Origin of the sequence: Bacillus sp. REN16 (assembly GCF_020731355.1) — a bacterium.
Classification (GTDB): Bacteria; Bacillota; Bacilli; order Bacillales; family Bacillaceae_L; genus Ferdinandcohnia.
Genome location: NZ_JAJFZK010000003.1, coordinates 1 through 57,671, shown reverse-complemented (window position 1 = coordinate 57,671; position 57,671 = coordinate 1). Strand labels below are relative to the sequence as shown.

Here is a 57,671-nt window from a genome sequence, read left to right as displayed (position 1 = left end):
ACCTTCAGGCTTTAAACGAAGGAAAGTGGAATAAGCATAAATGCATTCCCATTGCTCACTCATAGTCAGCACATTTGCGGTGCGCTGGTAGAAACTTACGGGCCATATCCCCGTGATTATATGAGTGAATGCCGATATTCAAATGGTATGTTGGTATTATATGACGTGATGCGGAATTTGTAAATGGTGGGAGTTGGAAAAAGGGGGAGCTCCTCGTCCCCGTTTACGATTTCTCATTTTTGAAAAACCATCTACAAAATAATCGTGACAGATAAAAAGATATAAATAACGTAATCCAGGTAATATACCAGTCCCAATGTATGTACGTAATGAGCTCGGTGTATTTTTCGAGGTAGTGTTCAAATAAAGTTATCACTGAACAATAAGTTGCATAATACGTAAATTTAATAAAGGTACTCCGATTAGTGGGATACCGTACATTAAACAAGGCGCATAAAACCGGAAAGGCATAATATTCAAATGTGAAACTCGCCCGATTGATGGATGCAAATAATCGGATCGGGTATTCAAGCAAACCCCACTCAACGACCGCCAAACCGATAAGAAAGGTAATAAACTGTTTGAATAAAAAGGCAACTACGGCCAGGTGAACTTTATTTTTGGGGATGAAGAAAAGAATTCCTGTGGCTACAATATAAACCAATATCAAAATCCACCATTCTAATCTCATTGGTCATCCACCGCTGGCTGAGTCATGGATTGGTGATGATAAAACCAATTACAAAAGGCATGGCTCACGAAAAAAAGAAATGCGATGTATAGCAGCATCCAATACCATGTCATTCTTCCGTAAGTTAATAGTTCCGTGTATCTTTCAATAAGAATATCGAACAAAGTGATGACCAGGACCCATGCGGTAAAGGTTGTCCACATAAACCATGTGTTGCCATTTTTTCGCTGATGGACATAATAGATGGCAAATAGTGTCGGATAAAAAATATAATTGATGGTAACTGTGAGATCTGTCGTTTTTGGAAATACCCGGACAGGAGCACTTAATAACTCATATTTAAAAGTGGGCATATCACAAAGCCAGATAATGGATTGAAACATTAATAGTGCCAATATTCCCTCTCGGCGATTTTTGCGGGGGATGAAAAGAAATAAGCCCGCAAATCCAAACAGCCACATCGCGATTAAAATGAAATGCTCCAGCAGCATAGTGACCCCCTCAAATCCATAGTTAGGATTAATATTATCCATTGTGTTGAATCCTATGTGGGGTAGACGGAAAAAACTGGTGGGAGACGCAAAAACTTTGGAGTAGACTCAAAAAAACTGTGAGTAACGCAAAACTTGGTGGAGGACGCAAAAACCTGTGAGTAGACACAAATATCCCGTAAAAGACGCAAATCCTGAAAAATAGACGCAAAAATCGGTGGAACGAAGCAAATATCTCAGATATGAAACAATATGCCGAAGACGACGCATATATCTGTGAAACGAAGCAAATATCTCGGAAACGACGCAAATATCGTGGTGAAGACGCAAATATCTCGGAAACGACGCATATACCGGTGAAACGAAGCAAATATCTGGTAAACGAAGCAAATATCTCGGAAACGACGCATATATCTGTGAAACGAAGCAAATATCTCGGAAACGACGCATATATCTGTGAAACGAAGCAAATATCTCGGAAACGACGCATATATCTGTGAAAAGAAGCAAATATCTCGGAAAAGAAGCAAATATCTCGTAAACGAAGCAAATATCTCAGAAACGACGCAAATAACGTGGTGAAGACGCAAATATCCCAGATTTGACGCAAATCCTAAATTTAAAACGCAATTCTGCTTTGGCCACACCCACATGTCTATACGAAAAAAGGCGCCCTCATGAGAGAACGCCATTTTTCGAACCGTATTATCCGTCATACCTCTCCACAAAGTCCTTTAGCACATGCACAGATTGCACGCAGTCGCTTAAAGAGGACCATTCGGCCGGGTTATGGCTGATGCCATCCTTACTTTGAACGAAAATCATCGCTACCGGCAACACATGACCGACTATCATTGAGTCGTGACCAGCACCGCTTGGCAAATACGCGGGTTCAATCCCTTGTGCCACGACGGATTTTTCGAGTTTTTGCTGCATTTCCTCGCTAATTGGAACGGGTGGTTCTCGTAAAGTTTCTTCATATTGAAGCCCGGTTCCATGTGAAGCTGAAACCGACTTTGCTTTTTCAATTACCAAATCGACGAGTTGATCACGGGTTTCTTTTTTAATATCACGAATGTCAACTGTGAGGCGGACCTCGCCCGGGATTACATTTATACCGTTTGGCAGGACATCAACCTTTCCAACGGTTGCGACCGCAGATGAGCTTACCTGGGCGGGAAGGGACTGCACCTCGTAGATGAATTGGCTCGCTGCAACAAGTGCATCGCGACGGTCGTCCATTGGCGTGTTGCCCGCATGTCCAGCGTGACCCGAAAACGTCATTTTCAACCAACAAGGTCCCGCAATTCCAGTTACAATTCCGACTGGAACCCCGGCACGCTCCAATCTTTTTCCTTGCTCAATATGTATTTCCACAAACGCCTCAAGCTTGCTGAGATCCCTTTTTGAATTGAAAAATTCGTCAACCGATAGCCCAATGTCCTCTAAAACCTTTGAAAAAGGGTCGCCATGGATATCCACTTTCGGCAGGAGTTCTTCTCGTGTCGCCTCGCCAATCATCGATGAACTTCCACTGAAACCACCGTTAAAGCGCGCGCCTTCTTCATCGGAAAAAATAACGACTTCAAATGGACGTTCCGGCACAAAGCCAGTTTGTTTCCATGCCTCAGCAACTTCAAGTGCCGCGAGCACACCGAGCGGACCGTCAAAATGCCCGCCATTCGGCACACTATCAACATGTGAGCCGGATAAGAGTGCGGGTAGGGTTTGATTTTTGCCATCTAGACGACCGAATACATTACCGGCACCATCCTCCGTCACAACGAGGCCAGCTTCCGCCATCCACTTTTTCACCAGATCCTTCGCGGCCTTTTCTTCGCGGGAAAATCCAATCCGGTGTGAGCCATTATCAGTGGTTAGCCCGATTTCTGAGAGTGCCGCAAGTCGAGACGCCAAACGCTCTCCACTCACACCATTTTTATCTAAGGAATAATCATAATCCGAAATTAATTTTTCGAAAAAATTCATAGGGGAGTGCTCCTTTACTAGTTTTTTCTATATTCTACCACAACCAGTGTTCTAGTTTGTGTAAAATAATAGGAACAAATGTTCCCGTTTCACTAGTAATCTATTATCTGAAATGTTAAAATAGGGGTACAGTTACATAAAGCGGGTGGGCGGTTAGCCACTTCCTGTAAGAAGGGAGGTGGTCAGATGACGACATACGAGGCAATGTCTGTGGCACTGCAATCTAATTTAGTTTGCTAGGGCTCATAACAATTGTGGTCATGTTGGTCGTTGCAAACAAAAAGAGGTAACCGCCTATCCTCGTCCGGGATCCAGGTAGTTACTTCTTTTTGGTATCACTACTAAGTTCATGGGCAAGCCGCTCACTTTGCGGCGTGTAATTGTATTGATCAGGTGTTAGCCGCACCTGATCTTTTTTATTATATCTTTATTATAAGCATTATAACCGTTTATTTCAACTTTTGCGAAGCCAATTTTGATGAAAAACTAGTGAAATATCTGCATTTGGCAAAGGTTTGATTGCAAACAAAAGAAGTAACCGCCCCGCCCAACCAAGGCAATAGGGGTGATTACTTTAATTTGTAATCCTTTAAAGATTGGTTAGCCGCTCACTTTGCGGCATGTAATTGGGTAGATCAGGTGTTCGCGCACCTGATCTATTTTATTATAGCCCATTCCCGAACGAAATTAACAGCTGGTTAGTCACCAACTTCCACGATTTTTGAGTAAAGCGCAATTATCTATTCTTATCGCGCAATTCCCCGGAGCTATCGCGCAATTCCATGGGCTTATCGCGCAATTCCCCGGAGCTATCGCGCAATTCCATGGGCTTATCGCGCAATTCCTTGGCCATAACGCACAATTCTTCGGCGTTATAGCGCAATCTCTAGGCCATAACGCACAATCCCAAATGCTATCGCGCAATTCCTTGGCCATAAAGTGCAATTCTCCGGTGTTATAGCGCAATCCCCAGGCCATATCGCACAATCCTACTAAATTCCACGTCCTCACTCATAACTCCCCTGCACATCCATCGCCTTTTTCAGCATTTTCTTCTTCTTTTCCTCGTACTGTTCCCGGAAGACAACGGCTTCTTCCTTTGAATGGCCGCCTGCCTCTAGTTCGGTTTCAAGCTGCAAGTAGATTTGCTCGAAGGCTTCGTCGGTTTCTTTTTCAAGCGTCTTGAACTCGTTATAGTAGGTGCTCATGACCTGCAAAGCGGCGATGCCATCGGCCGATTCCTCAACAAAATCCGCCTTGGCCCGTGCCAGCAGATCCTTTGCTTTCTTCTTTGTTTCCTTTTCTAAAACTTCAAATTCAACCCTATATTTATCTTTTATGACCGTCAAAGGGTCAGTCGATGCCGCTGTTTCAACCGCAGGCTCTAGCTTATCAGCAGGGGCCTTTTTCTTGTACAAAAAGAGCTCGCGCTGTGGCAATTTCACCACCTGAACGGAGACGGGCTCTTTTTCCTGATGCACATACCAAAACACACCAAGCTCCACAATGATTGCGAGAAGTAGCAACCTCTTAATCATGTCATCACCTCCCCATACATTGTTGCCCATTGCCGCAATCCTAATCATTCATTATCCTCGAAAAATGAACCCAAGCCTCAAACAAACGCTTGTTTAAAGCCTGAGGCAGACGGTTCCAAATCCCTAAATTTCAAACAAACGTTTGGTTGAAAAAAATTATCCTTCTACTATAATAATTTGGCGCAATTTCTTAACAGCTTGTCGCCCCCACGACTTCACCGATTCCACGGTAACACCATGCTCGCCCGCGATTTCCTTATAGCTTTTATCCTCAATAATTCGTCCTTGAACCCACTTCACCTGATTTTCCGTCAAATTTTTCCCGTACTCCTCGATTAAATCAACCGATAAATCATCGGAGCAATCCGCAAGCTTCATAAAAACCTGCTCTCCCGTGGGTTGGCAGTGGTCCTGGTAGCGAGCTTCCTTTTTTAAATGATCGAGAAGCTTTCCGCGAATCGTTGTAAAAGCAAATGTTGAAAACTCAACTCCTTTCCCGGCATCAAATCGGTTCGATGCCTCCCACAGTCCAATCAAGCCAATCTGGTAAAATGTTTCCCTGTCTCCATACAATCGTAATCTTTTAATCACCTGAAAAATTAATGGTTTATACTGTTCTGCTAGTTCCTCAAATTCCACGCAAATGGTCCTTTTAAAGAACGCGTTCCTTTTGTATTCCGCCGGTAACACAAATTTAACCGGTTAGGGGAAGGGCAGTCCAAAGCGTAAACTTTACGTACGTGGGATCTTGGAGGGTCCGTACGTAACGTTTGCTATGGGGAAACTTCAAGTATGATTGTCGATAAATAAAAAAAACTTTAAAAAAATTGTAAAAAAATGAAAAAGTGTGACGAAATTAACAGAACTTTGCTGTACATACAGGTATTCTAAAGATAGAAAAACACACTACGAATCACACCGGTCTTATTTGTTTGAAACGCAGCTAAGACCATACATATAGATCGAATAAAAATGTAAACGTTCTACATACTTTAAACCCCCATCAGCCTCGTTTTTTGCCACTATACGCAGCCAAGTTCAACATAAACAACTGAATGAGTCTATCTAGGTGTACAGAAATGTACACCTCTTTCCATTAATATATTAGTCAGAATATTCATTACACAACGTGACCAACATGGTAAACTAGTTAAAAAAGGAGGTATTGTCAATGGAACCAATTTTTATTGTCGATGGGGCTCGTACAGCATTTACTAGTTTTGGAGGATCGTTTTCAGGAACGGGTGCAACCGAGTTAGGGCGCGCTACCGCCGTTGAAGCAATGAAGCGCTCCAAGGTCGACCCGGCTCAAATTGATCACGTTATTTATGGGAACGTCATTCATACAGAAAAAAATGCGTCCTACCTGGCGCGACATATCGCACTACATAGCGGCGTTCCTCAGGAAGTACCTGCATTTATGGTCAACCGCTTATGCGGGTCTGGTCTGCAATCTGTCGTTTCCGCGGCTCAGCATATTTTAGTAGGGGATGCGGAACTGGTGCTTGCCGGTGGAACCGAGAACATGTCCCAATCCCCATATGCGAATTTTAGCCAGCGATTTGGCGGTTCAAAAATGGGCAATCTTCAATTTGAAGATATGTTGTTGACAACCCTTACCGACCAATATACGGGAAAAGGGATGGGTATGACCGCTGAAAAACTAGCAAAAAACTATTCGATCACACGGGAGGATCAGGACAAATTCGCAATTGAATCGAACCAGAGGGCGGCTAGGGCTTCGGAAAATGGAACCTTTGCGGAAGAGATCGTCGCCGTCGAGGTGAAAACGAGAAAAGGTAGTATTTTAGTAGAAAAAGATGAGCATATCAAACCGAACGCGAACTTGGAGTCGATAAGTAAATTGCGTCCGTCATTCATTGCTGACGGAACCGTCACGGCCGCAAACGCATCCGGAATCAATGACGGAGCAGCTTCAGTCATTGTTGCAGGTGGAAAAGCCGTCCGTGAAAATGGACTGAAGCCACTTGCGAAGGTAGTATCGTGGGGAGTAGCGGGAGTTGACCCAACGATCATGGGAATCGGTCCTGTGCCAGCGATTAAAAAGGCGCTCGAACGAGCCGGACTTAGCTTAGCCGACATGGACGTAGTGGAGGTAAACGAAGCATTCGCCGCGCAATACCTTGCAGTTGAAAAAGAACTCGGACTTGACCGCGAGAAAACGAATGTCAACGGTGGAGCGGTTGCACTTGGCCACCCAGTCGGAGCGAGCGGTGCGAGAATCCTATTGTCAGCAGCGTATGAACTAAGACGCCGCGATAAAAAATACGCAGCGGTCAGCCTCTGCATCGGTGGCGGCCAAGGAATCGCCATGATCATCGAAAATACAAGCTTATAAGATAGTCAGGGCCTTCAGAAAAGATCTGAAGGCCTTTTAATATGGGCGAGTAGGCGTAAAATTTGTGGGGTGACACTAATAATGGTGTGGTGACGCATAAATGTGCTTAATGATGCAAAAAAGAAGAATTAGAAGCAAATCCTTGTGTGACGATGCAAAAAAGAAGAATTAGAAGCAAATAGGTGTGGGACGAAGCAAATCCGGGCGAGACGACGCAAATAATTGGAATACGAAGCAAATCCGGGCGAGACGACGCAAATAACTGAATGACGATGCAAATCCGGGCGAGAAGATGCAAATAATTGAAATAAGATGCAAATCTGTGCGAGACGACGCAAATAACTGAATGACGATGCAAATCCGGGCGAGAAGATGCAAATAATTGAAATAAGATGCAAATCTGTGCGAGACGACGCAAATAACTGAATGACGATGCAAATCCGGGCGAGAAGATGCAAATAATTGAAATAAGATGCAAATCTGTGCGAGACGACGCAAATAACTGAATGACGATGCAAATCCGGGCGAGAAGATGCAAATAATTGAAATAAGATGCAAATCCGGGCGAGACGACGCAAATAATTGGAATATGACGCAAATCTGTGCGAGATGACGCAAATAAGTGAATTTCGATGCAAATCCGAACCGAGACAACGCAAATAATCAAATCGAGACTCAAAAACCCAAAACCAAAGTTACTCTATTTCCAATCAACCCCCGCAGCCCGAGCAAATAGGCATTTCGTAGGAAGGAAATCCCCCGCAAAAGAAGAAGTAATTAAGTAGTTTATTTTAAAAAAAGGGGTTTGACATGATGTCATTATTAGATGCGGAAAAAAACATACTTGAAAAATTCCCACGTATATTTGAAGGAAACCCTGAAAAAATCAAACAGGCTCATATCGCAATAGCCGCTATAAAAAATCTGATCGAACTTTGCGGGGATGACCCGAATCGCGATGGGCTCATCGAAACCCCACAGCGCGTCGTCAAAGCATTCCTTGAATACACCGAAGGCTACCGAGAAGATCCAAAGGACCATTTGAAAAAGGTGTTCGATGTCGAACATCGTGAGCTCGTGCTGGTAAAAAATATCGAGTTCCACTCGATGTGTGAACATCATTTCGCACCTTTCTTTGGTGTCGCCCATGTCGGCTATATCCCCGACAAAAAGGTAACGGGACTTTCAAAGATTGGAAGAATGGTAGAGGGCTATGCGAAACGGTTCCAGGTCCAAGAAACGCTGACAAACCAAATCGCAAACGCCGTCGAAGAAATCCTTGCACCGCAAGGCATCATGGTCGTCATCGAGGCGAAACATATGTGTATGTGCGGGCGCGGAATTAAAAAGACAAACTCCGAAACCACAACCACAGCCGTACGAGGCATATTCGAGCAACGCGCAGACACACGTCTCGAATTCTTAACTCTTTTAAATCGATAAGGGAAACAAAGGAACCGTCCCCGCGTTTCCCCCAAACTGAAAGGCAGGTGAAAGAGGTGCGACATGCAGTTATTACAGCTGGAACGAAGGGTTTGGGTAGAAAGGTAACCGAGGAATTTTTAAAAATGGGCTGCTCTGTGACGGTGAATTATCGGAGCGATGAGGCCCGAGTTGAAGAGCTGAAAACAGAATGGAAGCCTTATTTGGAATGGGTTCAATTCGTTCAAGGTGACATCACGAAAAAAGAGGATATATCAACGGTTTTCAACCAGGCGATGGATCGCTTTGGTCGAATTGACTATCTTATTAATAACGCCGGTCCTTATATTTTTGAACGGAAAAAGCTAGTAGATTACGAGGATCATGAGTGGAATGAGATGATTAACGGTAACCTCAGTTCGGTGTTTCATTTTTTAAAACTGACTATACCTGTCATGCGGAGGCAAAAATTCGGCAGGATTATCACCTATGGTTTTCAGGATGCGGAGAGCGCACCTGGCTGGATGTACAGAGCTGCCTTTAGTGCGGCCAAAGTGGGGCTAGTCTCACTCACCAAATCCATTGCCCTTGAGGAGGCCGAACACGGAATTACCGCAAACATGGTGTGCCCTGGGGACATCAATGGTGATATGAAAGAAGCCACCATCACCACAGCCCGCACACGAAAGGACCCAGATACCCCAATCGGCCGCCCCGGCACAGGCGAAGATATTGCCAGAATCATAGCTTTTCTCTGTGAAGAAAACTCGGATTTTATTACAGGAAGTGTCGTTTCAGCATCAGGCGGAGTGAATGTCGTGAACAAAATGGGGTCCAATGGGCAGGTTAGGTGACTCACACTGGGTGGGGGACCTGCTTCCCTGCTCTAGCGACCCACAATATCTGAACTATATAATCAAATGATGAAATTTATTATTTTAAAATATTAAAATATATTTTTAGAAGACTCTGTACCAATCATAAAATCTAAATTCAAACAAACGTTTGTATGGCGGTTGATTTAAGTGTAGACGTGAATTCTGAATTTCAAACAAACGTTTGATTGGAAGGGTTTCGGGTCTCTGAAAATGGTCTGTTACAGTCGCATTATTCACAAGAAAATTTTTCTATTCTTAATAAAACATCTCATCCTCATCTAAAACCTTGATCATCACAGGAGCACGATTTTCGAATCCGCCAAGTTTTGTAAATCCAAGTTCTTGGTACTGCTTTAACAGTGGAAATTCAATCACTTCATTATCCTCATCTTTTCTTGGATTAGCGGCAATCACTAATATGTAATCAAAATTCATATAGTTGCAGAAGTCGATAAACTTTTCTAGAATTTGCTCCTCTAATCCGGCTTGATCATATTGCTCGAAGATAGTGATTTGGTCCAGTGTTATAACTTTTCCACCAATAAAATCACTTTCGATAAATGCAGAAATCATGTATTCCTCATCGCCAGAAATCTCATCCGCACTAAAAAGCAGTTCTTGGTCATCGTCCATTGCATAAGTATTATAAAAATTGAACGAAAGATGTCCAATTTCGATTTCCTCATCTAAATCATCATCTATAAACGCTGTAATTTTGGCGTACCCACCCATCATATTCAAATCTTCATCGAACGAAAAGGAATAATCTATATGAAAAAAATCAATTGTCAACAGGGATCAACTCGCTTTTTGTGATATTTTGTTCAAATAAATACTATCATATTTTATTGCGCAAAAGGAACAGCCATCTAGTCCCATTGATGCAAATATGCGAAGAACGACGCAAATATCAGGAAAGTGACGCAAAAACGTGAAGAACGACGCAAATATTTGGGAAGTGATGCAAATATGCGGAGAACGACGCAAATATCTAGAAAGAGATGCAAATATGCGAAGAACGACGCAAATATGTGGAAAATGAAGCAAAAATGTGAGGAACGATGCAAATATCGGGAAAGTGATGCAAATATGTGAAGAACGACGCAAATATCAGGAAAGTGACGCAAATCCGTGAAAAATAACGTAATTCTCAACGCGAAGACGCAAATCCATAAGAACCGCAAACCCCGACCACTGGTTCTCAGACCTTGAATTTGGAAAAAACTAGGGAAACGCGAGAACCGTCCCCCCGTTTCCCCCTCATTCACGAAATTTACCAAAAATTAATACTTCATACAAACTCTTAATCTAGCATTCATCAGGTATCCATATTTCGATATTAACATGTAGGAGAATGCGACAAAATTCGAAAGGAGCTTACAATGAGTAGGAAAATGAGAGTGATTTGGCAGCAGGCTATGATTCTAGCAATTGTGTTCACGTTCCTTGTCCAGTTTGTGCCGGTTCGGGCTTTGGCAGCTGAATCAGATGAACAGGAACAGAGGGAGAAGGAAAGACCCGAGTATTTGGGGATGAAGCTATATCGAGGAGAGTTTCATTCGCATACCTCAATCAGTGACGGAAAGCTTTTACCGGAGGATGCGTTCAAGCATGTTCAAGCGCAGACCAATCTTGACTTTTTTGGAACCGCGGAGCATGAGGTAACATTTGATATTTCTTCGGGTAATGACTATCTAGAAGATTATCGCGACTCGTATTCAGAGGAGTATAAATTTGTGAAGGATGAACACGACCGTTTTAATAAAAAAACGTTCGCAACGATTCCGGGTGTGGAGCTAACATGGTATGACATGAGTGGCCATGTGAACATTTACAATGCGGAGTGGTTTCCGCGTACCTATGGAGTTGGCGCAACGGGTCAATTTGGTATTGGAGATTTGAAATACGATCTTCCAACATTTTATGGACGAATTGCCAACGACCCAACGGCGATTGCCCAATTAAACCACCCAAGCAAAAGTGGATGGGGGGATTTTAACGAATTTCGCCATTTTAACAAAGACGTCGATGACAATGTATCGTTGTTCGAATACAAAGTGTCTAGTTATTTTAACGATTTTGTAAAAGCATTGGACAAGGGCTGGCATCTATCACCGACTTATAGCGGGGATGATCACCAGACAAACTGGGCTTCAGGAAATCCTGCACATACGGGCCTTTGGACGAATGAGCTAACTAGAGAATCCGTACACGATGCGATGGCAAACCGCCGTACATATGCGAGCTTTGATGAAAATTTTATCCTTGCATACTCAGCTAATGGGCAAATGCTTGGGTCGATTCTTCCTAGTGATACAAAAGAATTAAACATCCATTTTAAACTAGAGGATCCAGATGCAGGAGATAACATTGATAACGTAACCCTTTATACAAACAAAGGTGAAATTGTAAAAGAGTACAAGAACATTAACAGTACAACGTTTGAACAGAATGAAGTGATTCCAGCAGCAGATGGGGAGTACTACTTCTTGAAAGTCGTTCAAGCTGATGGACAAGAAGTCATTTCTGCACCAATCTGGGTTGGCTCAGAAACAAAAGGGACAGACCATGCTCCAGAAATTACGGTGAATGGAGAGCTTCCTGAAAAAGTAAAACTTGGTGACAAGGTGACCGTTCCAGATGCTTCCACAACGGATGATAGTGGAATTGCACCAACCTTAAAAATCGAAGCCTTCAACCAAAGAGGACTTGTCGAGATTGTCGATAATCAATTTAAGATTGAAGAGTATGGAGAGTACTTTGTCCGCTATTATTCGACTGATTCAAAAGGGAATACTAGAGCTGAGTTGATTCGTATTTTAGTAGACGACAGCAAGCTTGACGGTGAAAAGATTTTAAATGAATTTATACCAATCGTTAATGTTGGGGCAACTGAGGAAGAAGTCGGGATTACCCTTGTAACAGATAAAGTTCTCGATCAAGCCTACATTCAATACAAAACAAAGGATGCTGGCTGGAACAAGGGGACGGTTCAAGACACAAAGGTTTCTTATTTTGAATCAGCATATGGGGATAGTATTGCACAAGGTACATACCGCATCCATGCTGCACATGAAGCAGATCTTGCTAATCTGAAAAAAGGAACAGAGTACGACTATCGTTATGGTCTAACAGCTGAAGGACCATGGAGCAAGACGTATTCATTTGAAACAGCACCCGAATCAGAGGATACAACGATTTACATGATGGGTGACCTTCAAGTTCCAGATCGAAACAAGGATAGCTTTACTTTATTCACCGATATGCTTGATGTGTTAAAGCAAAAAAACAACAACGGGAAGTTAATGATTCAAGTTGGTGACCTGGTTGATAAAACTGGTTTTACGTATATGTGGACAGACGTGTTTGATTCGATCTATAAAGATCTAAATCTTCTATCTGCCAATATGATTGGAAACCATGAGTATGTCCAGGATGAGGATGCAAGAAGATATCGAAATTTCTTTAACCTTCCTGAAAATGGGGAAGGCACGTATTCGGAAGGAAATTATTCCTTCGACTACGGGGATGTTCATATTGCAGTATTGAATTCAATGGACTTTACCCAAGCCCAGCTTAAATGGCTGGAAAAAGATATGCGTGCGACTGATAAAAAGTGGAAAATTGTCATGGAGCATTTTCCGTATTATGGCGGCTCACACAGTGATGACCCTGGAATGAATACACAAAGAGCACAAATGGCGAAAGTGGTTCAGCAGCTTGGCGTGAATCTTCATATCGGTGGACATGACCATGTGTACAAACGAACAACGATTCATAATGATGAGGTAAATCAAAGTGAAGAGGCAATGAAGTATGGTACGACTTTTATCACGATGGGATCATCAGGACCTAAATTTTATGATAACCAAGCATTTGACTGGGATCATATTGTTTATGATGAGAACCGTCAAACAGGTGCTGTGTTAGAGGCAAATGATGAGTCACTTACATTCACGGTTTACAATGATGAAGGAACAGTGATCGACACTTTTGAATTAACTCAGCCTGAAAATCATATGAAGCTTACAAGTCTTGAAGTAGAAGACGGTTTATTTAAGGGTGTTGGTCTTTTAAACTATCCAGGTACTACTGAAAAAATCACAATGATTGGCGCAAAATATGATGCAACTGGAACAAAGCTTATCGATGCTCAAATCAAAGAAGTAGCATTAGAAGGTCTTGGCCGTGAGCAGGTCATTCATTTTGAGGAATCATTAACCTTTGATGACCAAAATACAATTAAGCTTTTCATCTGGGATAATCTTGCGAATCAGAATCCATTGTTGCCATCAACTGTTGTGCGTGAGGCTATGGATGGCGAAGGAACTGCGGAAAATCCATATAAGCTTGATAGCATTTCTGATTTTGAAAAAATTCACTATTATCCGGACAAGCATTATGAACTAACTGCGGATATTGTTGGGAAAAATGATGTGTTAACGGCAATCGGCTCAGATGGAACACCATTTACAGGTGTTTTTGATGGGAAAGGTCATACCATCACAGGAGTGAAAATGGCATCTCCTAGTGGCGCGGGCTTATTTAGCGTTAATGGAGGTACGATAAAAAATCTCGCCGTACTCAATGCAGATATCAATTCGGGTACAAATGATGCGGGAATTCTAGTTGATTTAAACAATGGTACCATTGAAAATTCCTACACAACTGGATCAATTACAGGTCTATCTAATGTCGGTGGACTTGTTGGATACTCAAACGGAGTAATCCGAAACAGTTATTCCACTGCCACTGTTAAGGCAAATGCGAAACAAGCGGGTGGCTTAGTCGGAATTACGAACCGTGGCAGTCTAACTGAAAACGTCTATGCAACTGGTTCTGTTACAGCTGGAAGCAGTAATGCGGGTGGGATCAGTGGCTATGGTTACGAAAACACGATCATCCAAAACAGTGCCGCGATGAATACATCTGTCATCACAACAAGCAGTGCAAGCCGTATTGTAGGACGAGTGTTAAGTGGCGAAAAAGCAACCTTAGAAAACAATATTGCTTCTAACAAAATGATGGTAAGTAAGGAAGCAGTCACGGCTGAAGCACCTGACAATGAAAAAGGTCTTGGTGTGAGTCCTGAACAATTGAAAAAGCAAGCAGCTTTTGAAGAATTAGGTTGGGATTTTACAAATGTCTGGACGTGGGATGAGTCTGCCGAACGACCAGTTTTACAGACAAATCAAGAAAAAATTGATCCAGAAGGCGGAAGCAAGCCAACCCTTGAAAAGAACGAAAATGGATTTTACAAAATTGAAACGGCTGAAGATTTAAAACAGGTAAGTAAATTTCCGAATGCGAACTTCATTTTACAAAATGATATCGATCTTACTGGAAAAACATTCGAAACCTTATCTGTTGATATTCCGTTCATGGGAACGTTCGACGGAAACGGGAAGAAAATCATTGGCTTCAAATCAGCAACAGGTGCGCTGTTCCATCTGAATGGCGGAACCATTAAAAATGTGGCGATGATCGATGCTGATGTAACAGGCGAAGCAGGTGCACCGCAAACAGGTCTGTTGGTCAATGTGAACAATGGAACGGTTGAAAACAGTTATTCAACAGGGAAAGTGACGGGTAAGAACACAGTTGGTGGACTTGTTGGATACTCAAATGGGGTTGTTCGTAACAGCTATTCCAATGCCGATGTAACGGCCGAAGTAAGCCAGGCGGGTGGAGTTGTTGGGATTACAAACTCCGGAAGCTTGACTGAAAATGTCTATGCGACTGGTAAAGTGCAAGCCTTAAAGAGCAATGCAGGTGGAATCACGGGTTATGGCTATAACGATACAGTTGTCCAAAACGTAATTGCACTAAATCAATCGGTGACAACACCATCAAGTGCGAACCGAGTAGTCGGGCGTGTACTTGCTGGAAATAAAGCTACTCTACTCAACAACTATGCATTTGCTGAGATGGTTGTGGATGTGGAGAGAATTACGGAAGATTCCCCTATCACTGAAAAAGGTGCGGGACTTCCGAGATTGGAAGTTCAAGACAAGAACACTTATAGTCAGCTACTAGGCTGGGATTTCGAAACAACTTGGATTTGGGATGCTAAGAATAAAAAGCCTGTATTACGTGTTCATAGTGACATCGTGGAAGAGGAAGAACCAGATGCGCCAGCTCTAGAAAAGAATGCAAATGGATTTTATCAAATTGAAAAAATCGAGGACCTAGCAGAAATCAATGCTTATCCAAGAGAACAATACATTCTTATGGCTGACCTTGATTTGACGACGGCTAAGGAACCGATTACGATTCTTAATTTTCATGGTGTCTTAGATGGAAATGGGAAGCGTCTAGTAAACTATCAATCCAATACAGGTGCTTTGATTGAAGTAAACAACGGAACGATTCAAAACATCGGAATGGTCGATGCGAATGTGGATTCTACTAACAATAATGTTGGAATCCTTGTCAACACAAACAACGGGAAGGTAGAAAACTCATTTTCTACTGGGAAAATCACTGGTAAAAGCACGGTCGGTGGATTAGTTGGATATTCATACGGCGAAATCCGCAACAGCTATTCCACAGCTGATGTAACGGCAAAAGAGAAGCAATCAGGTGGTCTTGTTGGAATTACAGGACGCGGCAGTACAACTGAATATAGCTTCGCAAGCGGAACAGTCAATTCCGTCATAAGCAATGCCGGTGGATTCAGTGGCTATGGCTATACAACGACAGTCATTCAATACAATGCTGCACTTAATCCATCCGTTACAACGGTAACAGCAGCGAATCGAATTGTCGGTCGAGTATTAGCTGGTGATACGGCAACATTGACTCATAACATTGCCAATGCCGATATGGTTGTTTCGAAGGAATGGACAACAGCGGAGGATGCAAATAATGAAAAAGGTCTTGGTAAGACAGCAGCTGAACTGCAAACCCAAGAAACATTTGAAAAAGAACTCGGCTGGAATTTTGAGAATAACTGGGTGTGGGATACAAAAGCGAATCGACCAGAGTTGAGGATCTTTGCTGCTAGTCATCCTGATGAACCAACCGAACCAGTCGATGCTCCAAACCTTAGTAAGGATGCAGACGGATTTTACATGATCAAGAAAGTCGATGATGTAAAAGAAATCAATAAATATCCAAATGAACAATATAGATTAACAGCTAATCTTGATTTTTCAGGTGCGAATGTAAGCATTCCGACCTTTGCGGGTACATTTGACGGAAATGGCAAATCAATTTCCCACTATCAATCTGCTACTGGTGGATTGTTCGGTGAGAATACTGGAACGATTCAAAATGTGGCTATGGTTGATGCAAATGTGACAACTGCAAACAGCAATGTCGGAATTCTTGTGAATACAAATCGTGGTGTAGTGGAGAGTTCCTATTCGACAGGAAGTATGACAGGGACAAGTACGGTCGGCGGACTGGTTGGGCATTCCCATGGCGAGGTCCGCAACAGCTATTCGACTGCGGATGTTCTGGCAACATCAAAACAAGCGGGTGGACTAGTAGGAATTACGAATAAAGGAAGTAAAACAACTAATAGCTATGCGAGCGGTACTGTACATGCTGGTGAAAGCAATGCCGGTGGCTTGAGCGGGTATGGCTATGTGACGACTGAAATTCGTGGAAATGTGGCATTGAATCAAGCAGTGCTAACAACAAGCGCGGCAAACCGAATTGTTGGTCGTGTAGGAGCGGGGCAAACTGCAACCCTAGTAGATAATCTTGCAAGCAACAGCATGATTGTAAGTAAAGAAGGCGTTACAACTGAAGGTGCTGACAATGAAAAAGGTCTTGGTAAGGCCATTGCTGAACTACAAACGGTAGCAAGCTTTGAGGCTATTGGTTGGGATTTTACAAACGTTTGGGCATGGGATGCCAAAGCGAAGCGCCCGGTGCTAGTTTCAAACAAAGAAAACACGGAAGCTTCTGGCGGCGCGACAGCACCTGCACTTGAAAAAGACGGAAATGGTTTTTATATCATCGATTCAGCGGATGATTTACAGGCAGTCAATCAATTCCCAAGTGGAAGCTATATTTTACAAGCAGACCTGGACTTAGCAGGAAAAAAGGTAAGTATTCTCTCGGATGTGTTCACAGGTGTGTTTGATGGAAATGGAAAAATCATTTCGAATTTCACATCAACAACGGGTGCCCTTTTTGATCTAAATGCCGGAACAATCAAGAATCTTGGCATGGTGAATGCAAATGTAGTCGGAACTCCAGGAATGCCTCAAACAGGTATTTTGGTCAATACGAATAATGGGACAGTTGAAAATAGTTATTCAACTGGACAGGTTAGCGGTACGCAAACGACGGGAGGACTTGTAGGATATTCGAATGGAATCGTTCGAAATAGCTACTCAACAGCGAATGTCCATTCAAAAGGAAGTCAAGCCGGTGGACTTATTGGAATTACAAACACGGGCAGTATCACTGAAAATTCATTTGCAGCGGGAGCTGTATCAGCAGCGAAAAGCAATGCTGGTGGGATCTCAGGGTATGCGTACCAAGACACAATCATCCGCAACACGATTGCGCTAAATGAATCCGTAACAGCATCATCAAGTGCAAACCGTGTGGTAGGAAAAGTATTAAGCGGAGAAACGGCCATTCTCGTGAATAACCTTGCAAATGCAGGTATGACAGTCACAAAGGAAGCTGTCACAACCGAATCAACAACAAACGAAAAAGGTCAAGGAATCACCCTAGACGTAATAGATAGCCAAGGCCTATACACCGAACAACTTAGCTGGGACTTCGAAAACATCTGGACATGGAACGAACAAACCAAACGCCCAGAATTACGCTAGGGACAGGTCGCTTGACCCACTCTGGTGGGGAAAAAGGATTGTGGGACATGGGGATAGGTCCCTTGTCCAAAACCCGATGAAAGAAGCTTATCCAGTGGGGTCATCCATGACCGCCACTGGTCGTTTTACAAACGAATTTGGAGGTAAAACATGAAAAAAATCATATTTGGATTTGTGGCAATCGTCATGCTAAGTATCGTTTTTCCACTATCATCACTGGCAGCCACAACCAACAATGGCGACGGAACCTTTACACTCAGTGGGAAAATAGACAATCTTAAAAATAAAACAGTGTCAATCACCGTTTTTAAAGGTAAAGAACAAATATCTGAAAACCTGATGTTTATTGATGAAATCCAAGCAGATGAAGCTGGAAACTATAGTCACACATTTAGCACGAAAGAAGCCCTTTCTGCGGATGAACCCTTCTATATAAAAGTTGCTGCGGATGGTAAGGTTGTTGAAGACAATGCGATGTATCATCCAGACGCCAAGCCTGGGGATGAAGACAATGGTGAAAACCCGGATGAAGGACACGACGGAGAAACCCCAGGCGAAGACGGTGATGAGGATCCTGTAAAACCAGGGGAAGATAACAATGAAGAAGACCCAGGCGATGGAAACACACCGGGTAGCGACACCGATGATAAAGATAAGAATGATAACAGTCAAAATCAACCAGGTAATCAAAATGGTCAAAACGACAACAAAAATAAAGGGGATAAGCAGCCTAGCGACAAAAGCGACGAAACCGGCAAACTACTGCCAATAACAGCAACAAATGTTTTTACTATTTTACTAGTTGGATTAATCCTTTTAGGCACTGGTGCAATCCTGTTAAAAAGAAAGCGCAACTCCGTAACTGAATAGTCTCTAAGCTATAAAAATGAAAGACACAACAAACAGTTAAGGTATGAACTGCTTGCTGTGTCTTTTTTTGTTGTGCGAAGATGCGATTATCGCAGGGCGACGCAAATATGTGAGGAACGAAGCAAATATTTGGGAAGTGATGCAAATATGCGTAGAACGACGCAAATATCTAGAAAGAAATGCAAATATGCGAAGAACGACGCAAATATGTGGAAAATGAAGCAAAAATGTGAGGAACGACGCAAATAAACAGAAAGTGACGCAAATATGTAAGGAACGACGCAAATATCAGGAAAGCGACGCAAATATGTGGGGAACGACGCAAATAACTGGAAAGTGACGCAAATATGTAAAGAAAAACGCATATCCGCGGAAACCGACGCAAATCTCGACACGAAGACGCAAATCCATGAGAAACGCAGGATCCGTCCCCTGGTTCCCAGACCTTCTATTTGGAAAAAACTAGGTGAACGCGAGAACCGTCCCCTCGTTTCCCGGTGAACGCGAGAACCGTCCCCCTGTTCACCAAAGTGCACCCCTGATAAAATCCGCAAAATACGTTAACCCGATTTTTTTGAAGCGTTGGGGTTTTTGTACGATGTATAGTTCACGGGATAGTTTAACCCCTTCAATTGGGATTTCGCATAACGTTCCGTATTCGAGTTCCTTTAGAACGGTTAGTTTTGGTAGGATACTAACCCCGAGGCCTGCTTCAACGGCACTTTTTACAGATTGGATGCTTCCCATCTCCATTGCACTTTCAATTTGAAAAAGCACCCCGTGTTCCTCTAGGAAACGCTCAACCATTATCCTTGAGCCAGATTCTGGTTCTCTCCAAATCATTTTTTCTTCCGTTAAATCATCGAGTTGAATGCTTTTTCGATTCTTCCAATGATGCTCATTTGATGTGACAAGAATAAGCTCATCCTCAGCGAACTTTTCCTTAATGAATTGATCGTTGTCATACAAACCCTCCACCAAAGCGATATCAATTTCGTTTAATTCGAGCTTTGCCAAAATAGTAGGGGTGTTTCCGAGAACGAGGCTAAATGTCATTTGCGGATATTCCTTTTTAAAATATCCAAGCAACCGGGGTAATAGATACTCTCCGATTGTGAGGCTTGCCCCAACATTTATAAGAATATTCTCATGTCCCGTCACTTCATGAATGGCGTCAACAGACCTTTTGTAATGTTCGATAATTTCCTTTGCAAAAGGGTATAGTACCTCACCGGCATGTGTTGGATGCAAACCCCCACTTACACGCTCAAAAAGTAAGGCGCCATATTCATCCTCCAATTGTCCAATTTTTTTGGTGGCTGCGGGTTGGGAGATATAGCTTTTACGGGCAGCATACGTTAGACTGCCTTCTTCAATCACAAGACAAAATAATTTTAAGTTTTCGATATTCAATCTAAGCCCTCCCATTTCTGAACCCTATACTTCTGTTATATGAAAAATAAAAACTATTAAGACATGATTATTAAAATGGTATATTACGTTTTGTTATGGAGCATAATGAATTCCTATTTTACTTCATTTTATATGTTTGATAGCTTAATATTATCATATAAAATAGGAGGAATGGTCATTATAACTGGACTATTACTAATCATCATTGGCATCATTGCAGGCGGATACGGGGCAATTGTCGGAGCAGGGGGAGGATTCATATTTGTACCTGCACTTCTGCTCCTATTTCATGTTGAACCCACCATTGCGGCGGGAACAGGGCTTGTTATTGTTTTAATGAACTCCTTATCAGGGGTAGTAGGATATTCAAAACAAAAACGAATCGATTACCGTACTGGAATTCTATTAAGTATTGGGGCCTTTCCGGGTTCATTTATCGGGGTTTGGCTATTGCAAATGTACGCCTCTAGTTCTTTCTATATCTTATTTGCTAGTTTGTTAGTTATACTAGGTGTGTTTTTAATTGTAAAAAATACGCGGGTAGAGAAAAAATCTGGTTTACAAGATTCTAAAAATGTCTCAAATCAGGTAGCGGCCACAACAGAACAAAATCACTCCGAACATAGTAAACCTTTGGCGTATGAACCAAAGTCCAGACTTTTGGCGAAGTATCTTCTGCCTCTTGGTTTAATAATGGGGATTTTTTCAAGCTATCTTGGCATCGGCGGAGGATGGCTGCTTGTACCTATTTTAATTTACATATTTCGAATGTCTACACATAATGCAACGGCAACATCGATTTTTTCATTATGCTTATATACATCAGTGGGTGTGATTTTGCAGATTATCAATGGCAATGTTGATTGGTCGTATGTTTTATACGGCGGTCTTGGGATTGTTGTTGGATCTCAATTGGGAGTGCGATTATCACAAAAAATCCCAAGTCGAGTGATTATGCAAATGTTGTCTGTACTATTAATTGTCATTGGTTTTCGAATGTATTTTCAATAACTGAGGAAACAAAGGGACGGTTCTTGTGTTCGCCTAATTATTTCCAAATCAAGAAAAAGGCAAGCGCCATGCAGAGGAGTTGAGGTGTCCCTTTGGGGAATGCGTCGTAACTCGAGCGACAATTTTCTTGCTGCTTTTTTTGTGTCGATTGTGGAGGGAACCGCCCTCTTGTTCTTATTCCTCTCCACCCACCAATACGTGTTAAATATAGGAAGATTTTATGTTAATTCCCAATTTCCTGATATATAATATTCTAAATGGTTTCTACTAATATCGTAATCAAGCAAATAAATGAGCTACCAATCTAACCGTTGAGGTGCACTATGAAAATCATCTTTTTCATTCTTGCAGTATCCGTTTCAGCAATTTGGGCCTTTCTAAGAAAAGAAAAGGAAGAAAACGAAGAAGAGGTAGATCCATCCGCATTCAAGTATTTTCCGGACATCATGGCGTTTAGTCTCATGGTTTTCTCATTCGGATGGATTTTTTTCAAAGAAGGTTTATTTCTGTGGCTCATTTTCTATACGGTTAATCTTTTACTTCTATTCTTGGCTGAAAAAAAGAACAGGGTGAAAATCTGGGTGGGTGGCTTTGTCATTGCGACCTTCCTGTTTTGTGGAATCCGAGTTCCAACCCATCCCGATTCATTTCAGAATTGGGTAAGTGAAAAGAACCAACTCTATTGCCCTAGCGGGTTTGATTGTGTGAAAGTGTCAACTTATATTGATAAAAATGAAAACTTGGTTACAAAATCCGAAATTGTGCCAATCACGCTTGCTTATACGAATCATTACTTCATCTTTGCGACCGGCTATTTTTCTTACGAAGACGGGAGCGGGGAAGAAGTTCATTATGAAGGAATTAATATAGCGGGTTGGTGGATTGAAACGACTGACTAAAGCAACTCACAAGCCAGTCACCGATCGAATGTAATTCGTGAGGTGACTGGCGTTTTTTGTCTCACAAAAGAAAACGGCGAGTTTCTTGCTGGAAAATAATAGGGAAACACAAGAACCGTCCCCGTGTTTCCCCCTGTGTTTCCCCTAGTATTTTATACGGTTCTATTTCTTCTCATGTACATAAATAATACTACTGAGCCGATTAGTAGAGCTGAGATTCCTAGAGCGAGCAAGTTATAGATTGGACTTGCAGTGTTAGGAAGCTTTGGTCCTGATTTTATTTCTTTCTTTTCGGGAGTTACCTTTTGCTCATTCTTAACAGGTTCCTCTTTTTTGGGTTCTTCTTTTTGTTCTTCTTTAGGCCCTTCTTTCGGGTCTTCTGTTGCTGGTGGTTCCTCAACAGGAGGCTGTTCCACAGGCGGTTCCTCAGTTGGTTGCACTACCTTTGGAACAATACTTGTGATTTCGATTGATACAACCTTTTTCTCACCAGTTCCACTTAAAATGTAAACCGTGTAAAATCCATTTTCTGTTACATCAAACGCAGGATTGTCTAAAGGAATTATGTTACCTTCCGTTTCAAAGTCTTCTACTGCTAATTTGCCAGGAAGCCATTTCAGTTCTAAAATTTCATCGTGGTTTGTAGCAATGTTAATTGTTACAGGTCCTTCGGATGATTCAGTTGTTGAAGGAGTGAGTAAGATCTCTAGTTCCGGAGGAAGCAAAGATAGTAATGCTTGATCCGCTAAGGATGCTAATACCTTTTGACCTTCTACAGTAGGATGAACATCTGGAAATGGTCTAATGTATGTAGCTTGTTTTCCATTATAAGCAGAGTATGCATCTACCAAAATCGTTCCGGGTACTTTTGCAGCAATTGGTTCGATAACATTTTTATTAACACCCGTAATAATTTGCTCGCCCATCATATGTAGATTAGGCACAATTGGGTCGAGGTGGGCACCAAATGGGTTATAAATATTATAGAAGATAATAGGTGCTGATTGATTGACCTGTCGAATGGCGCCCATAATTTGAGTGAGATTTGCGGCCAATTGCCCAGATGCAAGCTTGATCTTAATTGTGATTTCTTCAATTTTTTCTGGCGTTAATGCTTGACCTTCTGAAATGAGTTTATTTATTTCAGCAGCTTGAAGTAAATCATTGTTTCCGATATTTAGCGTAATTACATCAGCTTGAGCGATTGCAGGTAAGTACATTGGATCGCTTGTTATTTTGGTTAATAAGTCCCCAGAGGTCCAACCAGGAAAACTCAAGTTTGTGACATCAAAACCACCATCTCCTATATAATTTGGAAATGCATGTATGGATGGTTTGGATATATCCGGATTTTCCCCCTCATAAAGATTCCATCCAAAGGTGATTGAATCACCAAGCGCTACTAGAGATGGCTTGTCCGCAGTAGCTTCTGCAGCGAATGACATCGGAGCAACGACTGCTTGAAACAATAAAACTAGTAAAAACAAAATACTTAGTTTTTTCTTCTTAAAAAAAGACATCTAAAGTCCTCCTCCTTTTGTATTATATTTATAGTCTTATTTAGTTTATTTTTAATTTTCAGAACCATCAATGTAAACCGTTCGCTAATTTCATACAAAAAAATGCAAAATGTGACAAAACATAGGTTTAAGGGGACAGGTGAACCTCTCCAATGGTTACTTGGAAAATACTAGGAGGACACAAGAACCGTCCCCTTGTTTCTCTAGCCAGTCACCGAACGAATGCAATTCGTGAGGCGACTGGCATCTTTTGTGTTAAAAAAGAAATGTAAGGTTTATAGGGTGAAGTAACGCCAATATATCAAAACAAAACAAATCTGCGGTCAGCGAAGCAAAAATTTGGGGATAGAAGCAAATAATGGCATGTAGAAGCAAATCCATAGAATTAGAAGCAAATAATGGCATGAAGACGCAAATCCATAGAATTAGAAGCAAATATTGGGATGTAGAAGCAAATCCATAGAATTAGAAGCAAATATCGGCATGTAGATGCAAATCCATAGAATTAGAAGCAAATATTGGCATGTAGACGCAAATTCATGAAATTAGAAGCAAATATCCCATTGTAGACGCAAAAATGCGAGAACTGACGCAAATAACGTGCCCTGTGGTCTGTTCCTTACTGGGAAAAACTAGGTGAACACGAGAACCGTCCCCCTGTCCCCCCCGTTTTTAGCCCAATTTGACTACGACTTTTAGTGCTAGTTCCAGAAATAGTAATTTAGTATAGTGTGAATATCCCGAAAATTATGTAACGTTTGAGGGGCGAAATTTTCGAGAAGGGGGACTATTTTTTCCGAATTTGATAGTTTGATATGTGAAAGGGAGGATGAAAATGGCTAAGAGAGTTACGCTATTATTACTAGTTTTATTATTAGCATTTAGTGGCAGCGGTTTTGCGTTAACTGGCGGGTTTGTAACAAAGCAGCTAGATGCACAAAAACCAACGAGTGAAATCACGGATAGAGAAGCAACAGATTTGCCAAATATTGACCCTGATCAAGAGGTGCGTGTAGTCGTTGAAATGGACGGCGATGCTCCGGTTGAAGTAGCAACAAAGAAAGGTAAAAAATACGATAAGCTATCAAATGGGGAAAGAAAGCAACTCGAAAAAGCTGCAAAGAACAAGCAAAAAGCAGCGAAAGATAAAATCAAAGGAAAAAAAGTAAACATCAAATATGAGCAAGAATTCGATGCAATCGTAAATGGTTTCAGTGGAAAAGTGAAATTTGCGGATATCGCAAAGATCAAAGAAGTCCCTGAAGTTAAAAATGTATACATTGCTACTGAGTATGAGCTTCCAGAAGAAGAAGCAGACATGAAATACAGTAAAGAGCTAGTGGAAGCGCAGAAAGTTTGGCGTGACTTCGACTTCAAAGGAGAAGGCATGATTGTTGGAATCATTGACTCTGGTATTGACCCTTCTCACAAAGACCTTGTCTTGACAGACGGTTCAGCAGCAGATTTATCTGAAGCGGACGTAAACAGCGCAATTACTGAATTCTCCCTTCCAGGAAAGTTCTGGACAGAAAAGGTTCCTTACGGTTGGAACTACATGGACAATAACGATCACATTGTCGATCTGAACGCTGATACAAATATGCACGGTATGCACGTAGCGGGAACAGTTGCAGCAAACGGTGACGAGGACAATGGCGGCATCCAAGGTGTTGCTCCAGAAGCGCAATTACTTGCATTACGTGTGTTTGGTGAAAATGTAGCAACAACATATGGTGATATTTATATTAAAGCAATTGACGATGCAATCAAGTTAGGGGCAGACGTTCTTAACATGAGTCTTGGGTCCACAGCTGGATTCGTAGATGCCAACTCTCCAGAGCAACAGGCAGTAACACGTGCCGTTGAGAATGGTGTGATCATGTCTATTTCAGCGGGTAACTCAAACTATTTGGGAAGTGGCTCAAATTTCCCATATCCATATGCATCAAATCCTGATTATGGTGTGGTAGGGTCACCAGGTGTATCTTATGATTCACTTCAAGTGGCATCATTTGAAAACACGAACATGATCGTGGATGCAGTTAACGTACAAGTAGGCGAGGAAGAACCATCTCAAGTGATGTACTTATCCGCAAGTCAGGCGGATCCAGTAGCTGGGACAAGCTATGAACTAGTGAATGCTGGCCTAGGAACTCCTGAAGATTTTGCGGGTAAAGATCTAGAAGGCAAATATGCATTAGTTCAACGTGGTTCAATCGGCTTTGTTGACAAGGCAATAAATGCACAAAATGCTGGTGCAGCAGGTGTATTCATCTACAACAACACAGATGGTACAGTGAGCATGGCATCAGATGCAGCGATTACAATTCCACAATTATTCATGTTAAAGGCAGATGGTGATCGCTTTGCCACAGCGCTTAAAGATGGAAAAACGGTTACCGTGTCATTCGACGGAAACCAAATGGCTATTCCAAACACGAATGCTGGAAAAATGAGTGATTTTACGTCTTGGGGCATTACACCAAACCTTGATTTCAAACCAGAAATCACAGCTCCAGGAGGACAAATTTACTCAACAATCAATGACGATAAATATGCAATTAAGAGCGGTACTTCAATGGCGGCTCCGCATGTTTCAGGTGGATCAGCATTAGTATTAGAGCGTGTGGACCAAGAATTTGGTCTGGAAGGCGCAGATCGATCCAAACTTGCGAAAAAATTAATGATGAACACTGCAAATCCAGTTATTCTGGGTGAAGCACCAGTTTCACCACGTCGTCAAGGTTCAGGTCTAATACAGCTTCATGCAGCATTCACAACACCTGTCACAGTCACTGACCCAAATACTGGTGAAGCAAAGGTAGCACTTAAAGAAGTGAAAGAAAATGTCGTTACATTCTCGTTAACAGCGGAGAACTTAACAGACAAGGCAGTATCTTATGAAGTAAATGCAAGTGCTCAAACGGATATGCCTGTGAACGCAGGAATTTTAGTATCGGCTCCAAACCTTTATGGTTCTATGGACTTGGGAGAAATCGCAACTGTTAATGGTCAAACCACAAGCACGATCGAAGTACCTGCAAATGGTAAAACAACATTTGAAGTGTCGGTTGATGTGAGTGAGTTGGACGCCGATTTAGCATCCATTTTCACAAATGGCTATTGGTTAGAAGGATTTGTAAAATTAACAGATCCAACGGATACAAACCCAGACCTAGTTGTACCTTATGTAGGTTTTAAAGGCGACTGGAACGCAGCACCAATTTTTGACGCTCCAATCTGGGATGATGCGACATACTACGGAACAACTGGTGTGATGTCACATACAAGTGGAAGCAGCTACAAATACTTAGGTGTCAGCCAAGAAACTGGTCTAATTGATACGAACCTAATCGCAATTTCACCAAATGGTGATGGAGCGAACGACAGCGCAACTTACCTGTTATCGTTACTTCGAAATGCAAAAGAGTTCGAGTTAAATGTCTTAGACAAGAATGGCAAGGTTGTCAAAGAAATTGCGTCCGACGAATTTGTCCGCAAAAACTACTATGACGGTGGACAAGGCCTAATGTATTACCTACAATCTGACTGGACATGGGATGGAACAGGTAAAAATGGCAAGATTGTAAAAGATGGTCAATATTTCTTACAGGCTAAAGCAACCCTTGACTATGAAGGTGCCGAAGCACAAACAATCACATTCCCAGTAAAACTTGACGTCACAACACCTAAGGTAAAAACGAAATTAGGTAAGGATGGTAAAACTGTGGATGTTGACGTTTCGGACAAAACAAGCGGCATCGCATATTGGGATGTATACGTCGATGGTGAACCAGTAACAGAAGAACCATACGTAAACGGCGAAGCAGAACATGTTCTCGCTGAACCAATCACAAAAGACCAAACTGTAACAGTAGTTGCGGTCGACTACGCTGGTAACGTCACAACCAACGACGTAAAAATCGGTAGCAAAGGTAATAACGGAACGACTGGAAACAAGAAAAACTAAGTTTAGTAGACTAGCAATCAAGTAATTGATCGCTAGTCTTTTTAGTTTGCCACGTAAAAAAGCAAATCCTCGCAGGTAGACGCAAAAAATAAAAATATGAAGCAAATCCTCGCAGGTAGACGCAAAAAACAAAAATATGAAGCAAATCCTTCGCCGTTCGACGCAAAAAACAAAAATACGATGCAAATCCTTCGCCGTTCGACGCATAAATCAAAAGTTTGACGCAAATCCTGGGCGATCGACGCAAATATCAAAAGTTTGAAGCAAATCCCCTGTGCAACAAAGCAAATCCACTAAAATTAACCCCATGCCATAGCAAGGTGCTTGTCCATCCAATCTCGTTTTCGACAAAAAACAACAAATTTCCACTACTAAAGTACTATTTATGAACAAAATAGGTCAAAAGACCCTTTTAATAAATTCGCGCACTATCTTATAGTGATAATGAACCATGCATAAATCGTACGAAACGGCAAAATCATTGAAAAATGATGACGCAAAACTAGAGGGGCTAAGGTCATTTGGACTATGCCAGCCAGTTCCCGAACACGAGGCTCCGTCGATTTATGTGTAAAAATCGAGAGGAGAATATTATAATGAAAAAAACAATCTACAAAGCGAAGTACTATTGGCATAGTAGGCAATTCAGTAAGAATCGAGCTCTATTGGATGATTGCCGGTGCCAAAAGCTTAAGACTGACATTGAAACCAAAATGCACTACCATGAGCGGGAAGCTATTCACTACATCGCCAAAATATAGCCAACGATAAAATATGAAAAACCAGGACCATTATTAACGGGTCCTGGTTTTTTAGTTACCTGTTAGATTAATTATATCTTGATCCAGTTATTTAAAATGTAAAGGCTGTTAACTTGTTGATAACAATAAATTTATTATATTGAAATACCAATGTCTCGCAACCCATTGTAACAAAACCCGCGATCCCAAAAAATCTCCTATTTAATTTCGAGTTATTTTGCTATACAGTAGAAGAAAAGGTTTTCAAATAATGATAGATTGTCAAATGCGGGTGAAACTTAGGATGATTAAATCTTTCTTAAATCTATCGATCAAAACGAAATTGATGATTTTTTTTACAATTATTGTGCTCATTCCGTTAGTGCTGTTGGGGAGTTTTACCTACCAGAAGTCATCGGAGATTGTCAAAGAGCAGGTGAGTGAAAAGGTTCTCGAGCGGTTGATTCAAATTAATAAAAATCTAACATTTTTTACGAAAGATATGGAGCAGGTGAGTAATTACCTGTACCGAAATGAAACGCTACAAGAAGTGTTGATGAAACCGGGGAATCGAAGTGATTATGAAAAGTACGAAGACTTCACGAATATTTCTTCACTATTCAGCACTGTAAAGGGTTCTAAGAACTGGAATCTATATATGTATGTCATTGGTTTAAATGGGGATCGTTATTTTACCGGTGAGTTTCTCCCAGACCAATATGATCATTATGTGGATAATTGGGGGATATTTCGAAAGGCAAGTGAGTCAAACGGTTCATTAGTGTGGGATACGCACTATACAATCCGAAAGGTGGAGGACCAGAATATTGTTTTAAGTGCGGGAAGACTTATTAAACATACCAAGACAGGCGAGCCCCTTGGATATCTGGTTATTGATGTGATGGAATCGACGATAGCGGAAATCTATCAACAAAAAACCGATGATATATCCCAGTTGTTTCTATTAGATAAAAATGGGTATGTCATATCAGGTTACCCGAGTAAGGCTACAATTGGAATGAGGCTGGAACATCCCTCGCTATCTTCTATTCTAGAAGGGAAACAAGGGTACACAAGAACGGAATGGGAACAGATGCCTTCGATATTAGTTTATGATACGAGTGAAAACTCACAGTACAAAATTGCAACCTTCATTCCTGAGAGCGAAGTAACGAAAAATAGTAATTTGATAGGGTATATTACAATCATCGTTGCGGTACTTAGTTTTCTGGTGGCCATTTGGTTGTCTTATTTTTTCTCGAAAACATTAACCAATCCGATTCTGCGTCTGAATCGGTTATTCAAAAAGGTAGAAACCGGAGATCTAACCGTCCAATATCGTTCCGACTATCGAGATGAGATTGGTTCTCTTGGAAAGAATTTTAATCATATGGTGTCTCAGCTTAGTAAATTAATTATGGAAAGTATTGAAAAGAAAACATTGCTTCAAGAGGCTGAAATCAAGGCGCTCCGAGCTCAAATCAATCCACATTTTCTATATAATACATTAGAAACAATTAGCGCAATAGCGAAGCTTGAGAAAGTGGATGTTGTCAGTGAGATGTCGGTTGCCCTTGGAGAAATGATGCGCTACTCAATCAAAAAGGAAGAGCAACTCGTTCAAATAGAGGAGGATCTGCGTCTAGTAGACTATTATTTATTTATCCAAAGGGTTAGGTTTCAAGATAAAATCAATGTCTTTTTAGATGTGGAGTCTTCTGTAAAAAACTACTATATTCCACCGCTTCTGATACAGCCACTTATCGAGAATGCGATTAATCATGGCCTTGAAATGAAGGTGGGCACGGGAGAACTTCACATTGGGATTTATGAGGAAAACAATCTACTGTGGATTAAAGTAAAGGATAATGGTATAGGGATGGACGAAGAAACCTTAAATCGATTACGCAACATGGAAGCTCTGGTTAAAAATGACAATCATACCCAAATTGGTCTAGAAAATGTGAGAAGAAGAATCGAATTACTCTTTGGTCAAGAATATGGACTTATGATTACAAGTAAAAAGAATGTGGGAACGACGGTCTTGCTTAAGCTTCCAATTCTTAATGAGAGGGGGAGTGTGCTTGATTAAAATGGTGATTGCGGATGATGAATCTATCATTCGGAAGAGATTAGTAGAGACAATTGATTGGGAGAAGCTAGGGATCACGGTCTGTGGTGCTGCATCAAATGGTATCGAAGCATTAGAACTTGTCAAAAAGGAATCACCCCATTTGTTGCTTACAGATATTCGGATGCCAGGCTTAAGTGGATTAGAGCTTATCGAGAAAATGATGGACGTGAATAAGGCGATGAAAACGATTATCTTGACTGGGTTTAGCGAATTCGCCTATGCTCAGAAAGCGGTAAAACTGGGGGTTCATGATTTCCTTGTTAAACCAATCGACGAGAAGGAACTAATGAAGAGTATCAAGAATGTCGCCACAAAAATTCAAAAGCAGAATGAAGAGAAAATGAGATTGCAAATCTTTTCCGTGTTAAAAGGGGATAAAGAATACATGGATGAGATTTACCAAAACGATTCTCACCCGATTCAAATGAAGGAAATGATAGACGTCATCCACTCCCATTATCACGAGCAAATTACATTACACGATTTAGCAAATCGATTTTATATTTCAGATAGTTATTTGAGTCGGATCTTCAAACAGTACACAGGGAAAAATTTTATTGATTATCTTACGGATTTGCGAATCAGTAAGGCGAAGGAGCTACTCCAGCATTCGACATTAAAGACCAATGAAATAAGCAAATCTGTCGGGTACGCAGACCAGCGCTACTTCAGCCAAATTTTTAAAAAGTTAACTGGCAATACACCGTCTGAGTTTAAAGCCTTAAGAAAGAAATCGGAACATTAAGGATTAGGAGAACCCGATAGTTAGGAAGAGACTGCTTGATTGCAAGTCTCTTTTTATTCGAAAAAAATTCAACATTTTCGAAAAAATCCCTCGTTGTAATCGCTTCCACATAAATTTACACTTAAAATGTTCCAATTAAAAACAAGGGGGAAATTTTGTGAAAAAGCTATTCATGTTATGTCTTACACTTTTGCTAGCTTTGGCAGTAGCGGCTTGTAGTGGGAAGGAAGAAACTGGTACTGGTACTGATGCAAAAGAAGATACTGGCAAAAAAAGCGATACTGTAACGGTGTACTCACCACATCAGACAGAAGTCATTAACCCAATTATAAAGGAATTCCAGGACAAAACGGGAATAAAAGTCGAACTAGTTTCAAGTGGAACGGGTGAATTATTAAACCGTGTTCAAGCTGAATCTGCAAATCCACTTGGAGATGTATTCTGGGGCGGTGGTGCTGAGTCACTAGAAGCATTCAAGTCACACTTTGAAGCATATGAAGTAGCTGATGATGCAGCGATTCCAGATGCATATAAGAGTTCTGAAGATCTATGGACAGGCTTTTCTGCATTACCAATGGTGATTATGTTAAATAAAGACATGGTAACTGGGGATGATGTTCCAACTTCTTGGGAAGATCTATTAGATGATAAGTGGAAGGGTAAAATTGCATATGCAGACCCTGCTAAATCTGGTTCTTCTTATACACAGCTAGTAACAATGCTTACTGCATTCAATAGCCAAAATGATGGTTGGGATTTTGCGAAAGAATTCGTTGCAAACTTAGATGGAAAAATTCTAAGTGGTTCTAGTATGGTTTATAAAGGTGTTGCAGACGGAGAGTTTCCATTAGGTGTGACGCTTGAAGAAGCGGCATACCGCTATATCGCTGGTGGAGCAAATGTAGATGTTGTGTATCCTAGTGAAGGAACTTCTGCAGTTCCAGACGGAATGGCGTTGATTAAAGGAGCAAAAAATCAGGAAAATGCTAAAACATTCTTAGATTTCTTAGCGAGCAAGGAAGTTCAAGAATTGATTGTTTCTGAGTTTAATAGACGTTCTGTTCGAGAAGATGTAAATGCACCGGAAGGATTACCTGCAACAAAGGATATTCCTATGGTTGATTACGACTTCAACTGGGCATCTGAGAATCAAGATGATGTAATGAAAAAATTCCAAGACCTAGTAATCGGTAAATAATAGTTTGAGAGAATCGTGTTTGGTAACGATTCTCTCTTTAAATAGGAAGGATGTAAAGAAGTGACACATGTAAAAATTGATCAAGTATCTAAATACTTTGGAGATGTAAAAGGGGTAGACAACGCAACAATTAACATTCAAGAGGGGGAGTTCTTCACCTTATTAGGGCCAAGTGGATGTGGGAAAACGACTTTGCTACGTACATTAGCAGGATTTTACCGTCAGGAAGAAGGGGATATCTATTTCGACGAAACATGTATCAATGATATGCCCACTCATAAAAGAAACATTGGAATGGTCTTCCAAAGTTATGCAATCTTTCCGCATATGACGGTTTTCGAAAATGTAGCATATGGACTAAAGGCACGCAAAGCGGGGAAACAAGAAATTCAAAAAAGAGTAATGGAAGCACTTGAAATGGTAGAGTTGGCACACTTAAAGGATCGTCAGCCGTCCGATATGAGTGGTGGACAACAACAACGTATTGCTCTTGCTAGAGCGATTGTCATTCACCCTGGTTTATTGTTAATGGATGAACCACTTTCAAATCTTGATGCAAAGCTCCGATTAAAAATGAGATCTGATATTCGGGAACTGCAAAAACGACTTAATATAACCACCATTTATGTTACCCATGACCAAGAGGAAGCATTAGCGGTTTCGGACCGTATTGCTGTGTTAAGCAGTGGGAAGATTCAACAAATCGGAAAACCTCATGAAATTTATTTGACTCCAAAAAATAAATTTGTAGCCAATTTTATTGGTTCAACTAATTTCCTTCAAGGTCGTGTCGTAGACAGCGGGCATGCTGTACGTGTGGAACTTGAGGGTGTCCAGTATCCAATCACATTAACGAAAGCTTACAGCGGGGAAGTCGTGTATTCTGTGCGTCCAGAACAAATAAAAGTAATTCGTGATTCAAAATCAGCACAAGACCCAATCGTTAAAGGAAAGGTCATAGAGGCTGTGTTCTTAGGTGAAAAGGTAGAGTATAAAATCAAGCTTGATTCGACTGGCGAAGAAATACAGGTTCATGAGCATGCTGTTCCTTATCACCAACTTATGACAGAGGGTGAAGAAATAACTCTTTATTTAAACCCGGAAGAGGCGGTTGTCTATACAGTGGATGGAGAGGAGGCGCTAAATCTCCATGCAAACGCAAACTAATGTAGTAAGAACGAAACGAGCTAAGAGGGTAAAATGGGATTTTTGGAACGTTGTCATAATTGCGGGTCTTCTGTTCATGCTTCTGTTTTTACTTTATCCTTTATTTAATATTTTGGTAAAAAGCTTTTACTATGAAGGGAAATTTAGTCTAGAGACCTATAAGGATTTTTTCACACTTAAGTATTATTATGGTGCATTACTTAATAGTTTCATAGTTTGTATTTCAGCAACATTTTTCGCGACACTAATCGGTGTTCCAGTTGCTTATATTATGACGAGATTTGATATCCCGTTTAAGGGACTTATTCACATATTAATTATTTTAACGCTATTGTCTCCGCCATTCATTGGTGCATATTCATGGATTCTCATGCTTGGAAACAACGGATATGTGACAAACTTTCTTCATGACATAGGGATTAATGTGAAATCGATATATGGATTACATGGAATGATTTGGGTATTTACCATCCAGTTTTATCCGCATATATATTTGTATGTGTCAGGAGCATTAAAAACAGTTGATAGCTCACTTGAAGAGGCAGCAGAAAGCTTAGGAAGTCAAAGATGGAGAAAGCTTCGTACTGTTACGCTTCCACTTATTTTCCCAACCCTTTCTACGGGGGCATTAATGGTATTCATGGCTTCCTTTGCGGACTTTGGAACGCCAATGCTATTAGGCCAAGGAATTAAAGTACTGCCAATATTAGCATATGAGCAGTTTATTAGTGAGATGGGCTCTAACCCAGCAATGGCAAGTACGCTTAGTATTATTCTTCTTGTGATTAGTACGAGTATTCTTTTTTTACAAAGGTATTTAGTGACTAGAAAAAGTTTCTCAATGAGTTCAATGCGCCCACCGAAGGTAATCAAATTAAGACCATTACAAAAGTTTTTCGCACTTGCATTTATATTTATCGTCGTCGGAATTTCAATGATTCCACAAGCAACTGTGATCACAACATCTTTCCTAAAAACAAATGGTCCTGTCTTCACGAATCAGTTTAGTTTAGATAGCTATCGTGAAATTTTATTCAAGGTTCCGCAGGCAATTCTGCATACGTTCACATATTCAAGCATTGCGATTGTGATAATGGTGATTGCGGGCTTACTACTTTCCTATGTAACTGTACGAAGAAGCTCGAGGCTTACCTCTTTATTGGACGCCTTTATTATGATTCCGTATGTCATTCCGGGGACAGTATTAGGGATAAGTCTAATCATCGCTTTTAATAAGCCGCCTATGGTGTTAACAGGAACGTGGATTATTTTAGTGATCGCATATGTAATCCGTAAATTACCGTATACAATGCGTTCTAGTACGGCAATTCTATACCAAATTGATAAAAGTGTAGAAGAGGCATCCATCAGTTTGGGTGTTCCGCCAATGAAGACATTCTTTAAAACAACCGCGGTTCTGATGTTACCAGGGGTGCTATCAGGAGCCATTTTGAGTTGGGTAACCACGATCAATGAATTAAGTTCGACAATTGTTCTATATGCTGGCCATACAGCAACCATTACCGTAACAATCTATCGCGAGGTATTTACAGCAAACTTTGGTACAGCAGCAGCTCTGGCATCAATCCTGTCCTTCTGTACCATCCTATCTTTAATTGTAGTTAATCTATTGTCAGGTAAAAAGGGAATAACGATGTAATACATGGTTCTCTACCTACGGTATTGATAGAGGTAGCGGTCTCCGGTGTTTTCCATAATTTAGGTAAACGCCGGAACCGTCCCCATGTTTCCACCATGTTTCCAATCTATTGTCTGGTAAAAAGGGAATTACGATGTAATACATGGTTCTCTATCTACGTTATAGATAGAGGTAGCGGTCTCTGGTGTTTTCCATAATTTAGGGAAACGGCGGAACCGTCCCCATGTTTCCCCCCATCTACGATATAATGTTAAGTATGATTGTATAGGAAAGATAGGGAACGTGATGATGAGAAGAATTCTTCTAGTAAGTAGCATACTTGCAGGTGTTATGTTATGCATCCTTTTATATTCACTAAAGCCGGAGGAGAATTTGAATCGCCAAACAGCGAAGGATCAAACACTTGTTATTTGGACGTCTTCACCAACAACAGTTGACATTGCAAATGAATTTCAACAAGAAAATGATCATATTGAGGTGGTTACTAGGCTAGTGGATGACCCACAAATGCTGCTGGAGGAACTATCGATTGCAGAATCGGCAGGCCAGCCACCTCATATTGCAGAGATTCCTTCCTTTTATGGACTAAGCTCATTGGTTGATTCAGGGGCTCTGGTACAGGTAGAGCAATTGCTTGATGAGGAATTGAAAGAGAACCTTGTACAGAGCATGGAAAAAAGGTTTACCTATGACGGAAAGCTGTGGGCGATTCCTCTTGGGTATGAAATACCTTTGCTCTATATCAATGAAAACGTAGTACCAAAAGATAAAGTAGGAAGTACGATAATAGATATTTTTACGAATGGTAAATGGGTTCAAGAGAATAACAATAATATTTGGGGGATGAATTCCGACACACTCTACCCGTGGTATATGTTGAATCTTTTAAAAGAAGAAGGTCTTGAGGATACACAGGTGAAGGAATCGTTATGGTATAAAGCGAGGGATGAGTATGGGCTATTACCGCCTTACACGGACCATTTAGCGATTACACAATTTGTAAACGGCAAGGGTGGAATTCTCCTAAGTACCTCTCGAAATATATGGTTATTTGAAAAATTAATAGGAACGAAATTTAAATGGAGCACCTCCCAATTCCCGATTGATCCAAAAAATATGATCCCGAATGGAAATGGATTAGTTGTAATGAAAGAGACAGCCTCAGAAGATGTGGTTTCAAAATTTATATCATATATTCTTCAAGATGAAGAGCTTGAGGAGTACGCAAAGAAAGAAAACCTAATTCCAGCATATAAAAAGAACATAAAAAGCTCAGCCTTTCTAAAGGAATATCGCCAATATCCCGGTTACCAAAAAGCAATTCTGGACAGTTTGGAAGCCGAAGGAGAGTATCCGTCCGTGAGGGATGATGAGGTTTGGGAGAAGTTGAAGAAGAGTGATAAAAATCTAATGGAACAAGGGTGATGTCAGATGGCTATAACAATGGTTGAATCACTATCAAAAGGAAAACTAGGAGACCCTTTGCTATGTGAGGATTTGTATGTATGTACGGAAGACTTTGTGGCTATCGTAGATGGTGCCACGAATGTATCTGGTAAAAAGATGAACGGTAAAACACCAGGAAGGCTAGCAGCAGAGATTGTGAAAGCAACAATTGAAACCTTACCAAGAGAAATCTCGTTGCAAGACATGGTCTCTACTATTAACGATAATCTCCAACATACCTATGAAGAAATAGGATTGAAAAAGGAAATTAAAAAGCATGCATGGATGGCACCTACCGCAAGCCTAATTGTATATAGTGACCATCATAAAGAAATATGGCAGATCGGTGATTGTCAATGCATGGTGGATGGCAAATTGTATAAAAATGATAAAATCATCGATGATATTACTGCTAATGCAAGATCGCTATACTTAGAGGCTGAAATAAAAAAAGGGAAAACAATCGATGAATTATTGGTGGATGACCCTGGTTGGAGGTTCATTCAGGAATTAATTCAACAGCAATATTATCTGCAAAATGATGTGGAAAACCAGTATGGCTTCGAAATCATTAATGGTTTCCCTGTTGATTTTTCTAAAGTAAAGATCATTGAAGTGTCTCCAACAACGGAGTATATCGTACTTGCATCTGACGGCTATCCATATGTAAAAGAAAGTCTTGTAGAGTCAGAAAGAATGCTGCAAGAAATATTAACAGAAGATCCTCTGTGTTTTAGAATCTATAAATCTGCAAAAGGATTAACGAAAGGGAATCTTTCCTTCGATGACCGCACATATATAAAATTCACTGTGAAAGAGAGGGAAAAATGATGAGTTTAAAGTGGTTAGAATGGGCGCAGCAAATTCAAGCAATTTCCCAATCAGGGTTAGCTTATTCAAAGGATGTATACGATATTGAACGATTTAAGGAATTACGGGAGCTAAGTGCGGAAATTGTTACAGAGTACTCAAATAAGAACCTGGATGAAGTCAAAAGAATTTTTATTAATGAAGAAGGCTATCAAACTCCCAAGGTTGATGTAAGGGCTGTTGTATTTAAAGAAGACAAAATTCTAATGGTCAAGGAAAAAAGTGACAATCGATGGACCTTGCCTGGCGGTTGGGCAGATATCGGAATATCACCTTCTCAAAATGCGGTAAAGGAAGTAGAAGAAGAATCAGGATACATAGTAAAACCCAAGAGGGTGCTCGCTGTTTTAGATCGAAACATGCATCCCCACACACCTAATATTTATCATAGCTATAAACTATTTATTGAATGCGAACTTATTGGTGGTGCGCCTAAAACTAGTGTAGAAACGTCGGATGTAGGATTTTTTTCAAGAGATTCCCTTCCAACCCTATCAATAGAACGAATTACGGAGGCTCAATTGCAGTGGGCGTTTGATTGTAGGAAGAAAGAGAATATAGAGGTTTTGTTTGATTGAAAATCAAAGAGGACGGTTTGAAGCAATGTGACTTCAAATCGTCCTTTTTTTAATCCTTTGTACATATAAATTCAAAGCTATAAAATACATACATTCAGATTTATTTATGTAAAGGAAAATAATCTCTAATTATGTAAAAAATAGATTTGTACGTTATAATAAGTTCAGAAAAATTTACAGGATTAAAAGACTATGAATCTATTGGAAGTGATGTTATGAAAGGATTACATATTTCATTAAAGGTAATAGCGATAATCGGGTTACTCTTCATTATTAGTTGGCCAAAGCAAGCATTTGGGGAAGGGAGAACTTCTTCTAGCAGTTATGTAATGGTACCGATGGTGATACATCTTGTAACACCACAACCGGATCCTAATCAGGGGGATCCACCAGAGCCAAAGCCAGACCCAAGTAAAAAGCCGGAACCAGAGCAAGAGCCACCACCTGAACAAAAACCAGAGCCAGATCCTGAACCAGAACCAAAGCCAGAATCGGAGCCTACTCCGACACCGAAACCAAATCCAACACCAGTCCCGAAGCCGACAACAGAACCGGAAGTGTCAAAAGAACCTGTAAAGGTACCGGAATCGGAATCAAAATCAGAATACCAAGAACCAAAACCTAGTTCAAAACCAAAATCACAGCCAAAACCTAATACTCCAAGAACTTATACGCCTGTGGAACCTGAAAAAACCAGGACTCCTAATTTACCAAACTCACCTGAGGCAATGGGTATAACTGAGGAAGAGCAACCCAAGGCTATGGAGGATGAAGAGGTAAAAGTGGAGAAAGGAGAAGGAAAGGAGGAAACTGTAATAGATGAAACTTCGACTGAGAACCAACAGGAAAAAACAAAAATTGCTTCTAAAGAAGTGAGTAGAGATATAAAACCGCCTTTTTATATAGAAAAAATTGTATTTTCATCATTGTTAGCACTTGGTGTGATAGGCGGGGGGATCTTCTGGGTGATCAGAAGAAAGAAGTCATGACAGAATTACATAATAAGTATTGAAAGCAAACTTTAAAATACCAAATCACTAAGTAATTTTTGGATTCTTGGATACACTATCCAATGAATCAAAGAACAACATTAAAAATGACTACTACCTACTAGTGACGTTGGATATCCTCATAAATATAATATCTCAAAGCTTTCCAGTTATTCATTTTTATAATAGAATAATGAAGGGGTTACAAATGAATTGTTAACCCGAACGATTCCAAGTACGTTTCTATTATTAAGGAGGATCATGATGAGTTTAAAATATGCATTAATTGGTTGTGGACGTATTTCACCAAACCATATCGCAGCTGCCCAAGAAAATGACCTAGAAATAGTTGCACTATGTGATGTACTTCCTGAAAACATGGAAGACAAAATGAACAAGTTTGAACTATCAAAATCAACAGCTTTATATACGGATTATAAAGAAATGCTCGAAAAGGAAAAACCTGAATTAGTAGCGATTTGTACGGAAAGTGGAAAGCATGCTGCAATAGCACTAGACTGTATTGAAGCTGGAGCAAACCTTATCATTGAAAAGCCAATTGCACTTTCACTAGAAGATGCGGATAAAATCATCCAAAAAGCAAAAGAGAAAAATGTAAAAGTAAGTGCATGCCACCAAAACCGATTTAACAAGTCTATTCAAAAAATTAGAGAAGCGGTAGAAGATGAGCGATTTGGACGTTTGCTACACGGTACAGCTCATATTCGCTGGAACCGTGGCGAAGACTACTATACGCAAGCACCATGGCGTGGAACATGGGAACAAGACGGTGGAGCATTAATGAACCAATGTATCCATAATATTGACTTGTTACGCTGGATGATGGGTGGAGAAATTGAAGAAGTTGTAGGCATGACTGACAACCTCAAGCATGGCTTTATCGAGGCGGAAGACCTTGGTATGGCATTAATCAAATTCTCAAATGGAAGCTACGGAATTGTTGAAGGAACAACTAATATCTTCCCAACAAACTTAGAAGAAACACTCTACATATTCGGTGATAAAGGAACGATAAAAGCCGGAGGAAAATCAGTTAATATCATTGAAGAATGGCATTTTGCTGACAACAAAGACAATCCTGATGAAGTAAAAGCAAAATATCAGGAAAATCCTCCAAGTGTATATGGATTCGGACATAATCCACTTTATACGGATGTTATAGACGCAATTAAAAATGATCGCGATCCTTACGTAACTGCAAAAGACGGAAGAGATGCTTTAGAACTAGTACTTGCAATATACAAGTCTGCTGCAGAAGGAAAAGGTGTAAAACTTCCATTAGAAAAGTGCAGTACTCTTGACTTCGAAGGAAGATTCGACAAATAATCAAAATAACCTTGAAAAGAGATAGTCCACTGGGCTATCTTTTTTTTCAGTACAATGAAAACCACGGATATTCTTATTGCGACGCATAACCAAAATATTTGACAATATTTTATCCCTAAGAACAAATGGAATATTTTTTTACCCTATTTTTGTAGATATTTGTAAAATGCTTGTATATAATTACTGATAGACTTTGAATATGCAACAAAAGAAAACAGGGGGATGAAAATGGAAGAAACAATTAGTTTACGAGAATTATTCCAGACGATTAAAAAGCGTCTTTTGCTCATTATAATGATTACCGCTGTTGCGGTTGCGACTGTTGGAGTGATCAGCTTTTTCTTTCTAACACCAGTCTACGAATCTTCTACTCAAATTCTAGTAAACCAAAAAACCTCGGATCAGCCGTATATGAATCAAAACGATATTAGAACAAATGTAGAATTAATTAACACGTATAACGAAATTATTAAAACACCCGCTATTTTAGATCTTGTGAAGGAAGAGCTTGATTTAACTGAACCACTGGGCGATTTAATCACCGTTGGAAGCTCAAACAACTCACAGGTAATGAAAATTACAGTTCAGCATACAGATCCACAGATGGCAGTAAACATTGCCAATAAAACAGCAAATGTGTTTAAAGAAGAAATTGTAAAGATTATGAATGTAGATAATGTAAGTGTACTATCACCAGCTGAGCTACCAGAAACTCCGGTACCAGTTAAACCAAATCCAATGCTTAACATGGCTATTGCTTTAGTAGTCGGCTTAATGGCAGGTGTGGGTCTTGCGTTCTTACTTGAATACCTGGACAACACAATAAAGACAGAACAAGATGTCGAAAAATTATTGGAACTTCCTGTATTAGGTGCGATTGCTCAAATTGACCTAGAGGACGAATCGAAAAAAGCAGCGGAATCAGGTAATAAACGAAACAGAGGAAGAGGTGATTCTCTTGGCGCGTAAAAAATCCAATCGTAAACAATTCCAGATGCAAAATCGTAGCTTGGTGACAATGCTAAATCCGAAATCACCTATATCGGAACAATACCGAACGATCCGTACAAACATTCAATTCTCGACAGTGGATGAAGAAATGCAATTAATCATGGTTACATCTTCTGGTCCCGGAGAAGGAAAATCAACGACAACAAATAATATTGCAATTGTATTTGCCCAGCAAGGTAAAAAAGTATTATTAGTAGACGCTGATTTACGAAAACCAACCGTCCATTACTCATTTCGACTTGAAAATCATGTTGGATTGACAAATGTATTAACGAAACAAAAGACATTAATAAATGTCATTCAACCAACAGAACAAGAGAATTTATTCGCTTTAACCTGCGGACCAATACCGCCAAATCCGGCAGAATTACTCGGTTCTAAGGCGATGGATCAATTTCTTACTGAAGTAAGAAGTCAATATGATATTGTAATTTTTGATACACCGCCAGTTTTGGTTGTCACTGATGCACAGGTTCTGGCAAATAAGACAGATGGTGTAGTGATGGTGGTAAGCAGCAACAAAACAGAAAATGATGCTGCATTAAAGGCAAAAGAAACATTAATGAATGCAAAGGCTAAACTATTAGGTGTGGTTTTGAACAACAAAAAGAGAACGGAAAGTCAATATTACTATTATTATGGTCAAAAGTGATCGTTTAAATTTTAACAAAAAGGGAATCTTGCACGAAAGGAAATATTTATATATGTAAATATTTCCTTTCTCTTTGTTCGGCACGATTCGACAAATTTCCCCCGTTTCTTTAAAATTTCTTATATGGTACTATTACGCTTGTAAGCATTTTGATAAAATAATTTGTCGAAAATGAAATGAAAGAGGGTGCGATTCATTATGATTGATATACATTGTCACATACTCCCATGGTTTGATGATGGGGCAAAAGACCTAGTTGAAACGATTGCAATGGCTAATAAGGCAGCTGAGGAAGGAATTACAAAGATCATCGCTACCCCTCATTATAAAAAAAGAGAATTTGAAAACTCAAAAGAGAAAATCCTACAGGCAGTTGAGAGTCTAAATAAAGAATTATCTCAACATAAAATTCCCCTAACTATTTTACCAGGACAAGAACCAAGAATATATGGAGAAATCCTACATGACTATAACAAAGGGGAAATCCTTACTTTAAATAATGGTGGGAAATACCTGTTTGTTGAGTTTCCTAGTGGACATGTGCCGAGATATGCAGAACAGTTACTGTTTGATATTCAGTTAAATGGATTAACTCCAATTATTGTTCATCCTGAACGGAATAGTGAAATAATGGAGAATCCTGATTTATTGTATAAGTTTGTGAAGAATGGAACTTGTTCACAAATTACATCTTCCAGTGTTACGGGTCACTTCGGTAAAAATATTAAAAAGTTTACAATGCAATTGGTTGAATCAAACCTAACTCATTTCGTTGCTTCTGATTCTCACGATTTATCATCAAGACCTTTTCGAATGAGAGAGGCATACAGTGAATTAGTTAAAGAGTTTGGAACGGGTGTTGAATATTTTTTTAAAGAAAATGCGGAAATGCTAATTGAAGGAAAAACAATTATTAAAGAAACACCTGAAAAAGTCAAGAAAAAGAGGCTATTTGGTATATTTTAAAGTTATAAAGAACATAAATTATGTGTTTACTAGTTTTATTTTTTGATCAGACATTACAAGGGGGACTTTACAGATGAAAAAAGTAAGAAAAGCAATCATTCCTGCAGCAGGATTAGGAACTAGATTTTTACCAGCAACTAAAGCAATGCCAAAGGAAATGCTACCTATCGTAGATAAACCTACAATTCAATATATAGTTGAAGAAGCAATTAAATCGGGAATTGAAGATATTATCATCGTAACTGGTAAGGGAAAACGTGCCATTGAAGATCATTTTGATAACTCCTTTGAACTCGAGCAAAATTTATTAGAAAAAAAGAAATTTGATTTACTAGAAAAGGTACAACAATCTTCTAGTGTTGATATACATTACATTCGTCAAAAAGAACCAAAAGGCCTTGGGCATGCTGTATGGTGTGCTAGAAAGTTCATTGGAGATGAGCCTTTTGCTGTATTATTAGGAGATGATATCGTACACGCCGAAACCCCTTGTTTGCGTCAACTCATGGATGAGTATGAAAATACCTTATCATCAGTGATCGGTGTGCAAACAGTACCAGAAAATGAAACACATCGGTATGGAATTATTGATCCATTGACAAATGAAGGTAGACGTTTTCAGGTGGATCGTTTTGTTGAAAAACCGAAGCAAGGAACAGCCCCATCAAATTTAGCTATTATGGGAAGATATATATTAACCCCAGAAATTTTTATGTTCTTAGAGCAGCAGGAAATTGGGGCTGGGGGAGAGGTTCAGTTAACTGATGCCATCCAAAAATTGAACGAGATACAACGTGTATTCGCGTATGATTTCGAGGGTAAACGATTTGATGTCGGGGAAAAAATCGGTTTTGTAAAGACTACTATTGAATTTGCATTACAGCATGAAGAATTAAAGAAAGAGTTATTGGTGTTTTTGGAAAATGTTTTAAAAGATTCTATTATTCAAAAGAAATAATTTAGTTTTTTGGGGGGGAGTATTGTGAAAAAAAGACAAAGCCATAACTTCTTTCGAGAGTATGCTGCAACCGGTTCTGATAATCAATCCATTATTTTTTCAAAAGATATATATTATTACATTATAATTAAACGATTTATGGATATTTTATTATCTATAATTGGACTTGTTATTACACTTCCATTATTGTTATCTATTTCATTATTAATAAAGATTGAAACACCAGGCCCTGTATTTTACCTGCAAGAAAGAGTTGGGAAAAATGGGAAGTATTTTAATGTGATTAAACTCCGTTCGATGAACGTTGACGCTGAAAGAAATGGTGCGCAGTGGGCGCATAAGAATGATCCAAGAGTAACAAAGATTGGTAGTTTTATTAGAAAAACTAGAATAGATGAATTGCCGCAACTTATTAATGTTATTAAGGGTGATATGAGTTTAATTGGGCCGAGACCGGAAAGACCTCTTTTCACTGCCCAGTTTAACGACGAAATACCCGGTTTTGTTAATAGACTATCTGTTAAACCCGGCGTTACAGGGTGGGCGCAAATAAATGGAGGTTATGATATTACTCCTAAAGAAAAATTAGAACTTGATTTATATTATATTGAAAATTGTTCAATAACCATGGATTTGAAAATTATTATAAGAACAGTTCAAGTGGTATTAACAGGTGAGGGTGCGAGATAATGTAAATTTATTGTTGATTTTAATTGCCATTACGGGAATGTGGGTTCAAGAACTTTAATTAAATTTTTTGATATATTAAAGTCTATATAGATTAAAAACTTAGTATTATCCTTTATTTTTGTGGACATGTTGTATCGAGGTGAATGTATTTGGATATAAAAATCAGTATAGTAATTCCAACATATAAACGAAGTGATTTTTTACTTAGGGCAATAGACTCACTGTTACATCAAACTTATTCGAATGTTGAAATTATTGTAATAGATGATAATGTTTCAAACTCTGAATTTAGATTATTAACCGAACAGAAGATGGAGAAATATAAAGATAATAAGAAAATTATTTATATCAAAAATAAAGAAAATCTTGGAGGGGCATTAGCTAGAAACGTGGGGATATATAAAGCAACAGGTGAATTTGTGACTTTTTTAGATGATGACGATATCTATCTTCCTAATAAAGTTGAAAATCAACTACAGTATATGATTAAAAACGAGCTTGACCTATCTTTTACAAATGTTAGGATTCATAATACGAATAATAAATTAGTAGATTTTAGGGAACACCCATATATTAAGAGTTTCTCTAATGATGAGCTTTTAAAACAACATATAATGCATCATTTAACACCCACTGCTACTTATATGTTTAAAAGAGAGGCATTAATAAGTATTGGTGGATTTGATGATGTAAAGGTTGGCCAAGAGTTTATGTTGATGTTAAAAGCAATTGAGTCGAATTTGAAAATTGGATATTTACCAGTGGCAGACATTATACAGTATATTCATCCCGGAGAAAGAATTTCTATTGGTCAAAACAAAATAGAAAAAGAAAAAGAACTTTTTGATTTCAAACAAAAATATATGAAGCAATTAACATTTAGACAAAGACAATACGTTAAATTTCGATATCATGCGGTTATGACGGTAGTAGGTAAACGAAGTAGAAAACCATTAGTTTCTATTAATCACTTAGTTAAAGCTGTAATTAGTTCTCCAATAGATTGTATTGAGGAATTTCTATATTTTTCAAAGAAATTAATAAAATATAAATAAGTGAATTAAATAACCTCAAAATAAAGAACATATTAATTGTACGTTTTAAAATTCTTATCAAAAAGAATGAAAAGATAATAAACTATTTTAAGTTAGTTTAATAAAAAAGAAATATTAAATAAATTACTTATTTATAATTAGATTGGAAGGTAATATGAAAATACTTAATATAAATTCTTATTATTTGAGTTCCTCTTTATACCAGCCGATGGAAGAAAACTTAAAAAGAACGGGTCTTAATCTAACAACATACGTTCCAATTCATTCTACTTATAAGGCGAGAAAAGAGATTTCATTCCCTCTCCCAGAACATGTATATGTGTCCAAGTGTTATAAAAAATATGAGAGGATTTTTTTTCATCTAAAACATACTAAAATAATTCGTGATTTTTTTATTAAATTTAAATTAGAAAATTACGATATATTACATGCACACTCTCTTTTTTCAAACGGTTATATTGCTTATCTTTCATATAAAAAATATAAAAAACCTTATATCGTAACTGTGAGAAGTACAGATATAAACGTTTTTTTTAAGAGAATGCTTAATTTAAGAAGATTAGGGTTAAATATTCTATTAAATGCCAATCAAGTGATATTTTTATCTGAAAGTCATAAAAATGAATGTTTTGAAAAATATATTCCATCTAAATATAAATCACAAATCTTAAAAAAGACGCTAATAATCCCAAATGGGATCGATAATTTTTGGTTTGAAAATAAGCCAGTAGAACCTATGGGAAATATTAAAACTGAGAAGGCAAAACTGATTTTTGTCGGAGACGATTCCAAAAGAAAAAACCTTAAAACACTTGTATCTGCCTGTGATTTTTTAGTAGGAAAAAAATATCAAATTGAGCTATATGTTGCAGGAAATATAAATGAAAAAACCAAAATGAACTTAGTTGAAAAAAAATATATAAATTTTTTGGGACATGTCAAAAAAGAGGAATTGTTACTATTGTATAGACAAAGTGATATTTTTGTACTTCCGTCAATAACTGAAACATTTGGACTTGTATATGCTGAGGCTATGTCTCAGGGATTACCAGTACTTTATACTAAAGAGCAAGGTTTTGACAATCAGTTTGATGATGGGGTAGTTGGGTACCCGGTTAATTGTATGGATCCAATTGATATTGCGGATAAAATTATTAAGGTTTTAGATAAATACAATGATTTTTACAAAAGAAATATACAACTTGTTAATAAGTTTAAATGGGAAAATATTGTAAAGATGTATGAGCAAATTTATAAAAATAGTAATTATAATAATTTATAAATTTTACAGAACTTAATTAATTGAAGATACAAAAAAATGAGTGCTTTTATCACATTAATATTAAAATTGATTTTTGTATTTTTGTTATTTTATCTTAGAAAGGAGGAATTTTTATGCCTTTTTTTAGCATAATTGTGCCGGTATATAACGTGGATAACTATTTAAGACAATGTATAGATAGTATAATCAGTCAATCATTTAATGACTACGAATTAATCTTAGTTGATGACGGATCAACAGATCAATCGCCAGCAATATGCGATGAATATGCAAACAATAATAATAAAATTCGTGTAATTCATAAGTTAAATGGTGGACTATCGGATGCAAGAAATGTAGGAATAAAAAATGCTACTGGGGAATTTATTATTTTTGTTGATAGTGATGATTACATTATATCAAATACCTTAAATAATTTTTATCTTATATTAAAAAATGATTATTATGCTGATGTATTGATCACTAGAATTATGAAAGTTTTTTCTGAAAATGAAATTAAATACATGGATTCGGAATTTCCAATTGACAAGTTCAAAAATGGTAATAAAGAGGATGTAATATCATGGATTTTTCGCAAATCACAAATTGCATGGCCTTCTGTTAGGTATATTGTAAGACGTACATTTATAAAAAATAACAATTTAAATTTTAAAAAAGGCTATTTACATGAGGATATTGATTGGACTAGTAAATTATTCTTATACGCAGATAAATTTACAGTTTCAGATTATTTTTGGTATTCACATAGAATGGAAAGAGTCGGGGCGATTACGTCCAATAAGAGTGGTAAAAGGGTTTTAGATGTGATCGACATTGTTCAAGAAAATATCAATAATCCTAATTATTTACACTTAGATAATAATTCTCGAACAATTATATTTGAGAGATTAGTATTATCTATATTTTATATGCTAAAAAGCTATAAATATTTAAGGAAAGAAGAAAAACTTAAAATAGAAGAAAAACTTAAAGGGAATTTAGAGATATTTAAATATACAAGTTCTAGAAAACATAAATGCTTTTTATATTTTTGTAAATTTTTTGGTTTTAAATTAGGTTTAAATGTATTACGTCTTTTTTAACTAATAATTTAATCCAATTATTTTTGAACAGGTATAAACTTTGCACTGAATTGTTATGTTTTTTAACACCAACAATTTAATTTATCTAAAATAAGCAATAAATAAATTAAATAGGGGTTTAGAATATGAAAATTTTTAAAAAGATATTCAATAAAATGCCTCTTCGTTTCAAAATATATTGTAGGGAACGTAAAGGCTGTAAAAATCCAATAAAATTACTATTATTAAACAGGAAGTTTAAAAAAGTATATTTATCATTTAGGAACAATGAACAAAAAGGATTAGAAATAGTTAATGGCGTAGATTCATGGTATTGGTCCTTTATAAAATTTATTAGAGCTCAACCTTCTGAAAGTGAAGTTGCTTTTGAATTTTTTCTAAATAAAATAAAAATATTTAATTTGTCTATTGGTGTCAGCAATAATTCGAAAGTAATACTTGTGTGTGTTGTTAAAAATGATTTGTTAAAGATAGAAAAATTAATTGAGCACCATAGAAAATTAGGGGTAAAGCATTTTGCGATTCTTGATAATGGTTCTAATGATGGAACGTTAGAATGGCTAGCAGTCCAAAAAGATGTAGATCTTTTTAGTGTTGAGGATAAATACACAACCAATAGAAGAGAAGCTTGGATCAATAGATTGATTGCTTATTATGGATTAAATAGATGGTATCTTATTGTAGATTCAGATGAATTATTAGCATATTATAATATGGAAAACAAAGAAATAAATGCTTTTATAGATTATTGTGAAAAAAATTCAATAAATAGAGTAAGAGCAGTAATGATTGACATGTATGCTTCGGATGCATTTTACAAGTCTAATAAAGATGATGAATTTATAGAAAATTGTAGGTATTTTGATTTAGATACCTATGAATATATCAAGCGAGATTCTTTGGATTTGATTACAGGTGGCCCTAGAGGAAGATTGTTTAATCAAAATCCTTGGTTAACAAAATATCCATTATGTTATTTTCAAGAAGGGGATATTCAAGGTAAATCCCATTATTTATTTCCTTATATAAAAAATAAAAATACAAATTGTATAACAGCACTTCTACATTATAAATTTTTACCAAGAGATATAAATAAATATAGAAAAATTGCATTAGAAGGTAATTATTTTAATGGAAGCATTCAATATAAGAATTATATAAAACATATTGAAAAAAATGATGGACTTTCATTTATTAATGAACAAACAAAAGAATATACCGATACAGATTCTCTTTTTAGTATTCCAATATTAGAAAAAGTAAATTTATAATCTAAAAGGATTAATAATAAATTAATTTCATTTTAATAAACCTATGGATCTCCATTTTTATGGTTTGGAAAATTTGTGATAACTTTTAATGCAAAAAAGCACAAAAATAGTAGCTTATAAAGCAATAATAATTTATATCCAGAAATTTTGGGATGCAAAATATTATTGGTATTATAGTAACATTAATATTTTATACAAGTAAGGATAGGTAAAATGAATCCAATTAAAAATAGGTTATCCAAATTTCTAATAATATATATAGGTGTTTTTATAATTCCTTTTCAATTCTTTTTTAACCCTTTATTTTTTAGTTTAATGTTAATTGTGGTATCGACAGTTAGTTTGATTGTTTTCGTAAGAAAAGACAGCTTTATTCCAATAACTGTCTTTAATGTTTCTTATTTCCTTTTAATTTTGTCTGGTATAATTAGCTTAGTTTATACCCGGGATTCAGTATCAACTGAAACTATATTGTTACAAATAATTCCTTATTACTTTTATTGTTTCATTTTGACTTGGTTTATCTTAAATACCCCATCCGAATCATATGGGAGAATTGTAACTGTTTTGAAAACTTTTTTAGTTAGTACAATAATTCTTGCAATATATGTATTAATTAATGAATTAATGAATGGATTTAACCAATATACCAGAATAGGGTCACTATTATTTGGTAACCAGTACACGATGTTTACGTATTATTTAATGATTAGTTTATGTATTGCGACATGGCTCTTTTTTAAAGAAATTAGAAAAACTTTGAAAGTTATTTTATTGTTTATAATAGTATTTCTTTATTTTATAAGTGTTTTTACAGCTATTCGAAAAGCCATTATCATTCCAATAATTTTTTGGATCGGATATGTTTTCATGATATCAGTAAATAGGAAAAAGGTGATTAGTGGTTTTTTAAAAATAACAATGGGTATATGTATGGTAATTATAGCGTATCCAATACTAATGAATAATGAATATTTTGCTTCAACAGTAGGAAGAAGAATGCAAGGGTTTATAGCAGGGTTGCAAGGAACTGGTGAAGCCGACAATTCTTTCAATGAGAGACAAATACTAGTAAAGGCAGCCTTAGAGTGTTTTAAATCATACCCCTTCTTTGGCTACGGATTTGGGGCTTTCAGGGATTTTGCAGATAAAACAGTTGGGATTAGACTATATGCTCATAATAATTATCTGGAGCTACTTGCTTCCACCGGGTCTATAGGTTTTAGTATTTATTACGGTGGATTGTTACTAATTTTAAGAAAATTATTTAAACGTTTTAAAGAATTTAAGGATCCACTATTCGCTTTAGGTTTTATATTTATAATTTCATTACTTATAAATGATTTTGCGGTTGTAAGTTATCTAAGTCTTCCATATATGGTTTTAATATCCGTCATCTCATGTTTATGTGTAATTAATTTAAAAAATATAAGAAAACTTTAAGTTAGGTGGACTTTATGTGGATTTGAAAAAAATATCCTTATCAAGGAATATAAAAAATGTAGGAAAAATTTCATTTGGTACGATTTTGGGACAGGTTATTTCAATTGTTACATTGCCCATTTTCACAAGGATTTATGGACCGGCCGTAATTGGAAATTGGGCACTATTTTATTCCTTAGCAATTATTGTAAGATCATTTTCAGATTTAGGACTTACAAATGCAATTATGATGGAAAAGAGTGAACAACTCGCTAGGAATCTATACAAAGTGGTTTCAACACTTAGCATAATCATAAGCTTAATAATTGGAATATGTCTTTATAATGGGTTATTTTTATCGGGCTTAGGCTTTAATCAAATATTTCTAGCTGTAATGCTAACTGTACTTTTTTTTACATTGCAGCAAATACAAATATCTTACACCTGGTTAAATAGAAAAAAGCAATATAATGTACTAATGAAAAACCCTATATTAAATAATACAGTAGTGACAATTTTCGCATTATTCTTCGGTCTATGTGGTTATATAGAATATGGGTATTATATAAGTTTAATTTTAGGTCAGATTGTCACCCTATTCCATATGAAAAGGTTTTTGCCTAAAGGCTTTTTTTGTTTTGAAATAAGTGAGTATAAAGATTTCTTTAAAAGGCATCGACAATTTGTGTTTTATCAAATGCCATCAAATATTATTATGCAATTTAAAGGACAACTACCGACTATATTTATAAGTATGTTTTTTGGTTCTTCAATGCTAGGGTACTATTCTGTTGCAATGAGGGTTCTGGGGATGCCTATAACTTTATTAGCAAACTCTATTGGGAAAGTTTTCTTCCAGAGTGCATCTGAAATTAAAAGAAGGGGAGAACAAGTTGGTGAGTTTACCTTAAGAATCCAAAAAAAGGCAATGAAATTCTCATTATTACCAATGGTTCTATTATTGTGCATTGGTGATGTAGTAGTTATGATTCTTTTTGGTGCTGAGTTTAAAATCAGTGGAAATATTTTAAGAATAATGACTCTTTATGGATTTTTTCTGTTTCTATCCATGTCTGTAAATGGTATTGCTACGGTTATAGATAAACAGCAATATTTAATGGTTTCTGGGATTTTTCAGATAGTAGGAATTTCATTTGGATTTTGGGTGGGGGCAAGTATATTTAATAATATATATATAAGTATATTTGCATTTTGTTTAGTATTTGTAATAATCCAAATAATTTACTTTTGTACTATTTTTAAGCAAACTAATATTAAAATCAACAGATATTTAATCCCCCTAATTTTTTCGCTTATAATCTTGTTATTATCGTATTCCCTTATTAGACTACTCTTAATGATTTTAGGTATTGTCAATACAATGTAGTTATGCTCGATTATTGATTGATAAAAATAACTACTTTTTGAATAAAAATGCATAAATATTAGATGTTTAAAATTTTTAAGTTGGGGAGAGTAAAAAATATGAATATACTTGTTACCGGTGGAGCTGGTTATATTGGCTCACATACATGTATTTCCTTAATTAACGCTGGATATTCTGTGATCATTGCTGATAATTTATGTAATAGCAGCAGGGAAACGATACAAAAAATTATGAGAATTACAGATAAACAGATAACCTTTTATGAGATTGACGTAACTAACTCTGCACAAGTCGATAAAATTTTTAGTAAACATGATATAAATGGTGTTATACATTTTGCTGGCCTAAAAGCTGTGGGAGAGTCTGTTAAAAAGCCATACGATTATTATTATAATAATATTATAAGTACATTAATTATGGCAAATACTTGTCAAAAACACGGTGTAACAAGATTTGTCTTTAGTTCGTCTGCTACTGTTTATGGTGATAATACTGTTCCATTTGTAGAAACTATGGATCTACTCCCAACTACTAATCCATACGGCGAAACAAAAGCCATGAGTGAGAGAATATTAACTGATATTGCAAAGGCTAACACAAACTTTTCAGTATCATTACTTAGATATTTCAATCCTGTAGGAGCGCATGAAAGTGGTTTAATTGGTGAGTCGCCGAATGGCATTCCAAATAACCTTATGCCATATATTACTCAAGTGGCTAATAGAAAATTGGATAAATTAAGGGTGTTCGGAAACGATTATCCAACTAATGATGGTACTGGTGTACGTGATTATATACACGTAATGGATTTAGCAGAAGGTCACGTAGCAGCTTTAGAAAATCTTAAAGATGATGTGAATATCTATAATTTAGGAACAGGACAAGGAACGAGTGTTTTAGAATTGATTGAAACATTTGAGACTGCAAACGGCATTAAAATACCCTATGAATTTGTAGAGCGTCGACCCGGCGATATCGCATTATGCTATGCAGATGCTTCAAAAGCAAGAAAAGAACTAGGTTGGACAGCGAAACGTAATTTATTCTCTATGTGTCGAGATGCATGGAATTTTGAGAAGAATTTGTTTGAGTAGCAAGTAATATCTTTTTATTGAAATACTATTAACACTTGTTAGTTAACTTCAAAATTAATATTAATGAGACAGTAAAGATTATTTCTCACTTTTTTATTACAAATCATGTTGATGTTCTGGTAATACTTACTTCTTTTTAGTAAGGTAAATGGGATGTATTATAAAAATAGATTATATTAATCATATTTAAATGGAATTTTTTATAAATTAAACACAAATTTAATAGGATGGTGTGATTATGTATAAAATTGCTGTAGCAGGCACAGGATATGTTGGCTTAGTCGCAGGTGTATGTTTTTCAGAAAAAGGGCATCAAGTAACTTGTGTTGATATTGATGATAAAAAAGTGGAACTAATGAGATCCGGTGTTTCACCTATCTATGAAGCAGGACTGGAAGAGCTAATGCAAAAGAATAATGAAACTGGGAGACTTTCATATACAACTGATTATAAGACTGCATATAAAGACGCTGATGCGATTTTTATTGGTGTAGGTACCCCTGAACAACCCGACGGTTCAGCGAATCTTTCTTATATCGCGACTGTTGCTAGACAAATTGCAGAATCAGTAGAAAAAGACTGTCTCGTTGTTGTAAAATCTACAGTCCCAGTTGGAACAAATGATAAGGTAGAACAGTTTATTCAAGATTTTTTAGTTAATGATGTAAGAGTTGAAGTTGCATCAAACCCTGAATTTTTAGCACAAGGATCCGCTGTTCGTGATACTCTACAAGCGGAAAGAATTATTATTGGTACTGAAAGTAAATGGGCCGAAGAATTGCTAATAAATATTTATGAACCATTTCATTTACCAATTGTGCCAGTAAGTAGAAGATCTGCGGAAATGATTAAATATGCATCAAATGATTTCCTTGCTCTTAAAATATCTTATATGAATGATATTGCTAATCTATGTGAATTGGTTGGAGCAGATATTCAAGACGTGGCAAAAGGCATGAGTTTTGATGCACGCATTGGTAACAAATTCTTAAATGCTGGTATTGGATTTGGGGGGTCTTGTTTTCCAAAAGATACAAAAGCATTAGAAAATATTGCAAAACAGAACGGATATGAATTAAAGACAGTTAAAGCAGCTATTGATGTAAACAAAGAACAGAAAACAGTGCTTTTTAAGAAAGCAAGTAAGAGATTAATAACCTTCAGTGGACTTAAGGTTGCAGTTTTAGGTTTAACCTTTAAACCCGGAACCGATGATTTAAGGGAAGCAGCTTCACTTGAAAATGTACCTTTATTATTGGAAAAAGGAGCAGATATATATGCATACGACCCTGTAGGAGCATTCAATTTTGCCAAGGTGTATCCAGAAGGCAAAAATAGACGTGGTTCTATTACTTATGCAGCCAATATGGACGAAGCATTAGAAGGTGCAAATGTCTGTTTTATCTTTACAGAGTGGGGAGAAATTAAGGCTGTAACTCCTGACAGATTTGAAAAGTTAATGAGAACTCCATTAGTATATGATGGAAGAAATATATACAATGTTGAAGATATGGAACAAGCTGGAGTAGAATATCATTCTATTGGTAGAAAAGCTACTAGCAGAGAAGGATTGAAGGAGTCGAAGAATCTTGAATTACAACACTCTTGATAAGAGTAAGACCTATCTTATTACTGGTGCAGCTGGATTTATTGGTTTCTTCCTTTCCAGAAACTTACTAGAACAAGGATGTAAAGTAATTGGAGTAGACAATATTAATGACTACTATGAAATAAATCTAAAATATACACGTTTAGGTCTACTTGAACCTTATGAAAATTTTACTTTTATTAAAGGCGATATTTCTGATAAGGAAAAGGTAATGGAGCTTTTTGAAAAGCACATGCCAAATATTGTAATAAATCTTGCTGCACAAGCTGGAGTACGCTATTCAATCGAAAATCCAGATGTGTATATTCAAAGCAATATTATTGGTTTCTATAATATCCTTGAAGCATGTAGATATTACCCTGTGAATCACCTTGTATATGCATCTTCAAGTTCTGTTTATGGAGCAAATAAAAAGGTTCCTTTTGAGGAAACTGATTTTGTGGACAACCCTGTATCATTATATGCATCCACAAAGAAATCAAATGAATTGATGGCACATACTTATAGCCATCTTTATAAAATACCAGCAACTGGACTCCGCTTCTTTACAGTTTATGGTCCAATGGGACGTCCAGACATGGCATACTTTGGATTTGCGGATAAATATTTTGCAGGAGAACCAATAAGGATTTTTAATAATGGTGATTTTGAAAATGACCTTTATAGAGATTTTACCTATATTGACGATATTGTCGAAGGCATTGCTCGCTTATTAAGTAATCCTCCAGAAGGTGAAGTTCAACATAAGGTATTTAACATTGGAAACAATAATCCGGAGAAATTAATGGTGTTTATCGAAACACTAGAGAAGTGTTTAAGTAACTCACTAGGAAGAGAGGTACAGTTTGAAAAGATTTTCGAACCTATTAAACCAGGCGACGTGCCTGCAACCTTTGCTTCCACTAAGCAATTACAACAATCGGTTGGATTCAAACCTGAAACAACAATTGAAGAAGGTTTGCAGCAGTTTGCTGATTGGTATGTAAAATATTATGATGTAAAATAATATTTATATGCTTTGGGTTTTAGGGTCTTGGAGAAGTTTGAAACTCCTACACCTTTTGCACTTGAAGATGGCTTCAAATGGTTGTGAATATAATATTTCTATATTATATATTATAAATATGAAAAGCTTTGATAGATTTTTATCAATAAAAGGCCCGATGAGCAATTACTCATCGAGCCTTTTCTATAAGGTTATTTTTTTGTTACTGTTTCACTTACAAGTAAATGTTCTTTTAACATGGATGATAGAGAAGATCGCTCGCTGTCAGGAACGATGTAATAATAGATACCATCTATCTTTGTGCCGCTGCCCTTTACCATAGATTGTTCTAGGCTATGGCGTGCTTCTTTATAGTTTTTTTGAATATCAACCATTTGGTCAAATGTCAGGTTGGTTTGAATGTTCTTTCCGATCGCGCCTAATATATTCTTGAAATTTGTTAAACTAGAGAAGCTTGCACCTTTATTAATGACAGCCATCATAATTTGTCTTTGTCGGTCTTGGCGTCCAAAATCACCCCGAGGATCTTCATAACGCATTCTAGCGTATGCTAATGCTTGTGCACCATTTAAATAAACTTGTCCTTTACTAAAAGTGTAACCACCGGAACTAAACTCAAAGCTGTTATTTACAGTTACTCCACCAACTGCATCAACAATATCTTTAAAACTCTCCATATTTACCTGAACATAGTAATCAATTGGGATATCTAAAAAGTTTTCAACAGTATCAATTGCCATTTCAGGGCCACCAAATGCATAAGCATGGTTGATTTTATCCTGGAATCCTTTTCCGACAATTTCAGTTCTGGTATCCCTAGGGATACTTACCATTTTCATTGATTTATCATTAGGGTTAACAGTTAAAACGATTAGTGAATCAGATCGGCCTCTGTCACCTGCGCGGGCGTCTACCCCCATTAACAGGACAGAAATTGGATCATGTTTTTCAAAAACTACTTCCTCCGTACGTTTTTCGGACTTTTCACGATCAATTGGCTTGTGCATCGTCTCAGCTGTTTTCTCTACTGAATTATATAGGTAATATGCATAACCACCAGCACCTAGAATTAAAACAATAAATATACTAAGAACAGAGATAAGTATTTTCTTTCCAATACTCATCTTCTTTTTATGTCGATTCTCCATATCCTTCTCCCTTTTTGTCTAAAATTGTCAGTAACTATATGAATTATAATCTTGTTTTGCAGCAATAACAATAGAAATAATATGGTATTTGTATCAATAACGGCCTGTTGTTTTGTATACTAAAGCATTTCTAAAATAACATTAGTGATTTACGGGATATCATAACATTTCTCAGAATTTCCTCCATTATTCCTTCACATAAAAGACTTCATGGAAGGGTTTGTGATAGTTTCTACAATGAATATTGATGTTATTGCTATCCCATAATGACTGAAAGTTGACGGTATTGCCTGTCCAGAATTTGACGAGTATAAT

41 protein-coding genes and 2 riboswitches are annotated in these 57,671 nt (G+C 37.9%); of the genes, 32 read left to right on the top strand and 9 right to left on the bottom strand.

Annotated features, from left to right (window positions below):
• Positions 1-42 precede the first annotated feature (42 nt).
• A riboswitch (purine riboswitch) is annotated at positions 43-144 on the bottom strand.
• A gap of 79 nt (positions 145-223) precedes the next feature.
• From LKW28_RS23105 to LKW28_RS04160, 5 genes are all read right to left on the bottom strand, one after another.
• Positions 224-691: a CBO0543 family protein gene (locus tag LKW28_RS23105; RefSeq protein WP_324255005.1), complete on the bottom strand. Its 468-nt coding sequence runs from the start codon at positions 689-691 to the stop codon at positions 224-226.
• Positions 688-1,224: a CBO0543 family protein gene (locus LKW28_RS04175; RefSeq protein ID WP_229139095.1), complete on the bottom strand. Its 537-nt coding sequence runs from the start codon at positions 1,222-1,224 to the stop codon at positions 688-690. Before LKW28_RS04175 ends, LKW28_RS23105 begins: the two co-directional genes overlap by 4 nt.
• Positions 1,225-1,887: 663 nt before the next feature.
• Positions 1,888-3,171: a M20 family metallo-hydrolase gene (locus LKW28_RS04170; protein ID WP_229139094.1), complete on the bottom strand. Its 1,284-nt coding sequence runs from the start codon at positions 3,169-3,171 to the stop codon at positions 1,888-1,890.
• A 1,007-nt stretch (positions 3,172-4,178) separates the two neighbouring features.
• The gene (locus LKW28_RS04165) at positions 4,179-4,709 is read right to left on the bottom strand and encodes a hypothetical protein (protein WP_229139093.1); all 531 of its coding nucleotides are present in this window, start codon (positions 4,707-4,709) and stop codon (positions 4,179-4,181) included.
• A gap of 156 nt (positions 4,710-4,865) precedes the next feature.
• Positions 4,866-5,348: a sigma-70 family RNA polymerase sigma factor gene (locus LKW28_RS04160; RefSeq protein ID WP_229139092.1), complete on the bottom strand. Its 483-nt coding sequence runs from the start codon at positions 5,346-5,348 to the stop codon at positions 4,866-4,868.
• A gap of 532 nt (positions 5,349-5,880) precedes the next feature.
• On the opposite strand from LKW28_RS04160, the gene LKW28_RS04155 reads away from it, so the two are divergent.
• The 3 genes from LKW28_RS04155 to LKW28_RS04145 all read left to right on the top strand — a co-directional run bounded on the left by LKW28_RS04155 (position 5,881) and on the right by LKW28_RS04145 (position 9,344).
• The gene (locus LKW28_RS04155; protein ID WP_229139091.1) at positions 5,881-7,068 is read left to right on the top strand and encodes an acetyl-CoA C-acetyltransferase; all 1,188 of its coding nucleotides are present in this window, start codon (positions 5,881-5,883) and stop codon (positions 7,066-7,068) included.
• Positions 7,069-7,881: 813 nt separating this feature from the next.
• Positions 7,882-8,511 (top strand): GTP cyclohydrolase I FolE, encoded by a 630-nt coding sequence (gene folE, locus LKW28_RS04150; protein ID WP_229139090.1) that lies wholly within the window; start codon positions 7,882-7,884, stop codon positions 8,509-8,511.
• 56 nt (positions 8,512-8,567) lie between these two features.
• Positions 8,568-9,344, top strand: a complete 777-nt coding sequence (locus tag LKW28_RS04145) for an SDR family oxidoreductase (RefSeq protein WP_229139089.1) — start codon at positions 8,568-8,570, stop codon at positions 9,342-9,344.
• A 279-nt stretch (positions 9,345-9,623) separates the two neighbouring features.
• On the opposite strand, the gene LKW28_RS04140 is transcribed toward LKW28_RS04145, so the two are convergent.
• Positions 9,624-10,160 (bottom strand): hypothetical protein, encoded by a 537-nt coding sequence (locus LKW28_RS04140; protein WP_229139088.1) that lies wholly within the window; start codon positions 10,158-10,160, stop codon positions 9,624-9,626.
• A 590-nt stretch (positions 10,161-10,750) separates the two neighbouring features.
• On the opposite strand from LKW28_RS04140, the gene LKW28_RS04135 reads away from it, so the two are divergent.
• Positions 10,751-18,166 carry a GLUG motif-containing protein gene (locus LKW28_RS04135; protein ID WP_229139087.1) on the top strand — a complete coding sequence of 2,472 codons (7,416 nt, stop codon included), beginning with the start codon at positions 10,751-10,753 and terminating at the stop codon, positions 18,164-18,166.
• 150 nt (positions 18,167-18,316) lie between these two features.
• A complete protein-coding gene (locus LKW28_RS04130; RefSeq protein ID WP_229139086.1) occupies positions 18,317-19,036 on the top strand; it encodes an LPXTG cell wall anchor domain-containing protein in 720 nt (239 codons plus the stop codon).
• A 522-nt stretch (positions 19,037-19,558) separates the two neighbouring features.
• Here the strand turns inward: LKW28_RS04130 and LKW28_RS04125 are convergent.
• Complete coding sequence (locus LKW28_RS04125) at positions 19,559-20,449, bottom strand: LysR family transcriptional regulator (protein WP_229139085.1); 891 nt, start codon at positions 20,447-20,449, stop codon at positions 19,559-19,561.
• Positions 20,450-20,620: 171 nt separating this feature from the next.
• Between LKW28_RS04125 and LKW28_RS04120 the strand changes: the two genes are divergently transcribed.
• Both LKW28_RS04120 and LKW28_RS04115 read left to right on the top strand, forming a co-directional pair.
• Complete coding sequence (locus LKW28_RS04120) at positions 20,621-21,460, top strand: sulfite exporter TauE/SafE family protein (protein ID WP_229139084.1); 840 nt, start codon at positions 20,621-20,623, stop codon at positions 21,458-21,460.
• A gap of 323 nt (positions 21,461-21,783) precedes the next feature.
• Entirely contained in the window at positions 21,784-22,359 is a 576-nt protein-coding gene (locus tag LKW28_RS04115; protein ID WP_229139083.1) for a hypothetical protein, read from the top strand.
• A 152-nt stretch (positions 22,360-22,511) separates the two neighbouring features.
• Here the strand turns inward: LKW28_RS04115 and LKW28_RS04110 are convergent, their stop codons facing one another.
• Positions 22,512-23,879 carry an SGNH/GDSL hydrolase family protein gene (locus LKW28_RS04110; protein ID WP_229139082.1) on the bottom strand — a complete coding sequence of 456 codons (1,368 nt, stop codon included), beginning with the start codon at positions 23,877-23,879 and terminating at the stop codon, positions 22,512-22,514.
• 835 nt (positions 23,880-24,714) lie between these two features.
• On the opposite strand from LKW28_RS04110, the gene LKW28_RS04105 reads away from it, so the two are divergent.
• The 25 genes from LKW28_RS04105 to LKW28_RS03985 all read left to right on the top strand — a co-directional run bounded on the left by LKW28_RS04105 (position 24,715) and on the right by LKW28_RS03985 (position 56,208).
• Positions 24,715-27,849, top strand: a complete 3,135-nt coding sequence (locus LKW28_RS04105) for a S8 family serine peptidase (RefSeq protein WP_229139081.1) — start codon at positions 24,715-24,717, stop codon at positions 27,847-27,849.
• Between the two features lie 461 nt (positions 27,850-28,310).
• Positions 28,311-28,396: riboswitch (cyclic di-GMP riboswitch) on the top strand.
• 497 nt (positions 28,397-28,893) lie between these two features.
• Complete coding sequence (locus LKW28_RS04100; RefSeq protein WP_229139080.1) at positions 28,894-30,681, top strand: cache domain-containing sensor histidine kinase; 1,788 nt, start codon at positions 28,894-28,896, stop codon at positions 30,679-30,681.
• A 1-nt stretch (position 30,682) separates the two neighbouring features.
• Complete coding sequence (locus LKW28_RS04095; RefSeq protein WP_229139373.1) at positions 30,683-31,468, top strand: response regulator transcription factor; 786 nt, start codon at positions 30,683-30,685, stop codon at positions 31,466-31,468.
• Between the two features lie 157 nt (positions 31,469-31,625).
• Positions 31,626-32,666 carry an ABC transporter substrate-binding protein gene (locus tag LKW28_RS04090; protein WP_229139079.1) on the top strand — a complete coding sequence of 347 codons (1,041 nt, stop codon included), beginning with the start codon at positions 31,626-31,628 and terminating at the stop codon, positions 32,664-32,666.
• A gap of 60 nt (positions 32,667-32,726) precedes the next feature.
• The gene (locus tag LKW28_RS04085) at positions 32,727-33,833 is read left to right on the top strand and encodes an ABC transporter ATP-binding protein (RefSeq protein ID WP_229139078.1); all 1,107 of its coding nucleotides are present in this window, start codon (positions 32,727-32,729) and stop codon (positions 33,831-33,833) included.
• Positions 33,817-35,493, top strand: a complete 1,677-nt coding sequence (locus LKW28_RS04080) for an ABC transporter permease (RefSeq protein ID WP_229139077.1) — start codon at positions 33,817-33,819, stop codon at positions 35,491-35,493. The genes LKW28_RS04085 and LKW28_RS04080 overlap by 17 nt, the downstream gene beginning before the upstream one ends.
• A gap of 288 nt (positions 35,494-35,781) precedes the next feature.
• Positions 35,782-36,918 carry a sugar ABC transporter substrate-binding protein gene (locus tag LKW28_RS04075; RefSeq protein ID WP_229139076.1) on the top strand — a complete coding sequence of 379 codons (1,137 nt, stop codon included), beginning with the start codon at positions 35,782-35,784 and terminating at the stop codon, positions 36,916-36,918.
• 6 nt (positions 36,919-36,924) lie between these two features.
• Positions 36,925-37,770, top strand: a complete 846-nt coding sequence (locus LKW28_RS04070) for a hypothetical protein (RefSeq protein WP_229139075.1) — start codon at positions 36,925-36,927, stop codon at positions 37,768-37,770.
• A complete protein-coding gene (locus tag LKW28_RS04065) occupies positions 37,770-38,387 on the top strand; it encodes an NUDIX hydrolase (RefSeq protein ID WP_229139074.1) in 618 nt (205 codons plus the stop codon). Before LKW28_RS04070 ends, LKW28_RS04065 begins: the two co-directional genes overlap by 1 nt.
• 215 nt (positions 38,388-38,602) lie before the next feature.
• A complete protein-coding gene (locus tag LKW28_RS04060) occupies positions 38,603-39,376 on the top strand; it encodes a hypothetical protein (protein WP_229139073.1) in 774 nt (257 codons plus the stop codon).
• Positions 39,377-39,640: 264 nt separating this feature from the next.
• Positions 39,641-40,723 carry a Gfo/Idh/MocA family protein gene (locus LKW28_RS04055; RefSeq protein ID WP_229139072.1) on the top strand — a complete coding sequence of 361 codons (1,083 nt, stop codon included), beginning with the start codon at positions 39,641-39,643 and terminating at the stop codon, positions 40,721-40,723.
• A gap of 228 nt (positions 40,724-40,951) precedes the next feature.
• Positions 40,952-41,692 carry a YveK family protein gene (locus LKW28_RS04050; RefSeq protein WP_229139071.1) on the top strand — a complete coding sequence of 247 codons (741 nt, stop codon included), beginning with the start codon at positions 40,952-40,954 and terminating at the stop codon, positions 41,690-41,692.
• A complete protein-coding gene (locus tag LKW28_RS04045; protein WP_324255004.1) occupies positions 41,682-42,386 on the top strand; it encodes a CpsD/CapB family tyrosine-protein kinase in 705 nt (234 codons plus the stop codon). Before LKW28_RS04050 ends, LKW28_RS04045 begins: the two co-directional genes overlap by 11 nt.
• A gap of 198 nt (positions 42,387-42,584) precedes the next feature.
• Entirely contained in the window at positions 42,585-43,352 is a 768-nt protein-coding gene (locus LKW28_RS04040; RefSeq protein ID WP_229139070.1) for a tyrosine-protein phosphatase, read from the top strand.
• 73 nt (positions 43,353-43,425) lie between these two features.
• Positions 43,426-44,310, top strand: coding sequence for a UTP--glucose-1-phosphate uridylyltransferase GalU (gene galU, locus LKW28_RS04035; RefSeq protein ID WP_229139069.1), 885 nt, complete (start codon positions 43,426-43,428; stop codon positions 44,308-44,310).
• Between the two features lie 24 nt (positions 44,311-44,334).
• Positions 44,335-45,000 (top strand): exopolysaccharide biosynthesis polyprenyl glycosylphosphotransferase, encoded by a 666-nt coding sequence (locus LKW28_RS04030; protein WP_420708807.1) that lies wholly within the window; start codon positions 44,335-44,337, stop codon positions 44,998-45,000.
• Between the two features lie 149 nt (positions 45,001-45,149).
• A complete protein-coding gene (locus LKW28_RS04025) occupies positions 45,150-46,055 on the top strand; it encodes a glycosyltransferase family 2 protein (RefSeq protein WP_229139068.1) in 906 nt (301 codons plus the stop codon).
• Between the two features lie 154 nt (positions 46,056-46,209).
• Complete coding sequence (locus LKW28_RS04020) at positions 46,210-47,337, top strand: glycosyltransferase family 4 protein (RefSeq protein ID WP_229139067.1); 1,128 nt, start codon at positions 46,210-46,212, stop codon at positions 47,335-47,337.
• Positions 47,338-47,450: 113 nt separating this feature from the next.
• Complete coding sequence (locus LKW28_RS04015) at positions 47,451-48,419, top strand: glycosyltransferase (RefSeq protein ID WP_229139066.1); 969 nt, start codon at positions 47,451-47,453, stop codon at positions 48,417-48,419.
• 125 nt (positions 48,420-48,544) lie between these two features.
• Positions 48,545-49,690: a glycosyltransferase family 2 protein gene (locus LKW28_RS04010; RefSeq protein WP_229139065.1), complete on the top strand. Its 1,146-nt coding sequence runs from the start codon at positions 48,545-48,547 to the stop codon at positions 49,688-49,690.
• A gap of 567 nt (positions 49,691-50,257) precedes the next feature.
• Positions 50,258-51,133, top strand: a complete 876-nt coding sequence (locus tag LKW28_RS04005; protein ID WP_229139064.1) for an O-antigen ligase family protein — start codon at positions 50,258-50,260, stop codon at positions 51,131-51,133.
• Positions 51,134-51,149: 16 nt separating this feature from the next.
• Positions 51,150-52,499: an oligosaccharide flippase family protein gene (locus LKW28_RS04000; protein ID WP_229139063.1), complete on the top strand. Its 1,350-nt coding sequence runs from the start codon at positions 51,150-51,152 to the stop codon at positions 52,497-52,499.
• A gap of 98 nt (positions 52,500-52,597) precedes the next feature.
• The gene (galE, locus tag LKW28_RS03995; protein WP_229139062.1) at positions 52,598-53,593 is read left to right on the top strand and encodes a UDP-glucose 4-epimerase GalE; all 996 of its coding nucleotides are present in this window, start codon (positions 52,598-52,600) and stop codon (positions 53,591-53,593) included.
• Between the two features lie 238 nt (positions 53,594-53,831).
• Positions 53,832-55,202 carry a UDP-glucose dehydrogenase family protein gene (locus LKW28_RS03990; RefSeq protein WP_229139061.1) on the top strand — a complete coding sequence of 457 codons (1,371 nt, stop codon included), beginning with the start codon at positions 53,832-53,834 and terminating at the stop codon, positions 55,200-55,202.
• Positions 55,183-56,208 carry an NAD-dependent epimerase/dehydratase family protein gene (locus LKW28_RS03985; RefSeq protein WP_229139060.1) on the top strand — a complete coding sequence of 342 codons (1,026 nt, stop codon included), beginning with the start codon at positions 55,183-55,185 and terminating at the stop codon, positions 56,206-56,208. Before LKW28_RS03990 ends, LKW28_RS03985 begins: the two co-directional genes overlap by 20 nt.
• A gap of 191 nt (positions 56,209-56,399) precedes the next feature.
• Here LKW28_RS03985 and LKW28_RS03980 read toward each other — a convergent pair whose 3' ends face one another.
• Positions 56,400-57,356 (bottom strand): LytR family transcriptional regulator, encoded by a 957-nt coding sequence (locus LKW28_RS03980; protein ID WP_229139059.1) that lies wholly within the window; start codon positions 57,354-57,356, stop codon positions 56,400-56,402.
• Positions 57,357-57,671 lie beyond the last annotated feature (315 nt).

Bases quoted from the DNA above. Each gene is read 5' to 3' on its own strand.
- LKW28_RS23105 (WP_324255005.1), bottom strand. From the start codon at position 691: ATGAGATTAGAATGGTGGATTTTGATATTGGTTTATATTGTAGCCACA.
- LKW28_RS04175 (WP_229139095.1), bottom strand. From the start codon at position 1,224: ATGGATAATATTAATCCTAACTATGGATTTGAGGGGGTCACTATGCTG.
- LKW28_RS04170 (WP_229139094.1), bottom strand. From the start codon at position 3,171: ATGAATTTTTTCGAAAAATTAATTTCGGATTATGATTATTCCTTAGAT.
- LKW28_RS04165 (WP_229139093.1), bottom strand. From the start codon at position 4,709: ATGATTAAGAGGTTGCTACTTCTCGCAATCATTGTGGAGCTTGGTGTG.
- LKW28_RS04155 (WP_229139091.1), top strand. From the start codon at position 5,881: ATGGAACCAATTTTTATTGTCGATGGGGCTCGTACAGCATTTACTAGT.
- folE (WP_229139090.1), top strand. From the start codon at position 7,882: ATGTCATTATTAGATGCGGAAAAAAACATACTTGAAAAATTCCCACGT.
- LKW28_RS04135 (WP_229139087.1), top strand. From the start codon at position 10,751: ATGAGTAGGAAAATGAGAGTGATTTGGCAGCAGGCTATGATTCTAGCA.
- LKW28_RS04130 (WP_229139086.1), top strand. From the start codon at position 18,317: ATGAAAAAAATCATATTTGGATTTGTGGCAATCGTCATGCTAAGTATC.
- LKW28_RS04120 (WP_229139084.1), top strand. From the start codon at position 20,621: ATGGTCATTATAACTGGACTATTACTAATCATCATTGGCATCATTGCA.
- LKW28_RS04115 (WP_229139083.1), top strand. From the start codon at position 21,784: ATGAAAATCATCTTTTTCATTCTTGCAGTATCCGTTTCAGCAATTTGG.
- LKW28_RS04110 (WP_229139082.1), bottom strand. From the start codon at position 23,879: ATGTCTTTTTTTAAGAAGAAAAAACTAAGTATTTTGTTTTTACTAGTT.
- LKW28_RS04105 (WP_229139081.1), top strand. From the start codon at position 24,715: ATGGCTAAGAGAGTTACGCTATTATTACTAGTTTTATTATTAGCATTT.
- LKW28_RS04100 (WP_229139080.1), top strand. From the start codon at position 28,894: ATGATTAAATCTTTCTTAAATCTATCGATCAAAACGAAATTGATGATT.
- LKW28_RS04095 (WP_229139373.1), top strand. From the start codon at position 30,683: ATGGTGATTGCGGATGATGAATCTATCATTCGGAAGAGATTAGTAGAG.
- LKW28_RS04080 (WP_229139077.1), top strand. From the start codon at position 33,817: ATGCAAACGCAAACTAATGTAGTAAGAACGAAACGAGCTAAGAGGGTA.
- LKW28_RS04075 (WP_229139076.1), top strand. From the start codon at position 35,782: ATGAGAAGAATTCTTCTAGTAAGTAGCATACTTGCAGGTGTTATGTTA.
- LKW28_RS04070 (WP_229139075.1), top strand. From the start codon at position 36,925: ATGGCTATAACAATGGTTGAATCACTATCAAAAGGAAAACTAGGAGAC.
- LKW28_RS04065 (WP_229139074.1), top strand. From the start codon at position 37,770: ATGAGTTTAAAGTGGTTAGAATGGGCGCAGCAAATTCAAGCAATTTCC.
- LKW28_RS04060 (WP_229139073.1), top strand. From the start codon at position 38,603: ATGAAAGGATTACATATTTCATTAAAGGTAATAGCGATAATCGGGTTA.
- LKW28_RS04055 (WP_229139072.1), top strand. From the start codon at position 39,641: ATGAGTTTAAAATATGCATTAATTGGTTGTGGACGTATTTCACCAAAC.
- LKW28_RS04050 (WP_229139071.1), top strand. From the start codon at position 40,952: ATGGAAGAAACAATTAGTTTACGAGAATTATTCCAGACGATTAAAAAG.
- LKW28_RS04040 (WP_229139070.1), top strand. From the start codon at position 42,585: ATGATTGATATACATTGTCACATACTCCCATGGTTTGATGATGGGGCA.
- galU (WP_229139069.1), top strand. From the start codon at position 43,426: ATGAAAAAAGTAAGAAAAGCAATCATTCCTGCAGCAGGATTAGGAACT.
- LKW28_RS04020 (WP_229139067.1), top strand. From the start codon at position 46,210: ATGAAAATACTTAATATAAATTCTTATTATTTGAGTTCCTCTTTATAC.
- LKW28_RS04015 (WP_229139066.1), top strand. From the start codon at position 47,451: ATGCCTTTTTTTAGCATAATTGTGCCGGTATATAACGTGGATAACTAT.
- LKW28_RS04010 (WP_229139065.1), top strand. From the start codon at position 48,545: ATGAAAATTTTTAAAAAGATATTCAATAAAATGCCTCTTCGTTTCAAA.
- galE (WP_229139062.1), top strand. From the start codon at position 52,598: ATGAATATACTTGTTACCGGTGGAGCTGGTTATATTGGCTCACATACA.
- LKW28_RS03990 (WP_229139061.1), top strand. From the start codon at position 53,832: ATGTATAAAATTGCTGTAGCAGGCACAGGATATGTTGGCTTAGTCGCA.
- LKW28_RS03980 (WP_229139059.1), bottom strand. From the start codon at position 57,356: ATGGAGAATCGACATAAAAAGAAGATGAGTATTGGAAAGAAAATACTT.